The organism is Pectobacterium aroidearum (assembly GCF_015689195.1).
Classification (GTDB): Bacteria; Pseudomonadota; Gammaproteobacteria; order Enterobacterales; family Enterobacteriaceae; genus Pectobacterium; species Pectobacterium aroidearum.
Window position 1 is genome coordinate 2,360,886 of record NZ_CP065044.1, and the last position, 57,671, is coordinate 2,418,556.

Sequence of the window (57,671 nt, forward strand, 5' to 3'; positions counted from 1 at the left end):
ACCCCTGCGACAAACTGCATGGACTGCATGAAGGAATACATCAGATAGTTAACGCCGTTGGCGTATTGCGCGATATAGGCCGGCCCAGCCGCCACGGCCGGGATGAGGTACATCGGTACCATCACCACGGCCATTGACAGGTAGGTATCCTGCAAGAACTTGAAGTTATCGGGTAGCGTTAAATCCTCGGTGGATTTGGAGTTTTTACCGACTAAGCGGGCGACGGCAGCCTGTACCAAATACCCAATGGTACAAAAATGCCCGAGCGCCACATCGTCAGAATTCGTGATTTTACGTACAATCGGCTGCGCTAGCGCGGGCATCAGCACGGCCATAATGCCGCCAAATATGCCTCCGGTGAGGATCAGTGTTGCGCCGGTTAAACCCGATTTGTAGCCGATCACGGTACCGATTGTTGCCATCCACAGCAGAGCTTGCCCAGTCAGGAAGATATATTTAAAGGGAGTAATGCGTGCAATAAGGATGTTGACCGCAAAGATCACCATGAGCGTCAAGGCAACTTCTGACCCGAGTTCGCGGTTGGCCAGCCCGGCGATAGCGGCAACATCGGTGATGTAGCCTGTCATGCCAAAACCCTGAGTAAAGATGCGATTCAAATACGTCAGGGTGTCGACGATGATGTTAATCCCCGCCATCATGATGAGGAAACCCAGCAGCGTCTTGAACGTTCCTTCTGCAATTTTTCCGACTGATTTTTTCTGTAGAATCAAACCAATCATGGCGATCAGTGCGATTAATATGGATGCCTGGCCTAATAAATCTTTCACAATGAAATTGATAACGGTGTTCATTTTTTACCTCATGTTATTTATGAGCCTGAATATACGCTAAGATTTTTTCTTCTATTTCGTCTTTGTCGGTCAATTTATTAAGAATGATGATTCTCTTTTTCTCATCCTCATTGGCATCACTAGTCAGAATATCCGCAAATATTTTCTGCGTTAAAATGACGTCATAGCGGAAGGCAGAGGCTTCTGAAATCGTGGTGTGATTTATTTCTGCATCAATGCCCAGTTTTTTTAGTACGGATTTTGCACTCATTTCGATAGCGAAACTGGAGCCTAATCCACAGCCGCATACGCAAAGAACTTTCAACATAATAATGGCCTCATATAAGATGATGAGCTTTCGCGAGCTTATAAAAATGACTTTCTACATCGACTAAGCGGCGTTCGGACTCCTCTAGGTCGATGGGAATAGCTTTGTTGTTGTTATTAATAATAATGATTTTATTTGTCAGCCCAGTGTTGATACACCGAACGACTTCCTCTGCTAAAAGGGTGCCCTGAATAATTTCTTCCCCGGTGGGCGCGCCATTTCGTAAACCGTATCCCAAAATAGTCTTTCGGATACGGATTCCAATTTTGTGCTCTAGCTTCTTGATAATGGTGTCGATCGCGCCCTGAAAGCCGGGTGTATATTCCTGGGTATAGCCTTCAGAGCATAAAATAATCACGCTGTTCTGTTCTGCAATCTTTTCCCGAATACATTGTGACAGCGTATCCATGTCCCAGGGGGACTCTGGAATAAGCGCAATATCAGCATTGCTTTTCAACGCGGCCTGTAATGTTAATTCCCCACAATAACCGCCCAGCAGTTCAATCATGAATACTCGGCCTTGTAATCCCCGGCCCGTATTGCGTAACTTTTCTACCTCACTCATTACCTGTTCGCAGGCGGTAGAAAAACCAATCGTGTAGCTGTTTCCTGAAATGTCATTATCAATCGTCATTCCTACGCCGTAGCAATGAACACCATAGTGGCTGAGTTTCTTGAGGAATTGAAATGATCCATCTCCCCCAGCCATGATGAGCGCATCGAGTTTTTGTTTTTGTATATTTTTAACGATTTTCTCATAATCAGCTTTTCTGCATTTTCCTGCTCTTCTCCCTGACGTCATCAACGGCATTGATGAGATGGAATAATCAACCAGATCGCGGCGAGTAATCGCTTTGCAGCAATTGTCGATAAGGCCATTAATTCCACCATCAAAAATGACGATGTCAGCATCTGTCATTCTGTTCACCTGAAAGATGAAGTTATTTATTCCGCTAACATCGCCGCCACTAATGACTAATCCAATTTTCATCGTTGACCTCTGAAATATGAATAATTATCGTGTGAACACAATGTTATTAAACTGATAAAGCATTTTTTTGATGAATATCTCAAATTTGTATTTAATTACGGGGTTTCGCAGCTTGACAGGGATGAATAGGGATAGGTTTCTGTGATGGTTATCATGATTTTAAAATGTGCGACTGGGCTAACATCTTCATTCATTTGAGTTTTAACATTTCCGTCTTTTTTATCTTTTCTGCCGTTTCTTCCTAAAAAACGAATGCCTATTTTGTGAATGATTTCACAGTTATTTCATTACGAATGTCCTGGAGAAGATTGATTGGGGTGAGAAGGAACAATAGATAAATGTTATCGTTGAGATGGGTGACAATTCCTTCCCAAATGCTAGAGTAGTCTCCAGTTTCACCTGTTACCTAGTGTTTTATTCCATTAAATAAACAGTTTTCTAGCAGATTAGACGGTCTTTAGCGGAGAGAAAGGGAGAGCGGTAGCATGCGGGTTGTGATTCTGGGAAGTGGCGTAGTTGGCGTGAGTACCGCCTGGTATCTTGCGCAGGAAGGACATGATGTCACCGTTATCGATAGACAACCGGAGCCCGCGTTAGAAACCAGCGCCGGGAATGCCGGGCAGATTTCACCCGGCTATGCTGCGCCCTGGGCGGCGCCGGGAATACCGCTGAAAGCGATAAAATGGATGTTTCAGCGCCATGCGCCTCTGGCTATCCGGCCCGACTTCACGGCCGCGCAGTTGTGCTGGATGTGGCAAATGTTGCTCAATTGTGATGCGCACCACTATAAGACCAATAAAGCGAGGATGGTGCGTCTGGCGGAGTACAGCCGTGATTGTTTGCAACAGCTGCGGCGGGATACCGGTATCGAGTACGAAGGTCGGCAGGGCGGAACGCTGCAACTGTTCCGTACCGAACAGCAATATGACAATGCAACTCGGGATATCGCCGTACTGGAAGAAGCTGGCGTGCCATATCAACTGCTGACGCGTCATGAGCTGGCCTCTGTTGAACCTGCGCTGGCAAATGTGGCGGAGAAACTGACCGGCGGGCTGCGCTTACCACATGATGAGACAGGGGACTGTCAGCTGTTCACCCGTCAACTGGCGGCGATGGCTGCCGATGCAGGCGTCACCTTCAAACTGGAGCGCCACGTTCGTCAGTTACGGGTGGAAGGCCAAAACGTGACGGGCGTACAGTGCGACGATGAAATGATCGTGGCGGACGCCTATGTGATGGCCTGCGGTTCCTATTCCACGGGGCTACTGCGCCAATGGTTCGATATTCCGGTTTATCCGCTGAAAGGCTATTCACTGACGATCCCGCTGGCGGATGATGCCTCCGCGCCGGTTTCTACCGTGCTGGATGAAACCTACAAAGTGGCAATCACGCGTTTTGATCGTCGCATCCGCGTTGGAGGAATGGCAGAGGTCGTGGGCTTCAACACCGATCTGAATCCTAAACGACGTGAAACGCTGGAGATGGTCGTGCGCGATCTGTATCCCCATTGCGGCCCGATTGAACAAGCGACATTCTGGACGGGGCTGCGTCCGATGACGCCAGACGGCACGCCGCTGGTGGGGCGTTCTCCGCTGAAAAATCTGTACCTGAATACCGGACATGGCACGTTAGGCTGGACGATGGCCTGCGGGTCAGGAAAGTTACTGGCGGATATTCTGTCGGACAAATCACCGGAGATTGAGGCCGATGATTTGTCCGTGGAAAGATACGTTCGTTAGTATCGCTGTGCTGTTTTTTGAACTCATTAATGTTTTGAACATCACCGAGATTTTACTCAGTGCGGGGCAGTGATGTAATGCTGCCCTTGTGATGCCGCGTGAGCAGACGGGCGCGTATTGCGAGCAGAGCGGCACAGAGCATCACCAGTGCCAGTGATATTTTTGACGGCAGAGGGAGCGCCATCGCCATCAACCCCAGCGCCGCACCCCCTGCCATTTGCACGAATCCTACCATCGCCGACGCAATCCCCGCCTCATTGGAATAAGGCTCCAGCGCATAGCTGGTGGATGGACCGATCAAAAATGCCAGACCGGCACAGGCCAAGGCGACGGGCAGCATGTAGGCCGGCCAGGTGTTTTGCAGCGCGTCAGGTAAGAGCAGAACACCACCAAGCAGCGAAAGGAAACCCGCGCCCATCAGCAGGCTACCCACAGCCAGACAGCGTGGACGGCCGACTTTGCGGATAATGCGGTTTGCAAAAAAGCTGACCAGCATGATCCAAAAGCCGTTTGCGCCGAAGGCAATCGAAAACTCAAGCGGCGTCAGCTGTGCCTGATTCATCAGTACCACAGGGGAAAAGGTGACGTAGGTTAATGCCATCCCCATTGCGCCTGCGTTGACTGACGCGAACCCTAGAAAGTGGCGATCGGATAATAGGCGGGCATATTGGCGCAGCGGTAAGCCGTGCACGGGCAACGTTGAGTCCGGGCGCGTTTCGGGCAGAAAACGGATGACGAGTGCCAGAACCAGAATGCTGTAGCCTGCGAGGAACCAGAAGGGGGCACGCCAGCCGAAGGCTTCGGCCAACAGACCGCCTAATAGCGGTGCCAGCGCCGGCACAATATTCAGCGTGCCGTTGAGAAAACCATAGGTTCTGGCGGCATCGTCGCCGTTTAGCTTGTCACGGACGCTGCTGAAAATGGCAACGGCGGTACAGCAGACGGCCATACCCTGAAAAAGGCGTGAGAGAACGAACAGTGTGGCGCTGGTCGCCAGCGCGGCCATGACAGCACCGATGATATAGATCATCACGCCAGCCAATGCCATCGGGCGACGACCGTACTTGTCGACCAGCGGCCCAGCCAGAAGCTGGCCTAATCCCATGATCAGAATAAACAGGGCGACGGTGGACTGAATCAGCGATTCAGGGCTGTTTAGCGCCACGGCGATGGCAGGAATAAGCGGCAAATAGATGTCGATACCCAGAGGGCCGAGCAGAACCAGAGTCAGTAAAATCAGAACAAATCGTTGCATAACAAAAACAGAAATCTACATTTTATGGGGTCGACAGGGTAATGCGCACGCGGGCGGAAAGAAAGTGTTATCTTTGTGACAATGTCACGTAACCGTAACGAAAAATGGCTTTGTAAGGCCATGATTAAAGAGGACGTGGGCAGGCGGAGTTACTGTCGTTAGAGCATCTCCACCCGTGAGTCAGGTGTGCTTAATCCGCTCAGGCCGTTTCGATGCGGGGATAAAAATCATGGTTCTCCCGCTGCATACGCTCATAGACCTTCCGCAATACGTGATTAGCATCCGCCCGGAAATCCCGGTCGTGGCCAATCAACTGTGAAGCCGTATTCCAGCGACGGGAAAAGGCATCGTAATCGGCGGCAATGGTTTGCATTTCATCCTGATAATGCTGACTCATTTTCGTTAACTGTTCATCACCGCTGCGCTGAAGCGAAGGGTAAAGTACGCGATCTTCTGCGGACAGGTGCAATTTGATAGTGGAACTCATGGTGACGATAGCGCGGGCGATGTCAGCGGCATTTTCCGTTACGCCTGCACGGGATAGCTGGCGCAGGGTATCAATGCTTTCGAGTATCTCGGTGTGCTGGTGTTTGAATTTATCAATGTTCATAAGCGATTCTCTATGCAGGTATAATGTCATTTATAATACATGTATTTTAAATGCATGTTTATGGAAAAATGCGCAGAGAAAGAGAATCAGCCAGCTAACTATTGATCATCAATGACTATCATCATCAACAACTAACAGATAACTGGCTGGAGAGGTGGTTAATGGCCTACGGTTTGTTTACGGAAAAGTTCACGGAAGACAGGGTAGATATCATCCTGATCGCGAATATGCTGCATAGCGAAATTATCGAATGTATCGCGCAGCGTTTCATATTCGCGCCAGAGCGTTTGGTGTGAACGTCGGGTGATTTCAATATAGCTGTAGTAGCGCACCATCGGCAGAAGCTGATTCGCCAGAATCTGGTGGCACAGCGGTGAATCGTCAGCCCAGTTATCGCCATCCGATGCCTGTGCCGCATAGATATTCCACTGTGACGGATCGTAGCGTTCACGTACGACTTCTTCCATTAGCTTTAACGCACTGGAGACAATGGTGCCGCCGGTTTCCTGAGAGTAGAAGAACTCTTGTTCATCGACCTCTTTTGCCTGCGTGTGATGGCGAATATAGACAACGTCCACGTTTTTGTAATTTCTGCTGAGGAACAGATACAGCAGAATATAAAAGCGCTTCGCCATGTCTTTTGTCGCCTGATCCATGGAGCCGGATACGTCCATCAAACAAAACATCACGGCCTGGCTCGATGGCTCGGCCCGGCGCTCATAGTTCTTGTAGCGCAGGTCAAACGTATCGATAAACGGCACGCGTGCAATTTTCTGGCGCAGTTCGGTAATTTCCTGCCGCAGCCGTTCCTCTTCCAGCAATTGTGCGGGTTCAGTATGTGCCAGCTGTTCCAGCGACTCTTCCAACTCATGCAGCGTGCGGCGTTTACCCGCTGTCATCGCCATACGGCGTGCCAGCGAGTTCTGCAGCGACCGTACCACGCTGATATTGGCAGGAACGCCGTTAGCGGTGTAGCCGGCACGGTGTGTCTTATACTCGTTCATCTGCCGATGCTGGGTTTTCTTCAGGTTCGGTAGCGCCAGATCTTCAAACAGCAGATCCAGATATTCGTCTTTGGAGATCTGAAAGACAAACTCATCCTCGCCTTCGCCATCTTTACTGGCGTCCCCCTGACCGGAACCACCGCCGCCACCTCCTTGTGGCCGCTCGATTTTGTCGTTCTGCACGAAGTGATCGTTGCCCGGGTGGACGCGGTGGCGGCGTCCTCCACGGCCCTGATGGAACATCGGTTCGTTGATGTCTGCATTGGGGATCGATACTGACTCCCCGCTTTCGATGTCGGTCACCGAACGCTTATTAATGGCCTCGGAAATCGACTGTTTTATTTGCGACTTATAGCGGCGCAAAAAGCGTTGGCGGTTCACCGTGCTTTTGTTTTTGCCGTTTAGCCGTCGATCAATAAAATAGGCCATGTTTCCCCCAAACGCTGTTGCCAGCATCGTGCGTCATTATGATGATTTCCTCACCCGCAGATACCATTCGCACAGCAAACGTACCTGCTTCCGGGTGTAGCCTTTCTCCATCATACGATCGACGAAGTCATCATGTTTTTTCTGTTCATCCGTTGAGGTCTTGGTATTAAACGAAATCACAGGCAGCAGCTCTTCCGTGTTGGAGAACATTTTCTTCTCGATAACCGTGCGCAGTTTTTCGTAACTGGTCCAGTTTGGATTCCGGCCGCTATTATTGGCACGGGCGCGCAGGACAAAGTTGACGATCTCGTTACGGAAGTCTTTAGGGTTACTGATACCTGCAGGTTTCTCGATCTTTTCCAGCTCAGCGTTCAATGATTCACGGTCAAACAGCTGGCCCGTATCTGGGTCACGGTACTCCTGATCCTGAATCCAGAAATCCGCATAGGTAACATAACGGTCAAAAATATTCTGGCCATATTCGGAATAGGATTCGAGATAGGCGGTCTGGATCTCTTTGCCGATAAACTCCGCGTATTTCGGCGTCAGATAGCCTTTCAGGTGCTCCAGATACTTCTCTGCCTGCTCCTGCGGGAACTGTTCGCGCTCGATCTGTTGTTCCAGTACGTAGAACAGGTGTACCGGGTTGGCGGCCACTTCGCTGTGATCGAAGTTAAATACGCGTGACAAAATCTTGAACGCGAAGCGGGTCGACAGGCCGTTCATCCCTTCATCTACGCCCGCGTAGTCGCGGTACTCCTGATAGGATTTCGCCTTCGGATCGGTATCTTTCAGGCTTTCTCCGTCGTAAACCCGCATCTTGGAGTAGATGCTGGAGTTTTCGGGATCTTTCAGGCGCGACAGAATGGAGAAGCGGGCCAGTGTTTCCAGCGTGCCGGGCGCGCAAGGTGCATGCGTCAGTTCGCTGTGATTCAGCAGCTTGTCGTAAATTTTGACCTCTTCGGACACGCGCAGGCAGTACGGCACTTTCACGATGTACACGCGGTCAAGAAACGCTTCATTGTTCTTGTTGTTACGGAATTGCACCCACTCGGATTCGTTGGAGTGCGCCAGAATAATCCCGTTAAACGGCAGGGCGGCGATACCTTCCGTTCCGTTGTAGTTGCCTTCCTGTGTCGCGGTCAGGAGCGGGTGGAGCACCTTGATCGGCGCTTTGAACATCTCGACGAATTCCATAATGCCCTGGTTCGCGCGGCACAATGCGCCGGAGTAACCGTAGGCATCGGGATCGTTCTGAGCATAATGCTCCAGCTTGCGGATATCGACTTTGCCGACCAGCGCTGAAATATCCTGATTGTTCTCATCGCCAGGTTCGGTTTTCGCGATCCCGATTTGTGCCAGAATCGATGGCCATACTTTGACGACTTTGAATTTGGAAATGTCTCCACCAAATTCCTGCAGGCGTTTGGCCGCCCACGGTGACATGATGGTGCCGAGATAGCGCCGTGGAATGGCATACTCTTTTTCGAGTATTGCGGCATCTTCCTGCGGATTGAACAGGCAGAGCGGGTGATCATTCACCGGACTGCGCTCGCCGTTGGCGCTGAGGATGTAAATCGGTACACGTTGCATCAGCGCTTTCAAGCGTTCGGCCAGAGAGGATTTCCCGCCGCCGACCGGCCCCAACAGATACAGGATCTGTTTCTTCTCTTCTAATCCCTGCGCGGCATGTTTCAGATAAGAAACAATCTGTTCGATGGCTTCTTCCATACCGTAAAATTCTTCAAAAGCCGGATAGCGAGCAATCACCCGGTTCGAGAATAGGCGCGACATTCGTGATTCTTGGGCGGTATCCACCATTACAGGCTCACCGATAGCCGTTAACAATCGTTCAGCGGCGTTCGCATAAGCATTGCGATCCTGCTGACAGATGGTAAGGAATTCCTGCAGAGTGAACTCTTCGTCCTTGGCAGCGTCGTAGCGCTGGCGGTAGTGATCAAATATGTTCATAGCGATGCCCGTCCTTCGTCGATTAGCACAGATTAAGAGAGCGCGTGGAATATATGCCTATTAATGTATTGCCCTCCGAAAGAAGAAATCTCCTGAGTCCAGCAACCCTTATGCCAACTTGTTGCGTCAGGGCGTCGTGATTTTATTCATGCCTGCTGGTCAAGGAGACGTCACCTTCTGTATTAAAGCGTAGTTTGCATCCGTAAAATTTCCTCTAGTCCACGGACGTATTTTTAAGATATTTCAAGGACTCACTTTCAGGAAAATCCGTGTAACATTATAGAGAATAGGCGCTCGGCCTTAAGGACACTGCCTATTACCGACGTTAGCGCACGTAAAACCTATCGAATATATAGGTTATTCGTTAATGTTATTTTTATATAACCTGAACGCGAACGTGTGTAATTGGCCTATCATGTTTCATGATATTTATCTGTAATAGGAAATAGAAAACTGTGAAAAAACCTCAACTATGTATGCTGGCCGCGCTGATTTCTGGTGCTGTGCTCCTGCCTTCAGCCTATGCCGCAGATGTCTCTCTGGGCCTTGGCGCTGCGGGTTCAACGTCTGTATACCGTGGTGTTGATAATGACGTTTATCCGCTTCCTGTACTGAATTATGAAAGTGAAAATTTTTATTTCCGCGGGCTGGGTGGTGGATACTACCTGTGGAATGACGGCGCAAATCGTCTCTCTTTAACGGCCTACTATCTGCCTTTAGGGTTTAAGCCGGGAGATAGCGACGATCTGCGGATGAAACAGTTAGATAAACGTCGCGGTACGCTGATGGCGGGTGCGGCCTACCGTCATATCGCCGATTGGGGCGAAATCCGTACCGTACTGGCAGGCGACACGCTGGATTACAGCAATGGTTTTGCGTGGGATACCGCCTATCTTTACCGCTTCTCAATGGGCGATTTGAGCATCACTCCGGGTATCGGTGCGACCTGGTTCAGTGAAAACATGAACCAGTATTACTACGGCGTCAGCGCACAGGAATCCGCGCGTTCTGGCTTTAACCAGTATAGCCCTGGCGATGGCTGGGCTCCGTATCTTGAACTGAGCGCCGGTTATCAGATTAACCAAAGCTGGAGCGCCTGGGCCGTGGGTCGTTACACGCGTTTGTCTGACGAAATGAAGGACAGCCCGATTGTCGATAGTAACCACAGCATCTTAATGAGTGCAGGTGTCAGCTATCGCTTCTGATGCTTTTCGTGAGCATGGTGCATTTGCCGTACAATAATGGGGTGATATCACCCCATTTGCACATTTATGGTGCACTGAATGTCATGTTAGGTTGAGGGGAACCGTTACGTTGACGGCAAGCAAGGGAGGAACGCGTGACAAAAACGATTCGTTTTCCAGATGACACCCGTGTACCCGCGATCGGTCAGGGAACGTGGTACATGGGTGAAGATGCCCGAATGAAAGAACAGGAAGTGACGGCGCTGCAAGCGGGTATCGACCTCGGATTAACATTGATTGATACAGCCGAAATGTATGCGGATGGCAGAGCCGAGGATGTCGTCGGCGAAGCAATACGCGGCCGTCGTGACAGCGTCTATCTGGTGTCGAAAGTCTACCCGCACAATGCCGGTGGCGAAAAGGCGATACAGGCGTGTGAACGCAGCCTGAAGCGTCTGCAAACGGAGCGTATCGATCTCTATCTGTTGCACTGGCGTGGTGGCATCCCGTTAATTGATACGATCGCTGCAATGGAACGATTGCAGCAGGCGGGTAAAATCGGTCAGTGGGGCGTCTCCAATCTTGACTTTGAGGACATGCAGGAGCTGTGGTCTCTGAATGGCGGACAACGCTGTATGACCAATCAGGTGCTTTACCATTTGGCATCGCGCGGTATTGAATTTGATTTACTGCCGTGGTGTCAGCAACAGCAGCTTCCCATCATGGCATATTGTCCGCTAGCGCAGGCTGGACGTCTCCGTGACGGATTATTCTCACATCCGGTGGTGAACCGCATTGCGCGCGAACATAGCATCACGCCCGCTCAGCTGTTATTGGCGTGGACTATCCGTCAACCGGGTGTGATCGCGATTCCTAAAGCAAGTTCTATGAAGCATGTACAGGAAAATGCGAAAGCGCTGGACGTGCAGTTATCTGCGGAAGATATCGCGCAGTTAGATCAGGCCTTCCCACCGCCGACGCGTAAACAGCATCTGGATGTGGTGTAGTTGAGGCGAAAGAGGTATATGGCGAAATCGCCATATACCTCTGGCGGTGGTTATTTTTTGATGCGAATAACCGTTGCCAGACGTGCTGGCGCGTTGGCGGATGCGACAAACGGTTGATTAATTCGCGCAGTTTCCACGCACACGAACGTTTTATATCCCTCATCGGTCATATCGCTAATCGTACGAGAGAGTTCTGCACCCGGGTTCCATGACACGACATCACTATGGTGTGAATGGTGTACTTCGATACTGCGTTTCAGGACGGCATCATGTACCACGCTGGTGTCCTGTGGCTGGGTGTAAATGCGGTCTGTACGGTCAGTAAAGACCAGATCGCCTTGCTGTGTCGCCAGCTTGCCCTGATCGACCTTATCAATAAATGACTCACCCAGACCAGTAATGCGAATATCACTGATGTCGCCGATGTTGAAATAGGTGTGCAGCGCGCTGGTAATGCTGTAATCACCTTGGGCTTCCAGTTCAATGCCACACTCTTTGCCCAGCTTGAAGCGAGCGATGAGCGTGAACGCATGCGGCCAGCTCTTACGTGTCTCTTCATTGTCCCGCAGCGTGAACGTGAGCTGTACGCCGTGCTCATCTTCGCTGTGGGCGGTAAATTCCCACGGCAGCAGGCGGGCGAAACCATGATTAGGATCGGCGAAAGGGCCAAACCAGGGGAAACAAATCGGTACACCGCCGCGAATCGCCACGTGATGAGTAAAAGGCGTATTGTCGCTCAGCCAGAGCACTGGCTCTTCGTTTGTCGGCTGCCAACTGAGTAGGTGCGCCCCTTGCAATGCTACTGCCGCACGCACTTCAGGATGATCAACGACGATGATGGGGAGTTGGTCCAACTGACGCTGGCTGAGGGTGGCGCTAATTTGTTTCGTGACGGGGAGTGAGAAAATTGTGTTATGCATGATAGAGCCTTTTTTTGATTGTTTTTCGTTGTAAAAAGAAATCTGCAATAAACAATAAAAAAGGGCGACATCACGTCGCCCTTTTTTCACCGAATCATCGCTGACACTTATTTAGAAATGTGGGCGATCAGATCCAGAACTTTGTTTGAGTAACCTGTTTCGTTGTCGTACCAGGAAACCAGTTTCACAAAGTTGTCGCTCAGTGCGATACCTGCTTTAGCATCGAATACAGAAGTCAGTTTTTCACCGTTGAAATCGGTAGAAACTACTTCGTCTTCAGTGTAGCCCAGCACGCCTTTCAGCTCGCCTTCAGAAGCAGATTTGATTGCTGCACAGATTTCTTTGTAAGAAGCTGGTTTTTCCAGACGCGCAGTCAGGTCAACAACAGAAACGTTCGGGGTAGGGACGCGGAACGCCATACCAGTCAGTTTGCCGTTCAGCTCAGGGATAACTTTACCCACAGCTTTAGCTGCACCGGTAGAAGATGGGATGATGTTCTGTGCTGCGCCGCGGCCGCCGCGCCAGTCTTTGTGAGACGGGCCATCAACGGTTTTCTGGGTTGCAGTGGTTGCGTGAACGGTGGTCATCAGTGCTTCAACGATACCGAAGTTGTCGTTGATGACTTTTGCCAGCGGAGCCAGACAGTTAGTGGTGCAAGATGCGTTAGAAACGATGTCCTGGCCTGCGTAAGCTTTGTGGTTTACGCCCATAACGAACATCGGGGTGTCATCTTTAGATGGACCAGTCAGAACAACTTTCTTCGCGCCAGCAGCGATGTGCTTACGTGCAGTGTCGTCAGTCAGGAACAGGCCAGTTGCTTCAGCAACGACGTCAACGTTAACTTCGTTCCACTTCAGATTTGCAGGATCGCGCTCTGCGGTAACACGAATGGTTTTGCCGTTAACAACCAGGTGGCCATCTTTAACTTCAACGGTGCCGTTGAAACGACCATGAGTTGAGTCGTACTTCAGCATATACGCCATGTACTCAGCGTCTAACAGATCGTTGATTGCAACGATTTCGATGTCAGAACGCTCTTGTGCAGCGCGGAAAACAATACGGCCGATACGGCCAAAACCGTTGATACCTACTTTGATAGTCATATATTCCACCAGCTATTGGTTTGTGAATAAAAGGTTGGTTGTAAAATTACAAAAACCTTGCTGAGCGTCAAGCGGAATCGTGTCAATAGTTGCTGTAAGTCAAACCTATGACCAATCTTTGTGCGAAAACCGCTCGAGCCTGTAACTAAGTAACATCTAAGACTGATATGAGGGCGGAATGCATCATATAAAGCCTGTGTTGTCTCAATATGTGACGTGTATCACAATTAAATATTCATGCTAATAACATTCATAATATTAGGCCAGAACAGCCTGTCAGGTTGTTAATTTTTTGTTATAATCAATGATTAATTGAATTGATAACACCCGCTGTGAGACTTCCATGACTAACGACTCTGCTTCGCGTACCCCGTCCGATAACACAGAACTGACAGAGATGCAGCGCTATGTCACCCAGCAACGCGGTACGGAACCTGCGTTTTCAGGCAAACTGCTGCATAACAAGCGCACCGGCGTTTACCATTGCCTGTGCTGCCAGGCGCCGCTGTTTTACTCCGATAGCAAATATGACTCCGGTTGCGGCTGGCCTAGCTTCGATCAACCCGTCTCCTCAGAGGCTGTACGCTATCTGGAAGATGATTCACACAATATGCGCCGTATCGAGATCCGCTGTGGGCAGTGTGATGCGCATCTGGGCCACGTTTTCCCTGATGGCCCGAAAACCACCGGCGAGCGCTACTGCGTGAATTCAGCGTCGCTGAGCTTCATTGATGACGTTGATGGCGAGCGCGTTGACGGGTAATCTGTGTGATGAATAGGGCGCGGTAGGCTGATATTACATAGCTTTAAACGATTCAGCTATCAGGTGTTCCTGTAACTACCTGTGCCGCTGTCAATAACAGAACTCAGTAAGCATAACTCTGACCTTTCTCGGAGCAGAAACCGGATATGGAACTCAATGATCTGATCGACGCTATGACGCCAGAAATTTACCAGCGCTTGGTCACGGCGGTAGAACTGGGCAAATGGCCAGATGGTGTCGCGTTGACGGCTGAACAGAAAGAGAACAGCCTGCAAATGGTGATGATGTGGCAGGCTCGCCATAATGAACAGGCTGAGCACATGACGATTGGCACCAATGGCGAAATTGTGATGAAAAGCAAGCAAGAACTGAAGCGCCAGTTTAGCGGTGCTGACGCCATTATTACGTTGAAACCTGAGCATTGAAACCCGACCGTAACGTGTAAGTTGGTAGCCGCTGCCGCGATGTTGGGCGGCAGTGACGATAACTAACGCGCGGAAGGCAGTGAGGCAAGAAACTCTGTCATGTCCGTAAGCGTCGCTCCACGCTGTGCCATCTCCCGTAATGCGGATTCGCTGTCATCGGGCGAAAGATTCAGGCCGCGACAACCGTCCACCAATACTTCGGTGTGATAACCCAGAGCAATTGCATCCCACACGCTGAACTTGACGCAATAATCTGTCGCCAGCCCCAGAATGGTCAAATGGGTGATGTGGTTGGCGTGTAGCCAGTCATCCAATTCGGTTTTTACTCGATGTCCGTTATCGAAAAAAGCGCTATAGCTATCGATCTCCGGCTGAGTCCCTTTTTGTATGATCCATTGAATAGCAGACTGATTAAGTGCAGGATGGAAATCAGCGCCTGTCGTTCCCTGCACGCAATGAATCGGCCACCAGATCTGCGGCCATCCGTTTAGTTCGCCGATTTCTCCGATCTTGGTATTCGCATTCACGGCAAAGCAACCGTGGTTCTCGGGGTGCCAATCTTGAGTAGCGATCACGGTGACGCCCGCAGCCATGCAGGCTTCAATCGCGCGGTTGGCAACCGCAATGACGCGATCACCTTCGTCAACGGCTAATGCGCCGCCGGGACAAAAATCATTTTGTAAATCAACTAATAGCAATGCTTTTTTCATTACCTACTCCGTGATTGACTCAATCTTTATCGCTCAATTCTCCATGCAGGTTCTGCTGCATTAAATGGCGAATTTCATCGGCGCTTAAATCCTGCTGGCTCAATAAGTAATGCAGTTTGGTTAATGCGGCTTCAACGGTCATATCAAAGCCACTGATCACTCCCGCATGCGCCAGCGCATTGCCTGTCGCATAGCCGCCCATATTCACACGCCCGGAAATGCACTGCGTCAGGTTGACGACCACAATGCCGCGCGCGGAGGCTTCACGTAATTCGTGCAGCAAGCCGGGACTTTGCGGTGCGTTACCAACGCCGTAGGAGCGCAGGATGAGCGCCTTCACCGGTTGGCGAAGGAAATTACTGATGACATCGGCAGAAATGCCGGGATAAATCGTAATCACCCCGATAGGCTGTGGCGTAATGTGATGCACTTTCAGCGGCGGGCAGTTGTTGCATTCTACGGTGGGTGCCAGCCGACGAATATGGATACCCGCTTCCAGCAGTGGCGGGTAATTAGGGGAGGCGAAAGCATCAAAACCATCCGCATGAGCTTTGGTGGTGCGATTGCCGCGTAGCAGTTTGTTATTGAAGAAGAGGGCAACTTCATTAATCGGATGATTAGCGGCAACGTATAGCGCGTTCAGCAGGTTGGTCTGGCCGTCCGAGCGCAATTCCGCTAATGGAATTTGTGACCCTGTCACGATAACCGGCTTGGCCAGATTTTCCAGCATAAATGAGAGCGCAGAGGCGGTGAACGCCATCGTGTCAGTACCATGCAGAATCACGAAACCGTCGTAATCATCGTAGTGGTCTTGAATATCGTCCGCGATGGATTGCCAGTCTGCTGGCGTCATGTCGGACGAATCGATCAGCGGTTCATATTCATGAATCGTAAACGATGGCATCTCTTCGCGATGGAATTCGGGCATTTTTGCCAACTGCTGCTGTAAATGACCGGATACCGGTACATAGCCATTCGCAGATCGCTGCATGCCGATGGTGCCGCCCGTGTAGGCGACATAAATGGATTTCTTTCGCATGGTGGTGTGAGTAAGGATTAAACCAAGAATTATAGAGGGAAAAATAGCCCGATAATACTATCATAAGCAATGACTATTACCGGGCTATACCCGTCATACTTCAAGCTGCTTGTGCGTTGGCAATACTCGGCTCATTTCTGAGCCTCGCCCTGAAGGGCCGCCGCAAGCGGCGTTCAAATCGGCTAAGCCGATTTGTCCTTACTTACCCCAGTCACTTACTGGTGTAAGCTCCTGGGGATTCGTTCGGTTGCCGCGTTACAAGGCCCATAAATGAGCCTTGCCCTAGAGGGTCAACGCTTTGGCGTTGTTCAAAACGCTAGCGTTTTGTCACGCAACTCGAATTATTTAGGGTATATATGTGCGCTTACTGTAAACGCTACCGGACTTCTCCGCAGTTAAGGCAAAATGCGTACCGGTTCTGCGGGTCGTTCAGGTTATTCATGATAGACGGCTGTGCCCGCACGACCTCCGCCAGCTGTGCGACCGGTGCCGGCAACATAGACTGAACGGCAACGGGCAGCAGGGCGTAAACGGAAGCGTTCACCTGATTCAGCATGGTGTCGAGCAGGCCGGGTTGTTCGGCATACCAGTTCAATTGATATTGTCCCAGTTTGGCCAACTCAGCGGCTTTCTTCACGGCGTCATCAAAATCACCGATCTGATCGACCAGACCATTTTCTTTCGCATCGCTACCGACCCAAACGTGACCTTGCGCGATCTGATCGATTTGCTCCGGCGTTTTCTTACGTGCCTGTGCCACGATATCGATAAAGTTCTTATAGCCGCGTTCAATACTCAACTGCATCATCTGCGAGAATTCAGGTGGCAGGGATTTGGTAATCGACAGATCGGCCAGTGGGGAGGTGGCAACGCCATCCGTATGGACGCCAAGGCTTTCCAGCGAGTTTTCGAACGTGGTAATCACGCCAAAAATGCCGATAGAGCCTGTCAGCGTACTGGCGCTGGAGATGATCGCGTTTGCTGGCGTTGAGATCCAGTAGCCACCCGATGCTGCCATACCGCCCATAGATACCACGATCGGTTTGCCCGCCAGACGGAGTGCCATCAGTTCCGAGCGAATCAGCTCCGACGCAGTGACGCTACCACCGGGGCTATTGACGCGCAGTACCAGTGCCTTGACTTTAGGATCGAGGCGTGCGGCACGAATTTGCGCTGCTGTGGTATCGCCACCGACCATTCCCGGAGTTTCCGGCCCGTCAATGATTGCACCATTAGCAAACACAACCGCGATCTGGTTGTTGTTTTGCACTGGCGGTTTGACGACGTAATCGTAGATGCTGACGAAGTTAAAATTGTTTTTCTGACTATTCCAACCGAACGCTTTAACCAGCGACTGTTCGGTCATGGAACGTGATGCCACTTCATCAACCAGTTTGTTGTCCAGTGCATAGCGTGCGGTATCGCCCTGAACGGACTGTAAGCCTGCAATGATACCCGCAGCACCAGGGAAAAGTTGCTGAGGCGTAATCTGGCGGTTAGCGGAAACTGTATTTAAATACTGTTGCCACAGCGCATTAATCCAACGACCATCGGCATCGCGCGCCGCAGGGGACATATCGTCACGCAGATACGGTTCAACGGCTGACTTATAGGTGCCCACACGGAAGATATTGGTGGTCACTTTCAGTTTGTCGAGCATGGATTTGAAGTAGAGATTGTTGGTCGCAAAACCGTGCAGATCGACGCTACCTTGTGGCGTCAATGACACCGTATTGGCAAAACTGGCCAAATAATATTGAGACTGGTTGTAGCTGTCGCCGACTGCATAAATGGGTTTACCGCTATCGCGGAATTCGCGCAGCGCCTTACCAATATATTGTAAGGACGGTTGATCGGCACCAGTGAAGTCGCTGAGATCCAGCACCATTCCTGTGATGTTGTCGTCGCTTTTTGCCTGACGAATACTGTCGACGATATCAAACAGTGAATTTTCCTGACGACGGTTGTTCGATGCGCCGAAGAATTCGCGCCCTAATTGGCGCAGTTTGTTATTGACGGTGGGTTGATCAACGACCACACCCGTTAGATCGACCAGCAGCGCACCCTTCGTGGCTGCTTCCGGCGTTGTTTTTACCTGTGAGTAGATCCCAACGCCAACCAGAATCAGGGCGATAAGGAAAATATTGAGAATAAATTCTCTGATAAAATTAAGCAGACGCCATGTCCACTTAAAAAATCCACTAAAAATTCGCCACAATGTGCGCATGATATCTCCATGAACGGGTAAACAACGTGTGCTCTACGTCCTTCAACTCGCCCTTTGGCAAGTGATGAAGCACAAGGCGTGATAGTATCCTAATGAGCGGACAGTAAAAAGTCAGCATTAAATCGCCGCGGAGGCGCGCCCTGTCGGGGTTATCTTGTAACAAAACTTCTACTTGTGCTAACGTGGCGCGCAACGTTGCCGTACCCCTGTTTTTACCGTAAACATCGTTTTAGCGTAAATAGTGCTTCTACCGTAGAAATAGGGTGTATCGCAGAAATTATATTGCCATACAGGAGATGTGCGATGGATGCTCTTGAATTGCTATTGAATCGTCGTTCGGCCTCGCGCCTGACCGCGCCAGCACCGACGGGTGACGCATTGAATAACATTATCCACGCGGGTATGCGTGCGCCGGATCATGGTGCCATGCAGCCGTGGCGCTTTTTTATGATCGAAAATGACGGTCTGGATCGTTTTAGTTCGCTACTGACTCGTGCGGCGCAGCAGGAAGGGCTGGATGACGCCGGTATCGATAAGGCACGTCAGGCTCCTTATCGCGCCCCGCTGATTATTACCGTTGTCGCGCATTGTGAAGAGAACCCGAAAGTCCCGCTTTGGGAGCAAATTGTCTCCGCTGGCTGTGCCGTTCAGGCTATGCAAATGGCTGCATTGGCTCAGGGCTTTAACGGTATCTGGCGTAGCGGTGCCTGGACGCACAATGCGCTGGTACGCGAAGCGTTCAACTGTCGTGAACAGGATGAAATTGTCGGTTTCCTCTATCTTGGGACGCCACAGCTCAAAGCCTCGACTACGGTCACGCCGCTTGATACTGACACGTTTGTTCACTACTTCTGATTGCCATCTTTTGAAGAATATCGATTTCCCACCCGTTTTACAGCGTGCTTTCCCGCGAATTACGCGGGAAATGCCTAGCCTGTGTGCGATAGGGTGAATAATGCGACTTTTTATTGCCGAAAAGCCCAGCCTTGCGCGGGCGATTGCAGACGTGTTACCCAAACCGCATCGACGCGGCGATGGCTTTATTGCCTGCGGCCAGAATGATGTCGTGACGTGGTGCGTAGGACACCTGCTGGAGCAGGCGCAGCCGGATGTTTATGATGCGCGCTACGCCCGGTGGTCTCTTGCCGATTTACCTATCATTCCTCAGAAATGGCTGCTGCAACCGCGTCCCTCGGTCAGTAAGCAGCTGAACACCATAAAAAAACTCCTGAATGATGCCAGCGAAGTGATTCACGCGGGAGATCCCGATCGTGAAGGGCAACTGCTGGTGGATGAGGTGCTGGAATATCTGGCTCTGCCGGAAGAAAAACGCCAGCAGGTGCGTCGTTGCCTGATCAACGATCTCAACCCACAAGCGGTAGAGCGCGCGGTTTCTCGTTTGCGTGAGAACCGAGAGTTCATTCCTTTGTGCGTGTCGGCACTGGCGCGTTCCCGTGCGGATTGGCTCTACGGCATAAACATGACCCGTGCCTATACGCTATTAGGACGCAATGCTGGCTATGATGGCGTGTTGTCGGTTGGCCGCGTGCAAACGCCGGTGCTGGGACTGGTGGTGCGGCGGGATGAAGAAATCGAAAACTTCGTTCCCAAAGATTACTTTGAAGTGAAAGCCCATATCGTGACGCCTGCCGATGAGCGCTTTGTCGCACTCTGGCAGCCCAGCGAATCCTGTGAACCTTATCAGGATGAAGAAGGGCGGTTATTGCATCGTTCTCTGGCAGAACATGTCGTCAAACGTATTGAAGGCCAGCCCGCGTTTGTCACCAGCTATAATGATAAACGGGAATCGGAAACTGCGCCGCTACCTTATTCGCTGTCGACACTACAGATCGAAGCGGCGAAGCGTTTCGGGCTGAGTGCTCAACAAGTGCTGGATGTGTGCCAGAAACTCTATGAAACCCATAAGCTGATCACCTATCCGCGTTCTGATTGCCGCTATCTGCCCGAGGAACATTTTGCCGGGCGTCATGCCGTCTTAAACGCGATATCCGTACACCAGCCCGATCTGCTGCCACAGCCGGTTATGGATGTGGATCGACGCAACCGTTGCTGGGACGATGGTAAGGTCGATGCTCACCACGCAATTATTCCTACCGCTCGTAGCGCAAGCGCCTCGCTGACGGAAAATGAGCGTAAAGTGTATGGTTTAGTTGCGCGGCAATACATCATGCAATTTTGCCCAGACGCCGTGTTCCGCAAGTGTGTCATTGAACTGGATATTGCGGGGGGTAAATTTATTGCCAAAGCGCGGTTCCTGGCCGAAGCCGGATGGCGCACGCTGCTGGGCGGTAAAGAACGCGACGAAGAAAACGAAGGCATGCCGTTGCCTGTGGTGGCAAAAGGTGATGAGCTACTATGTGAACGCGGTGAAGTCGTTGAGCGCCAAACGCAGCCGCCACGACCGTTTACCGATGCGACGTTGCTGTCGGCGATGACAGGGATCGCGCGTTTTGTGCAGGATAAAGAACTGAAGAAAATCCTGCGGGCGACCGATGGATTAGGCACAGAGGCGACGCGAGCAGGTATCATCGAATTATTATTTAAACGGACGTTTCTGTTTAAGAAAGCGCGCTATATTCACGCGAGTGAAGCGGGACGGGCGTTGATTCACTCACTGCCTGCCAGTGCAGCACACCCAGACATGACGGCGCACTGGGAAGCCACGTTGACGCAAATCAGCGAGAAGAAATGCCGCTATCAGGATTTTATGCAGCCGCTGACCCATTCCTTGCAGGAGTTGATTCAGCAGGCCAAACAAAACGGCGCGGTGAGAGCGTTTAAAGGGCTTTCTGCGCAGCAGTCGGGTGCCGCAAAACGGCGCAAGCCTCAGACTAAAAAAGCGAAGGAGCAGGAGCAATGAAATCGTTAGTGTCTTTGTGTTTCGCCAGTGTGATACTGGTGCTGCCCACGCTGGCACAGGCTAATCGCGGCGGAACGGATATTGTGGTTCCCGTGCCACCGGAAGTGTGGGGCGCGGGTACGACGGTGCGGGAGCAAAATAACAACTGCCTGCGCTGTTGTGTGTATGAGAACCGTAACTATTCTGAAGGTGCGGTGCTAAAGGTTGAAGGCGTGATTCTGCAATGCGTGCGGGACAAACAAACGCTGGGAACCAACAACCTGATATGGCAGGTGGTTAAGCAATAACGGAGCGATAAGAGAGTATTACGCTTAATCTTCCCACTGCTTTTTATCCCCGCTGCGATTTGATGCGCTGCGGGGATATTGTTTTTACCGCGTACTGTTTGTTACCACGTACTGTTTGTTACCACGCACTGCCTTTACAACGTACGCTTTCTACAGAGCAATCTGTTTCTATAGCGCAAATTGTGCCCAAATTGGCGCATGGTCAGACGGTTTTTCCATTCCACGAATATCGTAGTCAATACCGGTAGCAACACAGCGGTCGGCCAGGAAGTTGCTGGCGAGAATCAGGTCGATACGCAGGCCGCGGTTGTCATCGAACCCGGCTGAGCGGTAATCAAACCACGAAAAACGATCGTTGCTCTCTGGGTTGGCGGCACGGAAAGTGTCAATCAGTCCCCAGCCTTGCAAACGCGCCATCCATTCACGTTCTTCCGGTAGGAAAGAACATTTACCCGTGCGTAACCAGCGCTTGCGATTCTCTTCGCCAATGCCGATATCCAGATCGGTGGGGCTGATATTGACATCGCCCATCACGATCAGCGGTTGTGTGGCGCTGTGGTGCTGTTCCAGATAGGTTTGCAAATCCTGATAGAAACGCGTCTTCGCGGGGAATTTCACTGGATGATCACGGCTTTCTCCCTGTGGAAAATATCCGTTAACGATTGTGAAGGTGCCATGTTCAGTGGCGAAATCCGCCATAATGATTCGGCGCTGCGCATCGTCTTCATCCGTTGGGAAACCACGACGCACCGCAATCGGCTGCGTTTTACACAGCAGGGCGACGCCGTAGTGTCCTTTTTGCCCATGATAATAAACGTGGTAGCCGTACTGGCTGACATCCTCTAACGGAAACATGTCATCGTGGACTTTTGTTTCCTGCAACCCGATCACATCTGGCTGGTGTTGTTCGATAATGGCGGCCAACTGATGAGGGCGCGCCCGCAGACCATTGATATTAAAAGATACAACTTTCATGTTCGCTGCCATTCGCTAAAAAATGTGACCAGATGGTAGCAGAAAATGAGGTATGCCGTCACGGCGAGGCGAGGCTTTAGGCTGTCGTTAATGAACGTATTGCCGTTGCTCCAGAGGCGGTTAGCGCAGATGAGAATCGTTGAAAATAAGATTCACTTATATTCAGTTGAACCTAAGCCTTGTCGGCCGTTATACTCCGCACCTCGCAGGAGAGAGGGCACATAGTATAAGTAATACTATAACGCTCCGCCGAAGGCGCAAACTCCCATAATCGCTCAGGCTACCCTAACTGCGAATTCTATTGAAGCCAACTGGAGAGAGGTTGCAATGCAACCCACCGAAGGGGCAAGCAGCACGGCTGCGTAAACTCTCAGGTAAAGCGGACAGAGGGAGTGGCACATTTCACAGGATAACTTGTGTGCTGACTTACATCTATCTGATCGCGATTACGGCAGAGGGGATGTCCGGGGCGCTGGCCGCTGGACGTCGTAATATGGATATTTTTGGCGTAGGCATGATTGCCTTTATCACCGCGCTTGGCGGTGGCACCGTTCGCGATATTCTCCTCGGTAATTATCCCATCGGCTGGACGCAGCATCCCGGCTATATCTATCTCACCATTGGTGCGGGTCTTTTCACAATTATCATTGCACGCTTTATGCACCATTTGCATCGCCTCTTTCTGGTTCTTGATGCGATGGGGCTCATCGCCTTCACCATTATTGGCTGCAATGTGGCGTTGAAGCTGAATTATTCGATGACGGTGGTGGTCATGGCGGGCATCGTAACCGGGATTTTTGGTGGAATATTGCGTGATATTTTCTGCAACCGCACACCAATGGTATTGAAGAAAGAGCTGTACGCCAGTGTCTCGCTTTTAGTCGCACTTTTATATTTGGGGCTCAAGTCGCTTAACATCAACCACGATATTAACCTGCTGGCGTCATTCACTATTGGTTTGGCGGTGCGTCTGGCCGCAATTCGCTGGTCATGGCAACTCCCGGTGTTCTCTTATGTTCCTGGGCGCTGGAAAGGCAAAGTGTAAGGCTATCTTTTTCCCCATCGTCTATGTTGCGCTGACTAGCTGTGCGTATGGCGGTGGGGTAAATAACGCTGAGGGTTGCTCAAAACCGTGCCGGTTTTGTCGAACCTTGGTCGAAGGTTCTTACCTTCCCCCTGACGGGAATCTGATGCTTTGGCGTTGGGAGGTAATTCAGAAGTACAGCTTTGAAATGGTGGTGGGGGAAGGATAATTCGGTGCTTCGCACCTCACCCTTCGGGTCAACGCTGCGCGTTGCTCAAAACCGTGCCGGTTTTGTCGAACCTTGGTCGAAGGTTCTTACCTTCCCCTGACGGGAATCTGGTGCTTTAGTGTAGGGGGATAGTTCAGAAGTACTACTTTGAAATGGTGGTGGGGGAAGGATAATTCGGTGCTTCGCACCTCACCCTTCGGGTCAACGCTGCGCGTTGCTCAAAATCGTGCCGGTTTTGTCGAACCTTGGTCGAAGGTTCTTACCTTCCCCTGACGGGAATTTGATATTTTGGCGTTGGGATGTAATTCAGAAGTACAACTTTGGAATGGTGGTGGGGGAAGGATTCGAACCTTCGAAGTCTGTGACGGCAGATTTACAGTCTGCTCCCTTTGGCCGCTCGGGAACCCCACCACTGGCCTTGCTGCAAGAGGCTTTCGCTTCAAGCGGGGCGCATCATATCAAATGCCACGCCCCTGTAAAGCGGTATATATCAAAAATAAATGCGCTTGCCGTTTTTTTATTCCGTTCGGCGCATCCTTATACAAAAAGATGCCCGATCAACCAATTACAGAATAATAGTACGATTGCCGTAGACAAAAACACGCTGCGCCAGCACGCGATACAACGCACGGCTCAGAACATTTTTCTCAACGTCACGGCCTGCGCGCATCATGTCATCTGCTGAGTATGTATGGTCGACGTGAATAACGTCCTGCATGATAATCGGGCCTTCATCCAGATTATCGTTAACGTAGTGTGCCGTCGCGCCAATGATTTTTACACCGCGTTCGTATGCCTGATGGTACGGTCGGGCACCGATAAAGGCGGGTAAGAACGAATGGTGGATGTTGATCACTTGATTCGGATAGTGCTGAACAAACGCCGGTGTCAGTACTCGCATGTATTTCGCCAGCACGACGTAATCGGGTTTATATTGATCGATCTGCGCGATCATCTGTTGATCGTGCTCTTCGCGAGTTAACCCTTCATGGCTGACCAGGTGGAACGGAATATCAAACCGCTCGACCAGCGTCTGCAAGGTATCGTGGTTGCCGATGACGGCAGCGATTTCGACATCCAGGCCGCCATAAGCGCTTTTCATCAACAGATCGCCCAGACAATGGGCTTCTTTTGTCACCAGTACGACGATACGACGACGACCTGCGGCGGTTAATTCGCGAGAAGAGCCTTCAGGAAGTGCGCTATCCAGATCGGCTAACAATGTGGTGTCGTTGAAAATCCCTTCCAACTCGGTCCGCATGAAAAAGCGGCCAGTACGATGATCGACAAACTCATTGTTTTGCACGATGTTCAGTTCGTGCTTGTAACAAATATTCGTAATTTTTGCGATGAGCCCTTTTGCATCGGGGCAAATGGTTCGTAATACTTTTCTTTGTATGTTTTGGGATTGCATGAGCGTGTGGATCCTGTCCAAAAACTAAAATAACGATTTTGTGGTATCGCAGCGATAAAGCCGCGTGGGCGACTGCCTGTGTTCTATTGTCCGCAGCACTTTTTGTATTTTTTGCCGGAATCGCACGGGCAAGGTTCATTTCTGCCTGTCTGCACATGAACGCCGTCTATATAGTACCAGCGATTATGCTGGCGAAGGAAGCGTGAGCGTTCTCGCATGACTTCTGTTCGCTGGCTGTCTGTTTCTGAGATATAACGTGCGGCGAATTCCACATATCCCTCATCGGGCGTTTTTCCGGGAGACGTTGCCAGTATAGTGAGCCCGAGCCACTGCGAGTTCTGGCAGCTTTCAGCGAGAGACGCGCGCCATTTCTCGGGCTGGAGATCGGGATGCCAGGTGGCGATAAGGTAATCGACATCGTGTTTGACATAGGCGGTATAGCGCGATCGCATCAATACGGCGGGTTCAGCCGCTGTTGCGGCATGCGTGAGGTAGGGTTGACAGCATGCGTTATACTGCAATCCACTGCAACAGGGGCAAGATTCTGACACGATGTCTCCTGAAGAAAATTTAAGATAAAAACTGATAGATAATAAACAGATCCCTATGCAGGATGCCGATATGTTACCTAAGAAACTCTACGTGTAGCAATGTGCGCTAAAATGAAGACGGGTGGTTCGATCATGCAGCGGAAAAAAATTGGAGTCGCCTTGGGATCCGGGGCAGCGAAGGGATGGGCGCATATTGGTGTGTTTAATGCGTTAACAGAAATGGGCATTGCGGTTGATGTTGTAGCCGGTTGTTCTATCGGCGCGCTGGTCGGGGCGGCGTATGCCACCAACAATTTAGCCTCAATGGATCGCTGGGTGAGGGCGTTTGGCTATTGGGACGTGATTCGACTGATGGATCTCTCCTGGCAGCGCGGAAGCTTATTGCGCGGCGATCGTGTCTTCAATAGTGTGAAGCATTTGCTTCCGACAACACAGATTGAAGACTGTGATATCAAATATGGCGTGGTGACGACAAATCTGAGTACAGGACGTGAGCTCTGGCTGACAGAAGGCGATTTACATCAGGCTATGCGCGCATCTTGCAGCATGCCTGGCCTGTTATCCCCCGTTCGATTTAACGATTACTGGCTGGTGGATGGCGCGGTGGTTAACCCTGTTCCTGTTTCTCTGGCACGGGCTATGGGCGCTGACATTGTGATTGCAGTTGATCTCCAGCACGACGCCAGTCTGAATCACCAGAATTTGCTGTCAATAAAACCGACGGAGTCGGACATTGATGCGGAAAATGTCCCGCAAGATTGGCGTAGCAGAATTCGTGAACGTTTACTGCGAGGCCGCCGTCAGCCAACAGAAAGTTCGCCAACGGCGATGGAGATCATGAGCACATCGATCCAGATTCTGGAAAATCGGTTGAAGATGACCCGGATGGCAGGCGATCCGCCTGATGTACTACTGCAACCGTATTGTCCTCAGATCGCGACCTTGGATTTTCATCGCGCACAGGAAGCGATTGAAGCAGGCTATAAGGCAGTAGAAAAGATGCGTGATGAATTGTTGCCGCTCGCAAAAGAAGCGTAACGAAGAACGTCATGGTGCAAAGAGCGCATGTTGTTGAGAGCACATGTCGTTAAAAATGCGTAAGTATGCCGTCTATCTGGCATGTTAGCGCTAAAGCAGGTGTGATTATTCGGGGTTTGAAGTAAGGGGTACTGATGGAACAACCACTAGCGGGTAAGCATATTTTAGTCATTGATGACGAGGCCGTTTTTCGATCTGTGCTCGCTGGTTATCTGACTTCTCTTGGGGCTTCAGTTCAGGAAGCGATTAATGGATTAGATGCGCTAAGTATTCTCGAACACTATCAACCCGATTTAATGATTTGCGACCTGAAGATGCCGACGATGGGAGGCATCGAGTTTCTTGAACGCCTGCGTTTGAAAGATAACGATACGCCGATACTGATTATTTCTGCAACCAGTCAGATGGCGGACATTGCCAAAGTCTTGCGTCTTGGTGTTCAGGATGTGTTGCTGAAACCGATTCGTGATTATGCCCGCTTGCGTGAAGCCGTAATGTCCTGCTTGTATCCTGATATGTTCACTTCACAGCTGAATGAGATGGATCAACTGATGCAGGACATGGATTCCCTCAATCAATCACCTGAAGCGGTCACCAAACTGCTTGCCCAGCTACAGCCTCCCGTGCAGCAAACACTCGCTCATTGCCGTGTTAACTACCGCCAATTGACGGCAGCGGAGCATCCTGGACTGGTGTTGGATATTGCCGCACTTTCGGAGACGGAGTTGGCGTTCTATTGTCTGGATGTCACTCAGGGTGTCAATAACAATGGTACGCTTGCAGCCTTACTGCTGCGAACGTTGTTCAATGGGCTGCTTCAGGAGCATTTAGCCGATCAGCAACACCGTTTGCCGTATCTGCCGACGCTATTAAAGCAGGTCAACCAGTTGCTGCGTCAGGCGAGTCTGGATGGACGTTTTCCTTTGCTGGTGGGTTATTACCATCGACAGTTAAAACAACTGATACTGATTTCTGCTGGGCTAAACGCGACGCTGAATGTTAACGAACAGCAGATAGCCCTAAATAGCGGTATCCCTTTAGGCACGCTTGAAGGAGCTTATCTCAACCAACTGAATTATCAGTGTGAAGCATGGCAATGCCAGATATGGGGTGGCGGTGGCCGATTACGGCTTATGTTGACGGCAGAATAGTCCGATAGCGCAGGGCTGTACGGATTTAAGGCCATCCCCATCTTTCGGTATTATTTTTTATTCCCTACTATGTAGGGAGTTATCTTATTTTTATTGAGTAGTAATGTTGGGACAAGCGTACTCTTGTTAAAGTCGTTATACTCTTTCGGTTATCTTGATTAGATAAATAAAGTTCATTATTTGAGCGGTATATAAGAGGCTGTTTATGTCTATTGTGAATAAAAAAGTAAAAAAAGCGGTCATACCGGTTGCTGGATTAGGGACGCGTATGCTGCCTGCCACCAAAGCCATTCCTAAAGAAATGTTGCCGTTGGTAGATAAACCGCTGATCCAATATGTTGTTAATGAGTGTATCGCTGCGGGGATTAATGAAATTATTCTGGTTACACACTCTTCTAAGAATTCTATCGAAAACCATTTCGATACCAGTTTTGAGCTGGAAGCCATACTAGAAAAACGCGTTAAACGTCAGCTGTTGGAAGAAGTTCAATCTATCTGTCCTAAACACGTCACCATTATGCAAGTGCGTCAGGGATTAGCTAAAGGGCTGGGCCATGCCGTATTGTGCGCGCACCCGTTAGTGGGAGATGAACCCGTCGCAGTTATTCTGCCGGATGTGATTATTGATGAATATGCATCCGATCTGAAGAAAGATAACCTGAGCGAAATGTTGCAACGTTTTTCTACTACAGGTCACAGCCAGATTATGGTCGAGCCGGTTGAAAATGTAAGCAGCTATGGCGTGGTTGATTGCAAAGGCGTGGAATTAAAAGCAGGGGATAGTGCACCTATGGTGGGCGTGGTTGAAAAACCGAAAGCTTCCGAGGCACCGTCTAATTTAGCCGTCGTTGGCCGTTATGTACTCTCTGCGGATATTTGGTCTCTGCTGGAGAAAACACCGCCGGGCGCTGGCAATGAAATTCAGTTAACCGATGCCATCGCAATGTTGATGGAAAAAGAGACGGTAGAAGCCTATCACCTGAAAGGCGTGAGCCATGACTGTGGTAATAAATTAGGCTATATGCAGGCATTCGTGGAATATGGTTTGCGCCATGACGGTTTAGGTCAGGAATTTGCGCAATGGCTGCAGGAAACGATTGAAGCAGAAGAAAAATAACAGAATGTAATGATTGCTCTCTGTTTACAAAAACAGAGAGCAGCTAAAAACGGCGGCATATACCAAAGAAAAACCCCCGATAGTCATCGGGGGTTTTTTTAGTATTCAGTACTTATAAACAATTACAGCAGGAAATCGTCTAAAGATTTACCTTGCTCTTCGATTGCTTTCTTGATTACTGCCGGTGTACGACCCTGGCCAGTCCAGGTTTTAACTTCGCCGTTTTCGTCAGTGTATTGATATTTTGCCGGACGGGCTGCTCGTTTGCTTTTACCTGCAACTTTCACTGAACCTAAAGACTGTAATAATTCGTTAGGGTCAATACCGTCGGCAATCAGCATATCGCGATATTGCTGCAATTTACGCGCACGTTCTTCAACTTCAGCCTGAACCTGGCTATCTTCTTCGCGGCGTTCATTAACCACGACTTCCAGTTTTTCCAGCATTTCTTCCAAAGTATCCAGGGTACATTCTCTTGCCTGGGCACGCAGAGTACGGATGTTGTTAAGAATCTTTAGTGCTTCGCTCATTGTGATAATCTCAAATTAATATTATTGGTGGCGTGTAGTGTGATAATAGAGTGCTATTTTCCTTTCTGCAATAGTCAAATTTGTAAGTTTGTTAAAAAACCTCATTTTTAAAACAGAACTCACATCGTATGTTACATAAATATAAATACTTTCCTGTTATCAAAAAAATACATTTGGTATACCGTTTTTCTCTCTCAAACGACAGAGAATGGCTTATTGATGCCGCGTCGTTGTTATAAGGAATGTTTATATCTTTTATCGTAACAGGCCGCCGCTGGTGGGCATATGGACAAAATATGGTCTGGGAATAGCCCATTGCACAGCGTGAAGACGAGTTGTTACAATAAGTTTTTACGACACGAAGATCATATACTCCAAATAATTCGAGTTTCAGGCGGGCGGCAAGAGAAGGACAAATTCGTCGGAAACGAATTTAACCAGCCAACGGCTGGCGTCCGGTGAGAGACAGGATGCCTCTCATTTAATCTCGATGAGCTTACACAGGTAAGTGATTCGGGTGAGTGAATGTAGCCAACGCACATGCAACTTGAAGTATGACGAGTATATAGCCTGCCTTTTGGAGTAGCTGAGTGGCCCAACTTTATTTTTATTATTCTGCAATGAATGCAGGGAAATCGACGGCGCTATTGCAGTCATCATATAACTACCAGGAGCGCGGGATGCGTACGCTGGTGTTCACTGCTGAAATAGATAATCGGCACGGTGTGGGGATTGTAAGTTCACGAATCGGCCTTTCTTCTCCGGCATTATTGTTTAATCCGCAGACATCCTTATTTGGATTGCTGGAGAAAGAGCACCGTGCTCAGCCCGTAGATTGTGTATTAATTGATGAATGTCAATTTTTAACCCGCGAGCAGGTGAGCGAGCTTTCCGATGTTGTGGACCAATTAGACATCCCGGTATTGTGCTACGGGTTGCGTACTGATTTTCGCGGTGATTTGTTTTCCGGGAGTCACTATTTATTAGCATGGGCAGATAAGCTGATTGAGTTAAAAACGGTCTGCCATTGTGGCCGTAAAGCTAACTGCGTATTGCGATTAGATGCGCAAGGTAATGCCGTCCACGAAGGGGAGCAGGTCGTTATTGGCGGCAATGAGAGCTATGTTTCCGTGTGTCGTAAACATTATAAAATTGCGCTGGGATTAACCCGTAAGGAAAGTGAGTAAGGCGGTTAAATATCCGACTGGCGGACGAGTAATACACGGCGTATTGATGTGCGTGAGTAATAAAAATGCCCAACCGTTTAGGGGTTGGGCAGTACAGTGAGATAACGCGCCTTATAGAGAACTAGGCGGTTGTGGTCAGAACCTTAATGTGCAGCTTTCTTACCGGTTTTAGCGGCTTTTGCTACAGGCTCAACCACTTCTGCTTTCGCCTCTTCAGAGAACTTACGACCATAGTAAGTATCCAGCAGAATCTGTTTCAGCTCCGAAATCAGCGGGTAGCGTGGGTTAGCCCCGGTACACTGATCGTCGAATGCATCTTCTGACAGCTTATCTACCTTAGCCAGGAAATCGGCTTCCTGTACGCCAGCTTCACGAATCGAGGTGGGGATCCCCAGCTCAGTCTTCATTTCTTCCAGCCAGTTCAGCAATTTCTCGATTTTCTGCGCGGTACGATCGCTTGGTGCGGTCAAGCGCAGGTGGTCGGCTATTTCCGCGTAGCGACGGCGAGCCTGCGGACGGTCATACTGGCTGAACGTCGTCTGTTTGGTCGGGTTATCGTTCGCGTTATAACGAATCACGTTTGAGATCAACAGGGCGTTAGCCAGGCCGTGCGGGATATGGAATTCAGAGCCCAGCTTATGCGCCATGGAGTGGCAGACACCGAGGAAGGCGTTGGCAAACGCGATACCGGCAATCGTCGCGGCGTTATGCACGCGCTCACGGGCAACCGGGTTTTTCGCGCCGTCGCGGTAGCTGTCTGGCAGGTTCTCCTTCAGCAGTTTCAGCGCTTGCAACGCCTGTCCGTCTGAATATTCGTTTGCCAGTACGGAAACATAGGCTTCCAGTGAGTGTGTTACCGCATCGAGTCCACCAAACGCACACAGTGATTTCGGCATGTTCATCACCAGATTGGCATCAACAATCGCCATATCTGGCGTCAGCGCATAGTCCGCTAACGGATATTTCTGTCCGGTTGCATCGTCGGTCACCACGGCAAACGGCGTCACTTCGGAACCCGTACCGGAGGTGGTGGTAATGGCCACCATTTTGGCTTTAACGCCCATTTTCGGGAACTTGTAGATACGTTTACGAATATCCATGAAACGTAGCGCCAGCTCTTCGAAGTGTGTCGTAGGGTGTTCATACATCACCCACATGATTTTCGCCGCATCCATTGGTGAACCACCACCCAGCGCAATGATCACATCCGGTTTGAAGGAGTGCATTTGCTCGGCGCCTTTACGCACGATGCTCAGCGTTGGGTCAGCTTCAACTTCAAAGAACACTTCGGTTTCCAGCCCGTGCTGCTTCAATACTGATGTCACCTGATCGACATAGCCATTATTGAACAGGAAGCGGTCAGTTACGATAAAGGCGCGTTTTGCACCATCGGAGGCCACTTCTTCAAGCGCGATTGGCAGTGAGCCGCGACGGAAATAAATGGATTTAGGAAGTTTATGCCACAACATATTCTCTGCTCGCTTGGCTACCGTTTTCTTGTTGATCAAATGCTTCGGACCGACGTTTTCGGAGATGGAGTTTCCGCCCCAGGAGCCACAGCCCAGCGTCAGAGACGGAGCGAGTTTGAAGTTGTAGAGATCGCCGATACCCCCCTGAGACGCAGGTGTGTTAATCAGGATACGCGCGGTTTTCATCATATTGCCGAAATGATTCACGCGCTCAGGCTGATTGTCCTGATCGGTATACAGGCAGGATGTGTGACCGATGCCACCCATTGCGACCAGTTTTTCCGCTTTAATCACGGCGTCGTTGAAGTCTTTCGCACGGTACATCGCCAGCGTCGGAGACAGTTTTTCATGAGCAAATGGTTCGGACTCATCGACCGCGGTGACTTCACCGATCAGCACTTTAGTGTTGGCAGGGACGGTGATGCCCGCCATTTCTGCGATCTTCGGTGCGGGTTGACCCACGATGTCAGCATTCAGTGAACCGTTCTTCAGCAAAATACCCTGTACGGCATGCAGTTCTTTGCCTTTCAGCATGTAGCCGCCGTGGGTAGCAAAACGTTCACGCACGGCGTCATAGACGCTGTCTACGACGATGACTGATTGCTCTGACGCACAAATTACGCCGTTATCGAAAGTTTTCGACATCAGAATAGAAGCAACGGCACGTTTAATATCTGCGGTTTCGTCAATGACGACCGGCGTGTTACCTGCACCTACGCCGATTGCGGGTTTACCGGAACTGTACGCGGCCTTCACCATACCAGGGCCACCGGTAGCCAGAATCAGGTTGATATCAGGATGGTGCATAAGCTGGTTGGACAATTCAACGGAAGGCTGATCGATCCAGCCGATGATATCTTTCGGCGCACCTGCTGCAATCGCCGCTTGCAGAACAATGTCTGCGGCTTTATTGGTCGCATTTTTTGCACGCGGATGCGGAGAGAAGATAATCCCGTTACGGGTCTTCAGGCTGATCAGCGCTTTAAAAATCGCGGTAGAAGTGGGGTTGGTGGTGGGAACAATACCGCAAATCAGGCCAATAGGCTCTGCAATAGTAATCGTACCAAAAGTGTCATCAGTTGAGAGAACGCCGCAGGTTTTTTCATCCTGATAGGCGTTATAAATGTATTCAGAGGCGAAGTGGTTTTTGATGACTTTATCTTCCACGATCCCCATACCGGATTCGGCAACCGCCATTTTTGCTAGCGGAATACGTGCATCCGATGCAGCGAGTGCAGCAGCGCGGAAGATCTTGTCCACTTGTTCCTGAGTGTAAGTGGCAAATTCCTGCTGTGCCTTTCTCACTCTTTCGACCAGTGCGTTAAGTTCAGCAACGTTGGTTACGGCCATAATGCTCTCCTGATAAATGTTAAACTCTTTCAGTCAATTGTTCGCCGAATAGAACAGTATAGATAAACGAGCGGGTAGCGTTTCCGTTACCTGGCTATTCTTTTCTGCCCATTTCGCATTAATTGACTCAAAGAGCTTGTCAGCCACCGTTGTGGCGCGATTTCTGCTTTTTAAAATACTGTAACCGCCGATATCGTAAATTTTTGAAATATTGTTTTGAAAACACATCAAAATTAAGAGGATTTACGTGCTTGTTACGGTATGGAATGAGCATACCTATTTGTGGGTGCCTTTTTTGTGATCAATATCTATTTTTATTGATGCTGACACCATTCAGCAGACTGTAGATGATAACGAATATCATTAACTAGATAAAATCAACGGTTTCTCTACCTAAAATGGATCGGTAAGGAATAAACGGCGGGCGCTGAGGTGAAGTATTGTCGTGAGAAATGCCAGGGACGATTTGTTTGTGTACTGGGGATGACCTGTTCGTATAAAACGTGTTCGTATAAACAGTGCTTATATCTTAATCGGGTTAGTTATTTTGCATTGAGCCTATAAGCCTAGAGATAGGAGACCATTGTTGGGCAAGATGAGTAATGTAATTGTTAAAATAATAACATTTCTGTCAGGCAATGACGCGGACAGGTAAGCATGCATCATCATTTTTGTTCTGTGAAAATGATGAAACCCACTACGATGTTTTTTTGCGCAAAATCTATAAATTGCTGAATTTTTAAAAAATACGTGCAAATTAAAATAAAAAACATTGTTTATCATAAGGTTAATGGCTTCGTTGTTCTGTTGCATTAAAGCCTTTATCCGACTGTCGTAAAGAAAATTAAGCAACATCAATGTAAAAATATTGGCGAATGTGTCCGCTTTTGATAGCTTCGAGTTTCTGCCTGTTATTCGTTATTTACCCATAAATTAATTTTATGATTTATTTGGATAATAGGCATTCTTTTCTGCTCTATGTAACAGCGATTTTTGCGCATAGAGTCCGGTATGGCGTGGTATCAAGACAGGGGCGTTTATAAAGTGAAAATTCGCAAAACAAAACGATGCTTTGTTACCAGTATGATTGCTGCCGCAGTGATGGCGTCATGCGTGAATGTTCAGGCTGCTAATGTACCTGCCGGTGTTGAGCTGGCGAAAGAGCAGGTTCTGGTGAGAAACAATGGCGCCGAGGTGTCATCACTGGATCCGCATAAAATAGAAGGTGTACCGGAATCCAACGTAGCACGCGATTTATATGAAGGGCTGGTGATTTCCGATCCTGACGGACACCCGATTCCTGGCGTGGCTGAGCGGTGGGAAAGCAGCGATTTTAAAGTCTGGACATTCCATTTACGTAAAGACGCCAAGTGGTCAAATGGCGAACCGGTTACCGCGCAAGATTTCGTTTATAGCTGGCAGCGTCTGGCCGATCCGAAAACTGTTTCTCCTTATGCCAGTTATTTGCAATATGGTCATCTGCTGAATATTGATGACATTATCGCCAGCAAGAAATCACCTGATACGTTAGGCGTAAAAGCGCTCGACGACCATACGCTGGAAGTGACATTAAGCGAGCCAATCCCGTACTTTTATAAATTGCTGAATCACTCATCGATGTCTCCGGTCAATAAAGCGACGGTGGAGAAATTTGGTGATAAATGGACTCAGCCTGAAAACTGGGTAGGAAATGGTGCTTACCGTCTTAAATCCTGGGTCGTGAATGAACGGCTTGTGTTGGAGCGTAATAGCCAATATTGGGATAACGCCAAGACGGTGATTAATCAGGTCACCTATTTGCCGATTGCTTCTGAAGTCACGGATGTTAACCGCTATCGCGCGGGTGAAATTGATGTCACCAACAACAAACTACCCATTGAGCTATTTCAGAAGCTAAAAAAAGAAATCCCACAAGAAGTTAACATCAATCCCTACCTCTGCACTTATTATTACGAAATCAATAATCAGAAACCGCCATTTAACGATGTACGGGTGCGTACCGCTCTGCGCATGGGGCTGGATCAAGACATATTGACCAATAAAGTTAAAAATCAGGGTGATATTCCTGCCTATGGCTATATTCCTCCCTTCACGGACGGCCTGAAAGCGCATACGCCAGAGTGGTTTACCTGGCCGCAGGCGAAACGTAATGAAGAAGCGAAAAAACTGCTGGCGGAAGCGGGTTATACCGCAGAGAAGCCGCTAACGTTTAATTTGCTTTATAACTCGTCTGATTTGCATAAAAAGATGGCGATCGCGGCGGCCTCGATCTGGAAACAAAATCTGGGCGTTGACGCGAAGTTGGAAAACCAGGAGTGGAAAACCTATCTCAGCACGCGTCATCAAGGCAATTATGACGTTGCGCGTGCCGGATGGTGTGCGGACTATAACGAACCGACATCGTTCCTGAATAGTATGCTGTCAGACAGCAGTAACAACACCGCACATTATAAGAGCGCGGCGTTCGACAAGCTGATGGAGCAGGCTGTTCAGGCGAAAACGGACGATGAACGTGCACAAGTTTATCAGCAGGCCGAATCGCAGTTGGATAAAGATGCGGCGATCGTGCCGGTTTATTACTACGCGAACGCCAGGCTGATCAAACCTTATGTCGGCGGCATTACCGGTAAGGATCCTTTGGATAATATACGGGTGAAGGATCTCTATATCATTAAGCATTAATCCGCGCTGTTTACGGTTTGATGCAAATGAAGTGAGCGAGCAACGATTAATTTGGTGTTTAATCTCTGGTTACCCATTCCTGCTATGTGGGAATGGGTCGTGAGTCGAATCGATTAATCGTTTTTTCATAAGGCTCTAATTCAGGAATCGTGCTGGGATAACTAACACGGCAACATTACAGGAGAAAATAATGACACACATCACAACTAAAAAAAGAGTAGCGGCCGCTATTATCGCGGCATTGAGTAGCACGATGGCTGTTTCTGCTTTTGCCGCGACCGTTCCCGCCGGCGTGCAGTTAGCAGAAAAACAAGAGCTGGTTCGTAATAACGGCGCTGAAGTTTCCTCCCTTGACCCGCATAAAATCGAAGGCGTGCCGGAAGCCAACGTCTCGCGCGATCTGCTGGAAGGATTGGTTATTTCCGACGTTAACGGCAAAACCAGCCCGGGCGTAGCGGAAAGCTGGGATAACAAAGATTTTAAAGTGTGGACATTCCACCTGCGTAAAGATGCCAAATGGTCCAATGGTGACCCAGTTACCGCACAAGATTTCGTCTACAGCTGGCAGCGTCTGGCCGATCCAAAAACAGCATCGCCTTACGCCAGCTATCTGCAATACGGTCATCTGCTGAATATCGATGACATCATCGCCGGCAAAAAATCTCCGGATACGCTGGGCGTGAAAGCGATTGACGATCATACGTTTGAAGTCACGCTTTCTGAAGCCGTACCTTACTTCTATAAACTGCCTGTTTATGTTGCGATGTCCCCAATCAATAAAGCCGTAGTTGAAAAATTCGGTGAAAAATGGACGCAGCCGCAAAACTGGGTTGGTAATGGTGCCTACAAGCTGAAAAGCTGGGTCGTGAACGAAAAAATGGTGCTGGAGCGTAACCCGCAATATTGGGACAACGCCCATACTGTGATTAATCAAGTGACGTATTTGCCGATTGCGTCTGAAGTGACGGACGTTAACCGCTACCGCAGCGGTGAAATCGACATGACGTACAACAACCTGCCAATCGAACTCTTCCAAAAGCTGAAGAAAGAAATCCCGGATGAAGTGAAGGTTAACCCGTATCTGTGTACTTACTACTACGAAGTTAACAACCAGAAGCCGCCGTTTAACGATGTGCGCGTACGTACTGCGCTGCGTCTGGGTCTGAGCCAGGATATCCTGACCAACAAGGTGAAAAATCAGGGCGATATTCCTGCCTATGGCTTTGTACCACCGTATATCGATGGCCTGAAAGCGTCAGTGCCAGAGTGGTTCACCTGGCCACAGGCGAAACGTAACGAAGAAGCGAAAAAACTGTTGGCAGAAGCGGGTTATACCGCGGAAAAACCGCTGACGCTGAGCCTGCTGTACAACACATCCGATCTGCATAAGAAGATGGCGATTGCGGCTGCCTCTATCTGGAAACAGAATATCGGTGTGGATGTTAAGCTGGAAAATCAGGAATGGAAAACCTTCCTCAGCACCCGTCATCAGGGGACTTATGATGTCGCGCGCGCCGGATGGTGTGCGGACTATAACGAACCTTCAACCTTCCTAAACAGCATGCTGTCTGACAGCAGCAGTAACACCTCGCACTATAAGAGCAAAGAGTTTGATGCACTGGTGGCGAAATCCCTGCAGGTGAAAACCGACGAGGAGCGCGCCGCGATTTATCAGCAGGCTGAATCACAGCTGGATAAAGACGCTGTCACCATCCCAGTTTATTACTATGCGAATACCCGACTGGTGAAACCTTATGTTGGTGGATTAACGGGCAACGATCCTCAGGATAATGTTTACGTGAAAGATCTTTATATCATCAAGCACTAATAATAATGGCTGGCCGCACGCGGTTGTGCTGCCAGCCTTTTATAGGTACGAGCAATGTTAAAATTTATTCTTCGCCGCTGTTTAGAGGCGATTCCAACACTATTTATCCTGATCACCATCTCGTTCTTTATGATGCGATTGGCACCCGGCAGCCCTTTTACCGGTGAGCGTAATTTACCGCCGGAAGTGATGGCGAATATTGAAGCCAAGTATCATCTGAACGACCCAATAATGACGCAGTACGGTAACTATTTACTGCAACTGGTGCAGGGTGATTTCGGTCCTTCTTTTAAATACAAAGACTATTCTGTGAACGATTTGGTCGCGACGTCTTTCCCCGTTTCTGCAAAATTGGGGTTCGCGGCATTCGTTCTGGCGATTGTTTTTGGTGTGAGTGCTGGCGTGATCGCCGCACTGAATCAGAATACGAAATGGGATTATACCGTGATGGGCTTTGCCATGACGGGGGTGGTGATTCCCAGCTTTGTCGTCGCACCGTTATTGGTGCTGATTTTTGCCATTACGCTGCGTTGGTTGCCCGGCGGTGGCTGGAACGGCGGGGCGCCCAAATACATGATTTTACCGATGGTGGCGCTGTCTTTGTCTTATATTGCCAGCATCGCGCGTATTACCCGAGGATCTATGATCGAGGTTTTGCACTCTAACTTTATCCGTACCGCGCGCGCCAAAGGGCTGCCGATGCGTCGCATCGTTCTGCGCCACGCGTTAAAGCCTGCGTTGCTGCCGGTGCTCTCCTACATGGGGCCGGCGTTTGTCGGGATTATTACCGGCTCAATGGTGATTGAAACCATTTTTGGTTTACCGGGTATTGGGCAACTTTTCGTGAACGGTGCGCTGAACCGTGACTACTCACTGGTACTGAGCCTGACGATTCTGGTCGGCGGCTTAACCATTCTCTTTAATGCGATCATTGACGTGCTCTACGCTGTTATCGATCCGAAAATTCGCTATTAATTGGGGGCGCTATGTTTTGGAATCGAAAAAACGTTGAAGCGTTAGAGAACTTCACCGAGCAGACAGAAATTGAAGGGCGTAGCCTGTGGCAGGATGCGCGCCTGCGCTTTATCCATAACCGTGCCGCGCTGGCCAGCCTGTTTGTTTTGGCTGTCATTACCGTGTTTGTGATTTTTGCCCCGATGCTGTCCGCATTTGACTATGCCGATACGGACTGGGGAATGATGTCAGCCGCGCCGGATATGACGTCCGGGCACTATTTTGGTACGGACTCCTCTGGTCGTGACCTGCTGGTTCGTGTTGCCATCGGTGGCCGGGTCTCGCTGATGGTCGGCGTGGCGGCGGCGCTGGTCGCGGTGATTGTCGGAACGCTGTATGGCGCGATGTCCGGCTATCTGGGTGGGAAAGTGGATTCAGTGATGATGCGTTTGCTGGAGATCCTCAACTCATTCCCGTTCATGTTCTTCGTCATTCTGCTGGTAACGTTCTTCGGGCAGAACATGCTGTTGATCTTCGTGGCTATCGGTATGGTGTCCTGGCTGGATATGGCGCGTATCGTGCGCGGTCAAACGCTGAGTCTGAAACGTAAAGAGTTCATTGAAGCGGCGATGGTGTCCGGTGTTTCCACGCGCGGTATCGTATTGCGCCACGTTGTGCCTAACGTGCTGGGTGTGGTGGTGGTTTACGCCTCATTACTGGTGCCAAGCATGATTCTGTTTGAATCCTTCCTGAGCTTCCTGGGGCTGGGTACGCAGGAGCCGTTAAGCAGCTGGGGCGCCTTACTGAATGATGGCGCTAACTCAATGGAAGTATCGCCGTGGTTACTGTTCTATCCGGCGGCGTTTCTGGTTGTCACGCTGTTTTGTTTTAACTTTATCGGCGATGGCCTGCGTGATGCCCTCGACCCGAAAGATCGCTGAGGAGTATTAACATGAGCAAGATTGAGTTAACTGGCGCGCACGACGCGCTGCTACATGTTCAGGATCTCCGGGTAACGTTCAAGACGCAGGATGGCGATGTAACGGCGGTTAACGACCTGAATTTCACGCTCAACGCCGGTGAGACGCTGGGGATTGTCGGAGAATCTGGTTCCGGTAAATCACAAACCGCGTTTGCGCTGATGGGGCTGTTGGCACGCAATGGTCGCATTGGCGGATCTGCCCGTTTTCGTGGTAAAGAAATTCTCAACCTGCCTGAAAGCCAACTGAATAAGCTGCGTGCTGAAGAAATCAGTATGATTTTCCAGGATCCGATGACCTCGCTGAACCCTTACATGCGCGTCGGTGAACAGCTGATGGAAGTGCTGATGCTGCACAAGCATCTGAGCAAAAGCCAAGCGTTTGAAGAGTCGGTCAAAATGCTGGATGCGGTCAAAATGCCGGAAGCGCGTAAGCGTATGAAGATGTATCCGCATGAATTTTCCGGTGGGATGCGTCAGCGCGTGATGATCGCGATGGCGCTGCTGTGTCGTCCAAAGCTGCTGATTGCCGATGAACCGACAACGGCACTGGATGTGACGGTTCAGGCGCAGATTATGACGCTGTTGAACGAGCTGAAGCGCGAGTTTAATACCGCCATTATCATGATCACCCATGACCTGGGCGTCGTTGCTGGTATTTGTGACAAAGTGCTGGTGATGTACGCTGGACGTACCATGGAATACGGCGCTGCCCGCGATGTCTTTTATCATCCGAGTCATCCGTATTCTGTCGGCCTGCTTAATGCCGTGCCGCGTCTGGATGCAGAGGATGAAGTATTAGCGACCATTCCGGGTAATCCACCGAACTTATTACGTCTGCCGAAAGGGTGCCCATTCCAACCGCGCTGCCCGTATTCAATGGATGTCTGCCATAGCGCACCTGCGCTGGAATCTTTTGGTGATGGCCGCTTGCGCGCCTGCTTTAGAGCGATTGAGGAGGTGGTATGAACAACGCGGACGAGAAAAAGGTGTTGTTAGAAGTGGACGATCTGAAAGTCCACTTTGATGTCAGAGATGATAAACAATGGTTCTGGCAGCCGCCGAAAAAACTGAAAGCGGTCGATGGCGTGACGTTGCGCTTATATGAAGGCGAAACACTGGGTGTAGTAGGGGAATCCGGCTGCGGTAAGTCTACGCTGGCGCGTGCCATTATCGGTCTGGTAAAAGCGACCGACGGGCGAGTGACCTGGCTGGGGAAAGACCTGCTGGGTATGAGCGACGATCAATGGCGTGCGGCGCGTAGCGATATTCAGATGATATTCCAGGATCCGCTGGCGTCGCTGAATCCGCGTATGACCATCGGTGAGATTATTGCGGAGCCGTTAAAGGTTTATCATCCTGAACTGGATCGGCAGACGGTAAAAGATCGCGTGAAAGCGATGATGCTGAAGGTTGGGCTGTTGCCGAACCTGATCAACCGTTATCCGCATGAATTCTCCGGCGGCCAGTGTCAGCGTATCGGGATCGCGCGCGCGCTGATTCTGGAACCGAAGCTGATTATCTGCGACGAGCCGGTTTCCGCGCTGGACGTGTCGATTCAGGCACAGGTCGTTAACCTGTTGCGTCAGTTGCAGCGTGAAATGCGCCTGTCGCTGATTTTTATCGCGCATGATTTATCGGTGGTGAAGCACATTTCCGATCGCGTGTTGGTGATGTATCTGGGCCATGCGGTGGAGCTGGGAACGTACGACCAGGTCTATCAAAATCCACAGCATCCCTACACCCGTGCGCTGATGTCAGCGGTGCCGATTCCCGATCCCGATCAGGAGCGCAATAAGCAGATACAGCTGCTGGAAGGGGATTTACCTTCACCGATCAATCCGCCATCGGGCTGTGTGTTCTGCACCCGCTGCCCAGTTGTCGGCCCTGAGTGCTCGAAAACCCGTCCCTTGCTGGAAGGGAGCTTTACACACGCGGTGTCGTGCCTGAAAGTTGATCCTCAGGCATTGTTACCGGTGGAAGAAGTCGAAGCTCAGTAACCCGTTTTACCGGTTACGGATGTAAAAAAGGCGTCTCCTGCGGGGGACGCCTTACGTTTAAGCGAGATAACTTATTCTTTCCACAGGGCTTATTCTTTCCACAGAATGTGGCAAAGCTTGTGGTCTTTTTCCCGGCAAATCAGCACGCGGGCGAAAATATCGGTAATTTCGTCACCTTCATTCTCAGCCAGTCCAATCACCACTTCAGCGAAGAAGTCAGGGTTCAGATCGAAATCAACGTGTTCGGCCCAGTCTTCTGCGGGGTCGAATAACTCTGCGCCGCCGCGCTCTTCAAATTGCAGGTTGAACAGCAGAATATCTGCCGGATCGAGATTGTCCGCCGCGAGTTCCAAAAAGATGTCGTAGGCCTGTTCCAATGCTTCGTCTTCGGTCAGGCGATTATTCAAATCCATAACGTAATTCCTGTTAATTCCCCAATGGCCTTATTAGAACACGGGAAAACGTGCATTTATAGCAGGGGACTGAAAAAGTAGAACAACCGCTCGACGATACGTTGCCAGTAAGGGCGGTTTTGCCACTGTGTCGCGTTTAACAGGCGTGAGCGGGCGATATAATCTTCTTGCACGCAGGCTAAATCGCTGCCGAATCCGGCATCGTCAATCACCAGTGTGATTTCAAAATTCAACCACAGGCTGCGCATATCCAGATTGACCGTGCCGACCAGGCTAAGCTGTCCGTCGACCAATACGCTTTTGGTGTGCAGCAGGCCGTCCTTGAACTGATAAATTTTTACGCCAGCGGCCAGCAATTCCGTGAAGAAGGCGCGGCTGGCCCAGCCGACCAGCACGGAGTCATTCTTGTGCGGCACAATAATGCTGACATCAACCCCGCGCTGGGCAGCGGTGCAGATGGCGTGCAGCAGGTCGTCGCTGGGCACGAAGTAGGGGGTGGTCATGATCAACTGCTTACGTGCTGAATAGACGGATGTCAGCAGCGCCTGATGAATCATCTCTTCCGGGTAACCGGGGCCGGAAGCAATCACCTGAATAGTGTGGCCGCTCTCCTGTTCGAACGGCATGACGTTAACATCCGGCGGCGGAGGAAGCAGGCGCTTGCCTGTCTCCATTTCCCAGTCGCAGCAGTAAATAATCCCCAGTGTGGTCGCGACCGGCCCTTCAATTCGCGCCATCAGGTCAATCCATTGCCCGACGCCAGCATCTTGTTTGAAGAAACGAGGATCGACCATATTCATGCTGCCGGTGTAAGCAATACGGTTATCGATCAGGATAATTTTACGGTGCTGCCGCAAATCCATGCGGCGCAGGAAGGCACGGAACAGATTTACTTTCAGAGCTTCAACCACTTCTATTCCGGCTGTGCGCATCAATTCAGGGTGATGCTGGCGGAAGAATTGTACGCTGCCAGCAGAATCGAGCAGAATACGGCAGTGTACTCCGCGTCGTGCCGCCGCGATGAGAGAAGAGGAGACTTGCTCAACCAAGCCGCCGGGTTGCCAGATGTAGAACACCATTTCGATGTTGCTGCGGGCCAATTCAATATCACGCAATAGCGCTTTAATCGTGTCATCAAACGTGGTCATCAGCTGCAACTGATTGCCTTTAACGCCACCAACCCCTTGGCGTCGTTCACACAGCTGGAATAATGCGCTAGCGACTTCGCTGTTTTCCGTCGCGAAAATACGGCGATACTCTTTTAATTCGCGCAGCCATTTTGCGGTTGATGGCCACATTTTGCTGGCGCGTTCAGCCCGGCGTTTGCCCAGATGGAGCTCACCGAACGAAAGATAAGCGACAATACCGACAAGTGGCAGAATATAAATTACCAGTAGCCAGGCCATCGCAGAAGGTACCGCCCGACGTTTCATCAGAATACGTAAGGTCACACCTGCGATCAGCAACCAGTAGCCAAAAACCAGTAACCAACTTATTACGGTATAAAATGTCGACATAAAAGCAGCACAGTTCCCTTCTGCAAAGAATTAACAAAGTGTACGCATAGATTTATAAAAGGGGAAATGCCTTTCCTCTGAATAAAATAGCGTAACGAGTAAGAAGAAGGTGGCGGAGAGGGCGATTCACTGATTGTCGCCACGTATCAGGGGTATATAATGCCCAGCGCGAGTGTATTAACAAGAGTCGCATCATGAAACGCAGTCGGAATGAAGTGGGGCGCTGGCGGATGTTACGTCAGGTCCAGCGTAGAAGAAGTCGCTGGTTGGAAGCTCAATCACGGACGTATCGCCATATTCGCTCTGCCCGTTATTTGCAGCAAAAGCACAAACGACGAGCGTTGCTCTATGCGGTAACCTACGATTGGTAAGCCAGTGAGGAAAATAGCGACCCGAGGTATGGTCGCTATTTTTTTATCACACGGCTATCACATGCTGGGGTTATTGCTTCACCTGCTTATCCCATAACGGGAATGCGCTGCGGCATGTCTCGCTGATCGAGCATCGGATGAATGTCATCCTCTGTCGAGGGCAGGATAAACAGCGATACCGAGGTATTTAAGCGTTCCGTTTGCTCCAGCAGTGAGGTGAAGGTGTGTGCGGAGGCTTCAACCTGTCCCGCATTTTCTCTGACGGTGTCATTCAGCGTACTGAGTCGGGCGGTTACTTCATGAATACTTTTGTTCTGCTGGTGCGATATTTCCGAGATCTCGCTCAAAAACGTGCCGGTGCCTTTCGCCGTCTGAATGATGTTGTGCAGGCTGTCATTCAGTTTGTTCACCAGTCGCGTTCCTGCGCTTACGCTGTTGTCTGAATCACGAATCAGCACATTAATATTTTGTGCGGAATGACTGCTTTGTGAAGCCAACGTACCGACTTCCCGTGCGACAACGGCAAAACCTCGTCCCATCGTCCCGGCTCGTGCGGCTTCTATTGCAGCATTCAACGACAAAATATGCGTCTGGAACGCCACGTTTTCAATCATCCCAATCACTTCCGTCATTTCGCGCGTCCTGCCCGCAATATCTGACATCGCCGCTTTGACGTCATTCATCATGTTCTCGCCCTGTGCGGCGATCTTGCTGGTGTCTTCCGCATGCAGGTTGGCCTGTTGAGTGTGCAGCGCATTTTGCTCAAGATGCTGGCTGAGCTGAATAATGTGCTCTGTAGTGGCCTTGAGCTCATGGGATTGGCGATTAGCCTGTTCGGAAAGCTGCTGGTTATCCGCTGCAACCCGATCAACCTGCGTCACCATGTGGTCAACGCCCTGGCGAACCTGATTGACTAATGTCACCAGACCTTCCTGCATTTGAATGACGCTGGTATTAAGTTGACCAATCTCGCGTGTACCCCGTATTTCTGCGTTTACCGAGTGAGAAAGATCGCCTGCGGCAATCAGTTTTAAATGGGCAATAATCTTCGTCAGGGGACGAATAATGACCCGACTCACGCCGATCCAAACTGCGATGGCGATCGCCAGTAAGAGCCCTAGTACCGTGATAAAAATCGTTTTAGCTTGATCGAGAGACGCCAGAAATTGTTGGCCGTGCTGCTTTTGCAATGCATCGGTGTCTTGCAGGTAGTGTGAATATTTCTGGGTAAAATCGCTTTGATAGGCCTGAACGGGAACGGCAAAGAAAATATCGATCTGGTTGGTGGATTTTATTCCCTGAGCGAGTTCAATAAGCCCGGAATAGAGTTGGCTGTAGCTCTTCTTCAGGTCGATGAACGCGGCTGTTTCCGCTTCTGACGTCGTGACCGTTCCTAACTGTTGGTAGAACTCCTGTGCCTGTTTGAGAGACACTTCTGCCTCATCCATCAGGCTGTGCCAACTGCCTTCAGACCCTGTTTCTTTGTCCACCAGTAGATAAATGCCCGCGCGGTTGAGTTTATCGCTGGCATTCATCACTTCCATCCGTGCTTTATCCATTAACGCTTGTTGCTGACGAAGGCTTTCGTTAGCGGAAATATCCTGCTGAACCTGGGTCATTGTTTGGGAAATGACCCCGACGGAAACCAATTGCAGTAAAGAAAATAACCCAATGATCAATAACAATCCGGAGAGAATACTGAGGCGATGACGGCGGCGGATAGTAGCAATTCCGTTTCGCAAAATCGCTGGCATTAACATGATTGTTGACCCTCTATATATGAATAGCGGTCAAACTATCATTGTTAAATGACTAAAATATTTCAGCTTTTAGCGGGGAGGTAAAGGGTCATGATTTTTCCCTCCAATCATGACCTGTATCAATAGAACCTTAAAACACTTTCTTGTAGGGCTTCACGCTGACGTGTTTATAGACGTCTGCCGCGATATAGGGGTCGGCATCAGCCCACGCTGTTGCCTCATCCAGTGACGCGAATTCGGCGATAATGACGGAACCGCTAAAGCCAGCTTGGCCGGGATCGTCGCTGTCGATAGCAGGTAAAGGCCCCGCAGTAATCAGTCGCCCCTGATCGCGCAATGCCTGTAACCGGGCAAGATGATCGGGTCTTACCGATAGGCGTTTTGCTAATGAATCAACATTATCTTCAGCATAAATGACATAGAGCATAGTGACCTCACAGGTAGGAAGGTACCCTTGTTCGCTTGGGATGCCGGGCTAGCGCCCAGTGGCCAAACGCTATCGGGTAAGAGACGCGTGTTTCTACCATCATACGTGATGTTGTTCGAGGACAATAGGTTGATTTGCCAGAGTAATCCCCCCACGATTTCTGTTTTTTTGACAATTCCACGGGTTGTTATTGAATATGATTGCTATTTGCATTTAAACTTGGGCGGCATAAGAGGATAAAGACAGACTATGCCGCAAAAAAAGTTTTTTTTGACCCGCCGTTACTCATGGCCATTCATACTTTCAGTTGGTTTTCACGGTTCACTGATTGCAGGTTTGCTGTACGCATCGTTTAATAATTCAATCGAATTACCGCAGGAATCCAAGCCCATTAGCGTTGTGATGGTGAACCCTGCGGCCTATGAAGCGGCTCCAGCTGCCAAATCTGCCCCTGAGCCAGAACCGGTTAAGCAGCCTGAACCTGAGCCGGAACCGATTCCAGAGCCGGAGCCGGAGCCTGTCCCGCAGCCGGTTCCTATGCCATTGCCTGAACCAAAGCCCAAGCCGCCGAAGCCTAAACCGGAACCTAAGCCAGTGAAGAAGGTTGAACAGCCGAAGCCGGTTAAGCGTGAGCCAACCGTTGAAAAACAGCCGCCTTCGCCGTTTACCAGCGAAGAACCGACGCGCAACGTGAATAATGCACCGGTGAAGCAGGCGCCTGCGCCAGCAGCAAGCACGCAGTCTAGTGGGCCGCGCCCGCTGAGCCGCGCACAGCCTCAGTATCCTGCTCGCGCGTTTTCCCTACGCGTCGAGGGCCGGGTAAAAATGCAGTTTGATGTGGATGAGTCTGGACGTGTTGATAACGTTCGCGTGCTTTCTGCCGAACCGCGTAATATGTTCGAGCGTGATATCAAACAGGCGATGCGCAAATGGCGTTACGAATCTGGCAAGCCGGGTAAAGATCTGGTTGTGACCATCGTCTTTAAAATTGATGGCGGGGCAGCCGTCGAATAATTCATGCCAGTCCAAAAAAGAAACGGGGTGCCATCGTTAGCTGATGACACCCCGTTTTCGTTAGTTCGATATATCCATTAATTATTCAGGATAGATGACGTCGCACTTACGTCAGAATGATGCCGGACACTACTCGCTTGGCGTGAAATTGCTTTTACCCGCTGGCAATTCACGTGGATGACCTTCTTCATCTACCGCGACGTAGGTGAATAACGCTTCGGTCGCCCGATAGCGCTGGCCAATCGGCTCAGACGAGACTTTCTTTACCCAGACTTCAACGTTGACGTTGATAGAACTGCGACCAGTCCGTAAACAACGCGCATAACAGCAAACCACATCGCCAACGGCGACAGGTTTTAAGAACGACATTCCATCAACCCGTACGGTAACGACACGCCCTTCGGCAATTTCTTTCGCCAAAATTGCGCCGCCGATGTCCATTTGTGACATCAGCCAGCCGCCAAAAATATCCCCGTTCGCATTGGTATCGGCTGGCATTGCCAGCGTGCGGAGAACCAGTTCGCCCTGTGGTAACACGTTTTGTGTGCTCATTGTGCAATCAGTCAAGTTGGTTAAGTTGAGTATACCCGTCGGTCAAAGCGTTCTTGCTGACGGGTATAGTGTCTTTATCAAACACGGTGTATTGCTTTAGCGAATTATGGCTGCTCGCTTTTTTCTTCTTCTGGTTTTTCCTGATCGCCAGGCAAGTGGCGGTAGATGTAAACGCCACAGATCAGCGTAAACAGCAGCGTCACACCGGTCAGGCCAAAGACTTTGAAATTGACCCAAACGCTTTGCGGTAACCAGAAAGCAATATAGATGTTAACCAGTCCACACACCAGAAAGAACATGGCCCAGGCGAAATTCAATTTCCCCCAGACGGATTGCGGCAAGGTTAATTCTTTACCCAGCATCTTCTGAATCAGCGTCTGCTTCATGACAAACTGGCTAACCAGCAGAGCAACGGCAAACAACGCGTAGATGATGGTGACTTTCCACTTGATAAACAGATCGTTATGGAACACCAGCGTTAGCGAGCCAAAAACGACGACCATCGCAAAGGTGACCAGCGTCATTTTCTCTATTTTACGATACATCACCCAGGTGACTGCGAGTGACAGCGCCGTTGCCGCAATCAGTGCACCCGATGCGATATAGATGTCATAAAGTTTATAGGCCGCAAAAAACACGACCAACGGTATAAAATCAAGAAGTTGCTTCATTATGTCAATCCATCACTCAAAGTGTCGTAATCATAACCCACAAGAGTTATCCGATAGCTCATGCCATTATCCTTCATTGTGGAACACCATTCCCGAGATATTGTAATAATTTGCAGAAAATTACGATTGGGCAAGTCTTGAACGCGGGAACTGGCGAAGCCTATGCCGCCGGAGTTGCGGCATAGGCGAAGAGCGGTAATTATGCGCGCAGCAGCATATAAAGGCGGAAGAGATAAATCAGCAGGATAGCGGAGATCAGGTTGCTTAATCCGTTCAGAACCACGCCGAGCACGGTCGGTGAGGAAATCGGTAACTTCGACACGACCAGCAAAATAGCGATTTTAGCCAACAACCACATCACGATGGCTGGCGCGGTTGCGCGTAAGTTGCCATAGGCCAATTTGGTGCTTGCTTTAATCGCGCTGAAAATCCCGCTTTTTTCAGTGACGACAATCACGGGAGACAAACTCAGTGCGATGGCCAGCAGCACGCCAGGAATGACCAGAAGCATCATGCCAAGCTGGATGAGCAGCGTGCATAGCAGAATCAGGAAAAGTAAGCGCAGTAAAAAAGGCGTGGAAGCGCCAATCGCACGCAGTGCGCTGGTGCGGTGCCCGTCAGAGACCAGTTGGATCAGCATCAGAACGCCGCCCGTCAGCAGTACGTTGCCCACTAACGCAGCAAAGGTGCCCGCCGCCGACATTTTTAGCAACACGGTTTGTTGTTCCGGCGTCATCTGCTGAATCAAGTCCATCAGGCCGGATTCGACAGAAGATGACAGATCGCTGCCGGAACTGCTCAGAATCCGTAACTCGTCTACAGAAGGCGATAGCGCATGATTCAGTATGACAGTAATGAAGGCCGTCAACAGTGACATCATTAAGATGCTGATGAACTGGTTGCGGGTAAAGTTCATTGTGTCACGGTACAACGTGTTAGCCGTGATAGGCATGCAGGCTCCTTGAAAAAGATAAATCAACGGATAGAACTTAACTCGTGATTGTAACCTGTTAATCCGTACTGTGGCACCCCGTCAGTGATGCAATGCTGTTTTTCCCTTCAGTAATGAAAGACGGTGATGAAAGGGTTACCAAAGGTGGCAGGCCGTACTTTTCCCGTGCCCGATTGCAGGCATCATTGGTCTGTCCATTTTCACCGGATTGCATAAATTCACGGCACGACGAAGGGCGATTAACATAAATAGAACAACTAACGGTATCCCCGATTGTGCCTTCCAACGCCTCGCAGCGCGGGGTTTTGCTGTTCGTACCCACCATGCAGCGTAAAAAAGGGGAAACGGGTTCGGTGAGCGAAGAAGGTACAACACCGCCACCGTCATCCGCTTCAGCCCAATAGAAAGACACCCTGAAATAAGCGCAGCATGCGCCACAGTGCATACAGGTATTATCGCTCATTGGATGACTAACTGCCCCCAGCCAGCGTGAATCACGTTAATGAAAATAAAAATCTACCGTTGAATGCGTCCGCGCGGTAACGCAATTTGCTGGCAGAGCACGTTATGTATCTTTCGTCATTTATTGATTTGGATCAATTCTAGTGTTTTTAATCAGTTAGCGATAAATGATGTGGTTCAATTTGAGTGTAAAATCTTTAAAAGATGTGATCTGGCTTAAAACAAGGATACCTACTTAGGGTTATATTTCGCTCGAAATTTAAACCCTATAAATGGAGCGGGTAATGAAAAAGACATCTTTGTTATTGTTGGCAGCGGCGTTTATGCCTGCGTTGGCACAGGCTCATCAAGCGGGTGATTTTATTGTTCGGGCAGGCTCAGCAACGGTGCGTCCTGCTGAAAGTTCGGACAACGTGCTGGGGTTGGGGGAGTTTCAGGTTAGCAACAATACTCAGTTGGGCCTGACTTTCAGCTACATGGTGACGGACAATATTGGGGTTGAATTGCTCGCGGCCACCCCATTCAAACACAAAGTCGGAACACCCGGTACGGGCACGATTGCAGAAGTGAAGCACCTGCCGCCTTCACTAGTCGCGCAGTACTATTTTGGTGATGCTCAAGATAAATTACGTCCTTATTTGGGCGTTGGTCTGAATTACACGATGTTCTTCGATGAGAAATTTAATGACAAGGGGACAGGTGCGGGCCTGAGCGATCTAAGCCTGAAAAATTCCTGGGGCGTTGCTGCACAAGCTGGGCTGGATTACAACCTGGACAAGAATTGGCTAGTAAACATGTCCGTATGGTGGATGGATATTGATACCGATGTGAAATTTAAAGCCGGTAACGCTCAGCAAAGTATCCATACTAAGCTTGATCCATGGGCCTTTATGTTTGGTGTAGGCTACCGCTTCTGATGGTTAATTTGATGTAAAAAACGGCGACGTAAATAACGTCGCCGTTTTTATAGACAGGAAATAACAAACCAATAAAGAGAACGCTATTTTTATTACAGCAATTATCTAGATGGCGTTAGCCATTAGAAACTGTATTGTACACCTACACGGTAGCGAGTTTGACGCTCGTCAGTGATTGTGCTGCCTTTGACGTTACCGATTTGAGCGTAAGGCGTCCAGTTTTTGTCAAATTTATAAGCCAGTTTAATATCGTGGCTCATTTCATAATTTTCACTATCCGCTAAATACCAAGTAGCGCCTGCTTTGTTGTTTTTGTTGTATTCAAATTCGTATTCAACCACAAAGTTCGCAGGCAGTTTATAGCCCAGCGTACTGGTGATGGTATAGCCAGTGATATCGGTAGGATTTGTCACGCTTGACTTGCCAATGTCACCGCTGACGCGCAGGTAGGACGCACGATAGCGCAGGCCATAGTACAGCGAATCGGTGATATTCGCGGTGCCTTTAATGTAAGGACGATAGTTATTGCTCGTGGAATTGGAAACCAAATTCAGGCCGCCTTCCAGACCAAAGGTTTTATTGAATTTGTACAGGTAGCTTGCGGTCACTTCGGTGCCGTTGCTGACCGTTTCGTTAAATGGTTTGTTTGGTGTCTTATCAGCGCTAGACTGCGCCCATTTGGCTTCCATTGACAGACCAAAACCGTTGTCAAAACGGTTAGATATCAGTAAACGATCCTGATGGTTTGCGCTTACTGTATCCTTCATTTCATGACGATAGTCAATCGTAACAGCCATGGAGCTTAAGCTGATTAAGGAAGTTACCATCATCGTCAATATTTTAGCTTTCATTTTATTATCCCAAGTCAAAGAGAATTATTATTTAAAAACGCGCTGCCACTTTTGTTCAGCGGTTCCATTCTATTTATTATTTCTTACAGTAATGTGAACGAGATCGTTAAAAAGAGAAAATTAAAAACGATCTCAATTCTGTGATTTTCTTCGTATTTTATTGGCGGGATTTATGCAGTTTAAAAAGGAATGGCTAATTAATTTTTTCTTTAATGTGAAATTAAATAATTATTTCAATTTGAAAACATTTCTTACAATTATAATGGGTTGGACATTAAATAATAATTGCAGATATTTCAGGTTAATTAAATAAGAAATAAATTGAAACATTATTCGACGCGCGATACGGCTTGCGTTAAGCACAAATCGCGCGCCTGAAAAGTGTTATGAGCGCGTAGCGGCTTTCATTTCACTCACAAAGGTGTGTAACTCTGACAGCATAACGTCAGGCTGGTTCAGATTCTTTTCGATAATCCGCACGATCGCCGAGCCAGAAATGGCACCCGCAGCGCCTGATGCTAACGTTTCCCGCACCTGAGTAGGATCGGAAATACCAAATCCTTGCAGCGGAGGGGCAGCATGGTACTCGTTCAGTTTGGCTACCAAATGATTCAGCGGCAGTTGGGCGCGCTTTTCTGCCCCGGTTACGCCCGCACGCGACACTAAATAGGTATAACCGCGGCCATAGGAAGCGATCTCGCGCAGCAGTTCATCGTCAGCATTGGGTGGACAGATAAAAATAGGAGCAATGCCATGCCGCAGCGCAGCCGTACGGAAAGGCGCTGACTCCGCCACTGGAACATCTGCCACTAACACCGAATCAACGCCAACCTGCGCGCAGCGTTGATAAAACTCATCAATGCCGTTGCTGAAGACCAGATTGGCATACATCAGCAGGCCAATCGGGATGTCCGGATATTTCTGACGAATGGTTGCCAGCATTTCGAAGCACTGGCCGGGGTTAACGCCGGCAGCAAAGGCGCGCAGGTTGGCATCCTGAATGGTTGGGCCATCTGCCAGTGGGTCAGAGAAGGGCACGCCTAACTCCAACGCATCGGCACCGGCGGCAATCAGCGTGTCGATAATTTTCAGAGACTGCTCGGGGGAGGGATCGCCCAGTGTGACAAAGGGAACGAACGCGCCTTCCTTTTTCTCTGACAGGCGATTAAACAGCTGTTGATAACGTTCCATTAGATTTCTCCCCGATCTTTCAAAATATCATGCACGGTAAAGATGTCTTTATCACCCCGGCCGGACAGGTTGACCACCAGCAGTTGCTCTTTCTCCGGTTCCGCTTTAATCATCTTCAGGGCGTGTGCCAGCGCGTGAGAGGATTCCAGCGCGGGGATAATGCCTTCACTGCGGCAGAGCGTTTTGAATGCATCCAGCGCTTCGTCATCGGTAATCGAGACATAGTCAGCGCGGCCGATGCTGTTCAGGTAGGCGTGTTGCGGGCCGACGGACGGGAAATCCAGACCGGCGGAAATAGAGTAGGACTCTTCAATTTGTCCGTCGGAGGTTTGCATCATGGGGGACTTCATACCGAAATAGATACCGAGGCGACCGTGTTTTAACGGTGCACCGTGCTGCCCGGATTCAATGCCCAAGCCGCCAGGTTCAATGCCGATCAGACGGACACTGGTATCGTCGATGAAATCAGCAAACATCCCAATCGCGTTAGAGCCACCGCCGACGCAGGCCAATACCGCATCCGGCAAGCGACCTTCTTTTTCCAGAATCTGGGCTTTCGTCTCTTCACCAATCATGCGTTGAAATTCGCGCACGATAGTCGGGTAAGGATGCGGGCCTGCCGCTGTTCCCAGCAGATAGTGTGCGGTTTCATAGCTGCCAGACCAGTCACGTAGCGCTTCGTTACAGGCATCTTTCAGCGTGGAGGAACCGCTGTGAACCGGAATCACTTCTGCACCCATCAGACGCATACGGAAGACGTTCGGCGACTGGCGCTCAACATCTTTTGCTCCCATATAAACGCGGCATTTCAGGCCGAGAAGGGCGCAAGCCAGCGCTGTCGCGACACCGTGTTGGCCTGCACCGGTTTCAGCGATGATTTCGCTTTTACCCATGCGCTTGGCCAGCAGAGCCTGCCCGAGCACCTGATTGGTTTTGTGCGCGCCACCGTGCAGCAGGTCTTCGCGTTTCAGGTACAGCTTGGTTTTCGTCCCTGCGGTCAGGTTTTGACACAGGGTTAACGCCGTTGGACGACCCGCATAGTTTTTCAGCAGATCGGTAAATTCAGCCTGAAATTCAGGATCTTTTTGTGCATTGACGAAAGCCTCTTCCAACTGGCGTAATGCCGGCATGAGGATCTGCGGAACAAATTGTCCGCCGAATTCACCGAAGTAAGGGTTGAGTAATGTCATAATTTTCCCGTCTGTTTTAGCGCTGCGGCTGACGTAATGTCGCAAAAACCGCAGCAATTTTATGTGAGTCTTTTTTTCCCGGTTCGCTTTCTACCCCGGAATTGAAATCCAGTCCTGCGCAACCTTGCTGTGCTGCCAGCGCGCAGTTATCGCTATTTAGGCCGCCGGCTAACACCACGTTATCCAATGATTGATTCGCCAACAGCGACCAGTTGAAGGTTTTCCCGCTGCCGCCCTGACCGTTGTCAAACACGTAGCGATCGACGTGGGTGAGATTACGCGCTGGCAGGGTGTCCGCGATGCTCAACGCTTTCCAAATCTGGCAAGCCGCAGGGAGTTGCTGGCGTAGCTTGTCGATCGTCTGTTGATCTTCATCGCCGTGTAGCTGAACGGCCGCTAGCCCCAACTGCGTCGTGATAGCAACGATGTGTTCGACAGGCGCATTACGGAAAACGCCGACATAGCGCAGTGGAGCGCCTGTCATCACGTCGGCGGCGTGTTTAGCGTCAACATAGCGTGGTGAACTGGCGACGAAGATTAATCCGCCGTAGAGCGCACCGGCTTGATAAGCCGCTTGAGCATCCTCGGCACGCGTCAGGCCGCAGACCTTGTTTTCTCCCAGAATAACGCGGCGTACTGCGCCGTTCAGATCGGGTTCTGACATCAGCGAACTGCCGATCAAGAACCCCTGGGCAAAGGCGCTGAGTTCACGAATCTGGGCATGTCGGTTGATGCCGGACTCGCTGATCACTGTGACACCCTCGGGCAGCCGTGGTGCGAGCGTCCGGGTGCGGTTAAGATCAATGGAGAGATCGCGCAGGTCGCGGTTGTTGATTCCGACAACGCGTGCTTCCAACTGAATGGCCCGCTCTAGCTCTTCTTCATTACTGACTTCCGTCAGGACACCTAGCTTCAGACTGTGTGCCACGTCGGCCAGTTGCAGGTATTGCTCGTCGTCCAGCACGGATAGCATCAGCAGAATGGCATCGGCCTGATAGTAGCGGGCCAGATAGATCTGGTAAGGCGAAATAATAAAGTCTTTGCACAATACCGGCTGATGTACTGCCGCACTCACCTGCGGCAGAAAGGCGAAGTCACCCTGAAAATATTTCTCGTCGGTTAAAACGGAAATCGCGGACGCGTAATCTTTATAGACCTGGGCAATCGCTACCGGGTCGAAATCGTCGCGAATCAATCCTTTCGACGGCGAGGCCTTTTTGCATTCCAGAATAAAAGCGGGCTTATCCTGTTTCAGCGCCTGATAAAAGTCGCGCTGGCTGGGAACAATTTCATGCTGAAAAAAGTCCAGCGGCTGTGCTTTCTCTCTCTCCGCAACCCAAAGCGCCTTATCGCGCACAATTTTATGTAATACGGTTTCCTGCATGATTCCCTTACCCTCTCGCGGACAGTGCGATAACGCGCTGATAAGCCTGTCCACTATGAATGACTTCAAGCGCCTGTTGCGCATTCTGGCGCAAATTTTCTTGTCCGAATAATCTCAGGAGCAGCGCAACATTGGCGGCAACCGCAGCAGCGTGCGCGCGTTCACCTTTACCTTGTAGTAGTGACGCGAGAATGTCACGGTTTTCTTCTGGCGTACCGCCTTGTAATGCCGACAGCGAATACGTATCCAGTCCGAAATCGCGGTGCGTCAGTTCGTAGGTTTCGATCTCGCCATTGTTTAATTCAGCCACCTGTGTCGGCGCATGAATGGCGACTTCATCCATCCCGCCGCCATGCACAACGGCGGCACGCTGGTAGCCCAGCACCTTCAATGTTTCGGCGATAGGCCGAACCAGTTCAGGGCTATACACGCCAATCAGCGCCAGCGGCGGACGAGCGGGGTTAACCAGTGGCCCCAGCACGTTGAAGACGGTGCGGGTTTTGAGCTGCTGGCGCACTGGCATAGCATGGCGGAAACCCAGATGATATTGCGGGGCAAACAGGAAACACACGCCCAAATCGTCCAGCGCCTGACGTGAATCCTGCGCGCTCATGTCCAGCTTAATACCGAAAGCAGAAAGCAAATCGGATGAACCGGAACGGCTGGAGACGCTGCGGTTGCCGTGCTTGGCGATTTTCAGGCCGCAACTGGCAGCCACGAAGGCACTGGCGGTTGAAATGTTGATGCTGTTCGTACCGTCACCGCCGGTGCCGACGATATCGGCAAATAAATAGTCAGGGCGAGGGAACGGCTGTGCATCGGCCAGCAATGCGGTGGCGGCACCGGCGATTTCATCGGGATGCTCGCCGCGCACCTTCATGCTAATCAGCGCCGCTGCCAGTTGGCTGGCTTCCAGTTCGCCGCGAATAATGGCACCAAACAGCGCCTGACTTTCCTGACGGCTGATGCTTTCTGCACGGTATAATTTTTCCAGTATATTTTGCATGGTGACGACATCCTGAGCAGTAGACGGTTCCCGGGTCTTAGAAGATGGTTGCGTAGAAGACAGTTGCATAATCGTATCCCTCGTTAAGCCAGCGCCCAGTCCAGCGTTTGTTCCAGCAGTCGAGCGCCGTGCGTGGTCAGGATCGACTCCGGGTGGAATTGGAAACCGCAGACGCGATCGGCGTCGTTACGCACGGCCATCACCATCGTGTTGAAGTGTGCGTTGACGGTCAGCGTAGAAGGAATACTGCTGCCGACCAGCGAGTGGTAGCGGGCGACCGGTAGCGGATGCGGCAGACCGCTAAACATGCCGCTGGCATCGTGGTCGATGGCAGATGCTTTGCCGTGCAGGATTTCGCCTGCCTGACCGACATGGCCGCCGTAGGCTTCCACAATGGCCTGATGGCCGAGGCAAATGCCGATAATCGGCAACTGACCGCGCAGACGTTGCAGTAGTTCCGGCATACAGCCCGCTTCGGCTGGCGTACCGGGGCCGGGGGAGAGCATCAGAATCGGTTTTTCCATTTGCTGTAACCGCGCGATGATCACATCGGCAGGCAGATGGTTACGGTAAATCACGACCTGATGACCGCTGGCACGCAGTTGATCCACCAGGTTGTAGGTGAATGAGTCGATATTATCGAGCAGCAGGATGTCGGCCATCAGAAAATCTCCTTTGCATGGTGCGCACTGGCAATCGCTCGCAGTACGGCCCGGGCTTTATTACGCGTTTCGTCGGCTTCAGCCTGAGGGTTGGAATCCAGAACCACGCCCGCACCCGCCTGAACGGTGGCAATACCGTCTTCGACATAGGCGGAGCGAATCACGATGCAGGTATCCAGATCGCCGTGA

54 protein-coding genes, 1 tRNA gene, 2 other RNA genes and 1 riboswitch (2 of these 58 cut by a window edge) are annotated in these 57,671 nt (G+C 50.3%); of the genes, 22 read left to right on the top strand and 35 right to left on the bottom strand.

The genetic code is table 11. The features are described 5' to 3' along the window. The 3 genes in view from I2D83_RS10610 to I2D83_RS10620 are tightly spaced (at most 13 nt apart) and all read right to left on the bottom strand, a layout consistent with a single transcriptional unit that may run on beyond the window. On the bottom strand, positions 1–812 hold the 5' portion of the coding sequence (locus I2D83_RS10610) for a PTS sugar transporter subunit IIC (protein ID WP_181845017.1). 526 nt of this gene lie to the left of the window's left edge; only the first 812 of its 1,338 coding nucleotides appear in the window; it begins with the start codon at positions 810–812; its stop codon lies beyond the left edge, outside the window. Between the two features lie 13 nt (positions 813–825). Then, positions 826–1,119, bottom strand: a complete 294-nt coding sequence (locus I2D83_RS10615) for a PTS sugar transporter subunit IIB (protein ID WP_015840189.1) — start codon at positions 1,117–1,119, stop codon at positions 826–828. A 10-nt stretch (positions 1,120–1,129) separates the two neighbouring features. Next, complete coding sequence (locus tag I2D83_RS10620) at positions 1,130–2,110, bottom strand: 6-phosphofructokinase (protein ID WP_205948068.1); 981 nt, start codon at positions 2,108–2,110, stop codon at positions 1,130–1,132. Positions 2,111–2,595: 485 nt separating this feature from the next. Here I2D83_RS10620 and I2D83_RS10625 point away from each other — a divergent pair, with 485 nt between their 5' ends. Next, positions 2,596–3,849: a D-amino acid dehydrogenase gene (locus I2D83_RS10625; protein ID WP_205948069.1), complete on the top strand. Its 1,254-nt coding sequence runs from the start codon at positions 2,596–2,598 to the stop codon at positions 3,847–3,849. A 52-nt stretch (positions 3,850–3,901) separates the two neighbouring features. Here I2D83_RS10625 and I2D83_RS10630 read toward each other — a convergent pair whose 3' ends face one another. From I2D83_RS10630 to yeaG, 4 genes are all read right to left on the bottom strand, one after another. Further along, entirely contained in the window at positions 3,902–5,104 is a 1,203-nt protein-coding gene (locus I2D83_RS10630; protein ID WP_205948070.1) for a multidrug effflux MFS transporter, read from the bottom strand. A gap of 199 nt (positions 5,105–5,303) precedes the next feature. Next, positions 5,304–5,714: a hemerythrin domain-containing protein gene (locus I2D83_RS10635; RefSeq protein WP_205948071.1), complete on the bottom strand. Its 411-nt coding sequence runs from the start codon at positions 5,712–5,714 to the stop codon at positions 5,304–5,306. Between the two features lie 158 nt (positions 5,715–5,872). Beyond that, a complete protein-coding gene (locus tag I2D83_RS10640; RefSeq protein WP_015840194.1) occupies positions 5,873–7,147 on the bottom strand; it encodes a YeaH/YhbH family protein in 1,275 nt (424 codons plus the stop codon). A gap of 36 nt (positions 7,148–7,183) precedes the next feature. Further along, positions 7,184–9,118 (bottom strand): protein kinase YeaG, encoded by a 1,935-nt coding sequence (gene yeaG / locus I2D83_RS10645; RefSeq protein WP_015840195.1) that lies wholly within the window; start codon positions 9,116–9,118, stop codon positions 7,184–7,186. A gap of 455 nt (positions 9,119–9,573) precedes the next feature. On the opposite strand from yeaG, the gene I2D83_RS10650 reads away from it, so the two are divergent. Together I2D83_RS10650 and I2D83_RS10655 are read left to right on the top strand one after the other, a co-directional pair. Continuing rightward, positions 9,574–10,323: a MipA/OmpV family protein gene (locus I2D83_RS10650; protein ID WP_015840196.1), complete on the top strand. Its 750-nt coding sequence runs from the start codon at positions 9,574–9,576 to the stop codon at positions 10,321–10,323. Positions 10,324–10,457: 134 nt separating this feature from the next. Then, positions 10,458–11,309 carry an aldo/keto reductase gene (locus tag I2D83_RS10655; protein ID WP_205948072.1) on the top strand — a complete coding sequence of 284 codons (852 nt, stop codon included), beginning with the start codon at positions 10,458–10,460 and terminating at the stop codon, positions 11,307–11,309. A gap of 50 nt (positions 11,310–11,359) precedes the next feature. Here the strand turns inward: I2D83_RS10655 and I2D83_RS10660 are convergent, their stop codons facing one another. Then, positions 11,360–12,229, bottom strand: coding sequence for a D-hexose-6-phosphate mutarotase (locus tag I2D83_RS10660; protein ID WP_180776849.1), 870 nt, complete (start codon positions 12,227–12,229; stop codon positions 11,360–11,362). Positions 12,230–12,336: 107 nt separating this feature from the next. Beyond that, positions 12,337–13,332: a glyceraldehyde-3-phosphate dehydrogenase gene (gapA, locus tag I2D83_RS10665; protein WP_015840199.1), complete on the bottom strand. Its 996-nt coding sequence runs from the start codon at positions 13,330–13,332 to the stop codon at positions 12,337–12,339. A gap of 343 nt (positions 13,333–13,675) precedes the next feature. Between gapA and msrB the strand changes: the two genes are divergently transcribed. After that, positions 13,676–14,095, top strand: coding sequence for a peptide-methionine (R)-S-oxide reductase MsrB (msrB, locus tag I2D83_RS10670; protein ID WP_015840200.1), 420 nt, complete (start codon positions 13,676–13,678; stop codon positions 14,093–14,095). A gap of 146 nt (positions 14,096–14,241) precedes the next feature. Next, positions 14,242–14,520: a YeaC family protein gene (locus I2D83_RS10675; RefSeq protein WP_015840201.1), complete on the top strand. Its 279-nt coding sequence runs from the start codon at positions 14,242–14,244 to the stop codon at positions 14,518–14,520. A gap of 62 nt (positions 14,521–14,582) precedes the next feature. Here the strand turns inward: I2D83_RS10675 and pncA are convergent, their stop codons facing one another. The 3 genes from pncA to sppA form a co-directional block, all read right to left on the bottom strand. Continuing rightward, the gene (pncA, locus tag I2D83_RS10680) at positions 14,583–15,230 is read right to left on the bottom strand and encodes a bifunctional nicotinamidase/pyrazinamidase (RefSeq protein ID WP_181846723.1); all 648 of its coding nucleotides are present in this window, start codon (positions 15,228–15,230) and stop codon (positions 14,583–14,585) included. 19 nt (positions 15,231–15,249) lie between these two features. Beyond that, positions 15,250–16,269, bottom strand: a complete 1,020-nt coding sequence (gene ansA / locus I2D83_RS10685) for an asparaginase (RefSeq protein WP_015840203.1) — start codon at positions 16,267–16,269, stop codon at positions 15,250–15,252. Positions 16,270–16,645: 376 nt separating this feature from the next. Then, entirely contained in the window at positions 16,646–18,496 is a 1,851-nt protein-coding gene (gene sppA / locus I2D83_RS10690; protein WP_205948073.1) for a signal peptide peptidase SppA, read from the bottom strand. A 303-nt stretch (positions 18,497–18,799) separates the two neighbouring features. On the opposite strand from sppA, the gene I2D83_RS10695 reads away from it, so the two are divergent. From I2D83_RS10695 to I2D83_RS10705, 3 genes are all read left to right on the top strand, one after another. Beyond that, on the top strand, positions 18,800–19,351 hold the full coding sequence (locus I2D83_RS10695) for an NAD(P)H nitroreductase (protein ID WP_181846725.1): 552 nt from the start codon (positions 18,800–18,802) through the stop codon (positions 19,349–19,351). A 100-nt stretch (positions 19,352–19,451) separates the two neighbouring features. Beyond that, positions 19,452–21,377 (top strand): DNA topoisomerase III, encoded by a 1,926-nt coding sequence (locus tag I2D83_RS10700; protein WP_205948074.1) that lies wholly within the window; start codon positions 19,452–19,454, stop codon positions 21,375–21,377. Then, complete coding sequence (locus I2D83_RS10705; RefSeq protein WP_181828493.1) at positions 21,374–21,664, top strand: DUF1496 domain-containing protein; 291 nt, start codon at positions 21,374–21,376, stop codon at positions 21,662–21,664. Before I2D83_RS10700 ends, I2D83_RS10705 begins: the two co-directional genes overlap by 4 nt. Before the next feature lie 168 nt (positions 21,665–21,832). On the opposite strand, the gene xthA is transcribed toward I2D83_RS10705, so the two are convergent. Then, positions 21,833–22,639, bottom strand: coding sequence for an exodeoxyribonuclease III (gene xthA / locus I2D83_RS10710; protein WP_205948075.1), 807 nt, complete (start codon positions 22,637–22,639; stop codon positions 21,833–21,835). Between the two features lie 301 nt (positions 22,640–22,940). Beyond that, a riboswitch (glycine riboswitch) is annotated at positions 22,941–23,036 on the top strand. 21 nt (positions 23,037–23,057) lie between these two features. Between xthA and I2D83_RS10715 the strand changes: the two genes are divergently transcribed. Then, positions 23,058–23,684, top strand: a complete 627-nt coding sequence (locus tag I2D83_RS10715) for a trimeric intracellular cation channel family protein (RefSeq protein ID WP_205948076.1) — start codon at positions 23,058–23,060, stop codon at positions 23,682–23,684. A 188-nt stretch (positions 23,685–23,872) separates the two neighbouring features. On the opposite strand, the gene I2D83_RS10720 is transcribed toward I2D83_RS10715, so the two are convergent. The 5 genes from I2D83_RS10720 to I2D83_RS10740 all read right to left on the bottom strand — a co-directional run bounded on the left by I2D83_RS10720 (position 23,873) and on the right by I2D83_RS10740 (position 25,857). Beyond that, positions 23,873–24,002, bottom strand: a non-coding RNA gene (locus I2D83_RS10720) — RtT sRNA. A 43-nt stretch (positions 24,003–24,045) separates the two neighbouring features. Then, a non-coding RNA gene (locus tag I2D83_RS10725) (RtT sRNA) lies at positions 24,046–24,175 on the bottom strand. A gap of 43 nt (positions 24,176–24,218) precedes the next feature. Beyond that, positions 24,219–24,303: transfer RNA gene (locus tag I2D83_RS10730), tRNA-Tyr, on the bottom strand. A gap of 154 nt (positions 24,304–24,457) precedes the next feature. After that, positions 24,458–25,306, bottom strand: a complete 849-nt coding sequence (gene purU / locus I2D83_RS10735) for a formyltetrahydrofolate deformylase (protein WP_015840210.1) — start codon at positions 25,304–25,306, stop codon at positions 24,458–24,460. Positions 25,307–25,389: 83 nt separating this feature from the next. Continuing rightward, positions 25,390–25,857, bottom strand: a complete 468-nt coding sequence (locus tag I2D83_RS10740; protein WP_015840211.1) for a YchJ family protein — start codon at positions 25,855–25,857, stop codon at positions 25,390–25,392. Between the two features lie 132 nt (positions 25,858–25,989). Between I2D83_RS10740 and rssA the strand changes: the two genes are divergently transcribed. From rssA to galU, 3 genes are all read left to right on the top strand, one after another. After that, positions 25,990–26,895: a patatin-like phospholipase RssA gene (rssA, locus tag I2D83_RS10745; RefSeq protein WP_181846729.1), complete on the top strand. Its 906-nt coding sequence runs from the start codon at positions 25,990–25,992 to the stop codon at positions 26,893–26,895. 134 nt (positions 26,896–27,029) lie between these two features. Next, positions 27,030–28,046 (top strand): two-component system response regulator RssB, encoded by a 1,017-nt coding sequence (gene rssB, locus I2D83_RS10750; protein WP_015840213.1) that lies wholly within the window; start codon positions 27,030–27,032, stop codon positions 28,044–28,046. Positions 28,047–28,251: 205 nt separating this feature from the next. After that, a complete protein-coding gene (galU, locus tag I2D83_RS10755; protein ID WP_015840214.1) occupies positions 28,252–29,163 on the top strand; it encodes a UTP--glucose-1-phosphate uridylyltransferase GalU in 912 nt (303 codons plus the stop codon). A gap of 122 nt (positions 29,164–29,285) precedes the next feature. On the opposite strand, the gene hns is transcribed toward galU, so the two are convergent. Further along, entirely contained in the window at positions 29,286–29,693 is a 408-nt protein-coding gene (hns, locus tag I2D83_RS10760) for a histone-like nucleoid-structuring protein H-NS (protein ID WP_015840215.1), read from the bottom strand. 590 nt (positions 29,694–30,283) lie between these two features. On the opposite strand from hns, the gene I2D83_RS10765 reads away from it, so the two are divergent. Beyond that, positions 30,284–30,880: a thymidine kinase gene (locus I2D83_RS10765; protein WP_015840216.1), complete on the top strand. Its 597-nt coding sequence runs from the start codon at positions 30,284–30,286 to the stop codon at positions 30,878–30,880. A gap of 143 nt (positions 30,881–31,023) precedes the next feature. Here the strand turns inward: I2D83_RS10765 and adhE are convergent, their stop codons facing one another. Then, entirely contained in the window at positions 31,024–33,699 is a 2,676-nt protein-coding gene (adhE, locus tag I2D83_RS10770) for a bifunctional acetaldehyde-CoA/alcohol dehydrogenase (RefSeq protein ID WP_205948077.1), read from the bottom strand. 1,083 nt (positions 33,700–34,782) lie between these two features. Here adhE and oppA (I2D83_RS10775) point away from each other — a divergent pair. From oppA (I2D83_RS10775) to oppF, 6 genes are all read left to right on the top strand, one after another. After that, positions 34,783–36,381 carry an oligopeptide ABC transporter substrate-binding protein OppA gene (gene oppA, locus I2D83_RS10775; RefSeq protein ID WP_230856964.1) on the top strand — a complete coding sequence of 533 codons (1,599 nt, stop codon included), beginning with the start codon at positions 34,783–34,785 and terminating at the stop codon, positions 36,379–36,381. A gap of 190 nt (positions 36,382–36,571) precedes the next feature. Continuing rightward, positions 36,572–38,209 (top strand): oligopeptide ABC transporter substrate-binding protein OppA, encoded by a 1,638-nt coding sequence (gene oppA, locus I2D83_RS10780; protein WP_194430164.1) that lies wholly within the window; start codon positions 36,572–36,574, stop codon positions 38,207–38,209. 54 nt (positions 38,210–38,263) lie between these two features. Continuing rightward, positions 38,264–39,184 carry an oligopeptide ABC transporter permease OppB gene (gene oppB / locus I2D83_RS10785; RefSeq protein WP_015840220.1) on the top strand — a complete coding sequence of 307 codons (921 nt, stop codon included), beginning with the start codon at positions 38,264–38,266 and terminating at the stop codon, positions 39,182–39,184. Positions 39,185–39,195: 11 nt separating this feature from the next. Continuing rightward, positions 39,196–40,104, top strand: coding sequence for an oligopeptide ABC transporter permease OppC (gene oppC / locus I2D83_RS10790; RefSeq protein WP_015840221.1), 909 nt, complete (start codon positions 39,196–39,198; stop codon positions 40,102–40,104). A gap of 11 nt (positions 40,105–40,115) precedes the next feature. Continuing rightward, on the top strand, positions 40,116–41,111 hold the full coding sequence (oppD, locus tag I2D83_RS10795; protein ID WP_181828499.1) for an ABC transporter ATP-binding protein: 996 nt from the start codon (positions 40,116–40,118) through the stop codon (positions 41,109–41,111). Beyond that, positions 41,108–42,142, top strand: coding sequence for a murein tripeptide/oligopeptide ABC transporter ATP binding protein OppF (oppF, locus tag I2D83_RS10800; RefSeq protein ID WP_015840223.1), 1,035 nt, complete (start codon positions 41,108–41,110; stop codon positions 42,140–42,142). The genes oppD and oppF overlap by 4 nt, the downstream gene beginning before the upstream one ends. A gap of 89 nt (positions 42,143–42,231) precedes the next feature. Here oppF and I2D83_RS10805 read toward each other — a convergent pair whose 3' ends face one another. Further along, positions 42,232–42,555, bottom strand: coding sequence for an HI1450 family dsDNA-mimic protein (locus I2D83_RS10805; protein WP_015840224.1), 324 nt, complete (start codon positions 42,553–42,555; stop codon positions 42,232–42,234). Positions 42,556–42,611: 56 nt separating this feature from the next. Then, positions 42,612–44,072 (bottom strand): cardiolipin synthase, encoded by a 1,461-nt coding sequence (gene cls, locus I2D83_RS10810; protein ID WP_015840225.1) that lies wholly within the window; start codon positions 44,070–44,072, stop codon positions 42,612–42,614. 194 nt (positions 44,073–44,266) lie between these two features. Between cls and I2D83_RS10815 the strand changes: the two genes are divergently transcribed. Continuing rightward, positions 44,267–44,443: a YciY family protein gene (locus I2D83_RS10815; RefSeq protein WP_015840226.1), complete on the top strand. Its 177-nt coding sequence runs from the start codon at positions 44,267–44,269 to the stop codon at positions 44,441–44,443. Positions 44,444–44,529: 86 nt separating this feature from the next. On the opposite strand, the gene I2D83_RS10820 is transcribed toward I2D83_RS10815, so the two are convergent. Both I2D83_RS10820 and I2D83_RS10825 read right to left on the bottom strand, forming a co-directional pair. Then, positions 44,530–46,203 carry a Tar ligand binding domain-containing protein gene (locus I2D83_RS10820; protein WP_205948078.1) on the bottom strand — a complete coding sequence of 558 codons (1,674 nt, stop codon included), beginning with the start codon at positions 46,201–46,203 and terminating at the stop codon, positions 44,530–44,532. A 130-nt stretch (positions 46,204–46,333) separates the two neighbouring features. Further along, complete coding sequence (locus tag I2D83_RS10825; RefSeq protein ID WP_015840228.1) at positions 46,334–46,630, bottom strand: YciI family protein; 297 nt, start codon at positions 46,628–46,630, stop codon at positions 46,334–46,336. A gap of 249 nt (positions 46,631–46,879) precedes the next feature. On the opposite strand from I2D83_RS10825, the gene tonB reads away from it, so the two are divergent. Continuing rightward, a complete protein-coding gene (tonB, locus tag I2D83_RS10830) occupies positions 46,880–47,644 on the top strand; it encodes a TonB system transport protein TonB (protein ID WP_205948079.1) in 765 nt (254 codons plus the stop codon). Positions 47,645–47,773: 129 nt separating this feature from the next. On the opposite strand, the gene yciA is transcribed toward tonB, so the two are convergent. From yciA to I2D83_RS10850, 4 genes are all read right to left on the bottom strand, one after another. After that, positions 47,774–48,196: an acyl-CoA thioester hydrolase YciA gene (yciA, locus tag I2D83_RS10835; protein WP_010275288.1), complete on the bottom strand. Its 423-nt coding sequence runs from the start codon at positions 48,194–48,196 to the stop codon at positions 47,774–47,776. 104 nt (positions 48,197–48,300) lie between these two features. Further along, positions 48,301–48,867, bottom strand: a complete 567-nt coding sequence (locus tag I2D83_RS10840; RefSeq protein WP_181828501.1) for a septation protein A — start codon at positions 48,865–48,867, stop codon at positions 48,301–48,303. Between the two features lie 199 nt (positions 48,868–49,066). Next, positions 49,067–49,819, bottom strand: coding sequence for a YciC family protein (locus tag I2D83_RS10845; protein ID WP_015840232.1), 753 nt, complete (start codon positions 49,817–49,819; stop codon positions 49,067–49,069). 58 nt (positions 49,820–49,877) lie between these two features. Next, positions 49,878–50,282 (bottom strand): YkgJ family cysteine cluster protein, encoded by a 405-nt coding sequence (locus I2D83_RS10850; RefSeq protein WP_205948080.1) that lies wholly within the window; start codon positions 50,280–50,282, stop codon positions 49,878–49,880. A 283-nt stretch (positions 50,283–50,565) separates the two neighbouring features. Here I2D83_RS10850 and ompW point away from each other — a divergent pair, with 283 nt between their 5' ends. Then, positions 50,566–51,198 (top strand): outer membrane protein OmpW, encoded by a 633-nt coding sequence (gene ompW / locus I2D83_RS10855; protein WP_015840234.1) that lies wholly within the window; start codon positions 50,566–50,568, stop codon positions 51,196–51,198. A 122-nt stretch (positions 51,199–51,320) separates the two neighbouring features. Here the strand turns inward: ompW and I2D83_RS10860 are convergent, their stop codons facing one another. The 7 genes from I2D83_RS10860 to I2D83_RS10890 all read right to left on the bottom strand — a co-directional run. Next, positions 51,321–52,049 (bottom strand): oligogalacturonate-specific porin KdgM family protein, encoded by a 729-nt coding sequence (locus I2D83_RS10860; protein WP_180776834.1) that lies wholly within the window; start codon positions 52,047–52,049, stop codon positions 51,321–51,323. Positions 52,050–52,433: 384 nt separating this feature from the next. Then, on the bottom strand, positions 52,434–53,240 hold the full coding sequence (gene trpA, locus I2D83_RS10865) for a tryptophan synthase subunit alpha (RefSeq protein ID WP_181828504.1): 807 nt from the start codon (positions 53,238–53,240) through the stop codon (positions 52,434–52,436). After that, entirely contained in the window at positions 53,240–54,433 is a 1,194-nt protein-coding gene (gene trpB, locus I2D83_RS10870) for a tryptophan synthase subunit beta (protein WP_180777330.1), read from the bottom strand. The genes trpA and trpB overlap by 1 nt, the downstream gene beginning before the upstream one ends. A 13-nt stretch (positions 54,434–54,446) precedes the next feature. After that, positions 54,447–55,814 carry a bifunctional indole-3-glycerol-phosphate synthase TrpC/phosphoribosylanthranilate isomerase TrpF gene (gene trpCF / locus I2D83_RS10875; protein WP_205948081.1) on the bottom strand — a complete coding sequence of 456 codons (1,368 nt, stop codon included), beginning with the start codon at positions 55,812–55,814 and terminating at the stop codon, positions 54,447–54,449. A 7-nt stretch (positions 55,815–55,821) separates the two neighbouring features. Further along, entirely contained in the window at positions 55,822–56,820 is a 999-nt protein-coding gene (gene trpD, locus I2D83_RS10880) for an anthranilate phosphoribosyltransferase (RefSeq protein ID WP_043881760.1), read from the bottom strand. An 83-nt stretch (positions 56,821–56,903) separates the two neighbouring features. Then, positions 56,904–57,482: a glutamine amidotransferase-related protein gene (locus I2D83_RS10885; protein ID WP_015730465.1), complete on the bottom strand. Its 579-nt coding sequence runs from the start codon at positions 57,480–57,482 to the stop codon at positions 56,904–56,906. Then, positions 57,482–57,671: the 3' portion of an anthranilate synthase component 1 gene (locus I2D83_RS10890; protein WP_180776831.1), read on the bottom strand. 1,373 nt of this gene lie beyond the right edge of the window; 190 of the gene's 1,563 nt are visible here — the last part of the coding sequence; its start codon lies beyond the right edge, outside the window — the gene reads right to left on this strand; its stop codon occupies positions 57,482–57,484. Before I2D83_RS10890 ends, I2D83_RS10885 begins: the two co-directional genes overlap by 1 nt.

Excerpts from the sequence above, each read along its gene's own strand:
- I2D83_RS10660 (WP_180776849.1), bottom strand. The coding sequence starts at position 12,229 with ATGCATAACACAATTTTCTCACTCCCCGTCACGAAACAAATTAGCGCC.
- galU (WP_015840214.1), top strand. The coding sequence starts at position 28,252 with ATGTCTATTGTGAATAAAAAAGTAAAAAAAGCGGTCATACCGGTTGCT.
- I2D83_RS10635 (WP_205948071.1), bottom strand. The coding sequence starts at position 5,714 with ATGAACATTGATAAATTCAAACACCAGCACACCGAGATACTCGAAAGC.
- ansA (WP_015840203.1), bottom strand. The coding sequence starts at position 16,269 with ATGCGAAAGAAATCCATTTATGTCGCCTACACGGGCGGCACCATCGGC.
- rssB (WP_015840213.1), top strand. The coding sequence starts at position 27,030 with ATGGAACAACCACTAGCGGGTAAGCATATTTTAGTCATTGATGACGAG.
- I2D83_RS10845 (WP_015840232.1), bottom strand. The coding sequence starts at position 49,819 with ATGCCTATCACGGCTAACACGTTGTACCGTGACACAATGAACTTTACC.
- sppA (WP_205948073.1), bottom strand. The coding sequence starts at position 18,496 with ATGCGCACATTGTGGCGAATTTTTAGTGGATTTTTTAAGTGGACATGG.
- oppA (WP_194430164.1), top strand. The coding sequence starts at position 36,572 with ATGACACACATCACAACTAAAAAAAGAGTAGCGGCCGCTATTATCGCG.
- oppC (WP_015840221.1), top strand. The coding sequence starts at position 39,196 with ATGTTTTGGAATCGAAAAAACGTTGAAGCGTTAGAGAACTTCACCGAG.
- oppD (WP_181828499.1), top strand. The coding sequence starts at position 40,116 with ATGAGCAAGATTGAGTTAACTGGCGCGCACGACGCGCTGCTACATGTT.
- I2D83_RS10625 (WP_205948069.1), top strand. The coding sequence starts at position 2,596 with ATGCGGGTTGTGATTCTGGGAAGTGGCGTAGTTGGCGTGAGTACCGCC.
- purU (WP_015840210.1), bottom strand. The coding sequence starts at position 25,306 with ATGCAATCCCAAAACATACAAAGAAAAGTATTACGAACCATTTGCCCC.
- I2D83_RS10885 (WP_015730465.1), bottom strand. The coding sequence starts at position 57,482 with ATGGCCGACATCCTGCTGCTCGATAATATCGACTCATTCACCTACAAC.
- yeaG (WP_015840195.1), bottom strand. The coding sequence starts at position 9,118 with ATGAACATATTTGATCACTACCGCCAGCGCTACGACGCTGCCAAGGAC.
- trpD (WP_043881760.1), bottom strand. The coding sequence starts at position 56,820 with ATGCAAAATATACTGGAAAAATTATACCGTGCAGAAAGCATCAGCCGT.
- I2D83_RS10700 (WP_205948074.1), top strand. The coding sequence starts at position 19,452 with ATGCGACTTTTTATTGCCGAAAAGCCCAGCCTTGCGCGGGCGATTGCA.
- I2D83_RS10620 (WP_205948068.1), bottom strand. The coding sequence starts at position 2,110 with ATGAAAATTGGATTAGTCATTAGTGGCGGCGATGTTAGCGGAATAAAT.
- I2D83_RS10805 (WP_015840224.1), bottom strand. The coding sequence starts at position 42,555 with ATGGATTTGAATAATCGCCTGACCGAAGACGAAGCATTGGAACAGGCC.
- cls (WP_015840225.1), bottom strand. The coding sequence starts at position 44,072 with ATGTCGACATTTTATACCGTAATAAGTTGGTTACTGGTTTTTGGCTAC.
- adhE (WP_205948077.1), bottom strand. The coding sequence starts at position 33,699 with ATGGCCGTAACCAACGTTGCTGAACTTAACGCACTGGTCGAAAGAGTG.
- I2D83_RS10850 (WP_205948080.1), bottom strand. The coding sequence starts at position 50,282 with ATGAGCGATAATACCTGTATGCACTGTGGCGCATGCTGCGCTTATTTC.
- gapA (WP_015840199.1), bottom strand. The coding sequence starts at position 13,332 with ATGACTATCAAAGTAGGTATCAACGGTTTTGGCCGTATCGGCCGTATT.
- msrB (WP_015840200.1), top strand. The coding sequence starts at position 13,676 with ATGACTAACGACTCTGCTTCGCGTACCCCGTCCGATAACACAGAACTG.
- I2D83_RS10815 (WP_015840226.1), top strand. The coding sequence starts at position 44,267 with ATGAAACGCAGTCGGAATGAAGTGGGGCGCTGGCGGATGTTACGTCAG.
- I2D83_RS10630 (WP_205948070.1), bottom strand. The coding sequence starts at position 5,104 with ATGCAACGATTTGTTCTGATTTTACTGACTCTGGTTCTGCTCGGCCCT.
- I2D83_RS10640 (WP_015840194.1), bottom strand. The coding sequence starts at position 7,147 with ATGGCCTATTTTATTGATCGACGGCTAAACGGCAAAAACAAAAGCACG.
- oppF (WP_015840223.1), top strand. The coding sequence starts at position 41,108 with ATGAACAACGCGGACGAGAAAAAGGTGTTGTTAGAAGTGGACGATCTG.
- ompW (WP_015840234.1), top strand. The coding sequence starts at position 50,566 with ATGAAAAAGACATCTTTGTTATTGTTGGCAGCGGCGTTTATGCCTGCG.
- I2D83_RS10860 (WP_180776834.1), bottom strand. The coding sequence starts at position 52,049 with ATGAAAGCTAAAATATTGACGATGATGGTAACTTCCTTAATCAGCTTA.
- hns (WP_015840215.1), bottom strand. The coding sequence starts at position 29,693 with ATGAGCGAAGCACTAAAGATTCTTAACAACATCCGTACTCTGCGTGCC.
- I2D83_RS10615 (WP_015840189.1), bottom strand. The coding sequence starts at position 1,119 with ATGTTGAAAGTTCTTTGCGTATGCGGCTGTGGATTAGGCTCCAGTTTC.
- oppB (WP_015840220.1), top strand. The coding sequence starts at position 38,264 with ATGTTAAAATTTATTCTTCGCCGCTGTTTAGAGGCGATTCCAACACTA.
- oppA (WP_230856964.1), top strand. The coding sequence starts at position 34,783 with ATGATTGCTGCCGCAGTGATGGCGTCATGCGTGAATGTTCAGGCTGCT.
- I2D83_RS10705 (WP_181828493.1), top strand. The coding sequence starts at position 21,374 with ATGAAATCGTTAGTGTCTTTGTGTTTCGCCAGTGTGATACTGGTGCTG.
- tonB (WP_205948079.1), top strand. The coding sequence starts at position 46,880 with ATGCCGCAAAAAAAGTTTTTTTTGACCCGCCGTTACTCATGGCCATTC.
- I2D83_RS10840 (WP_181828501.1), bottom strand. The coding sequence starts at position 48,867 with ATGAAGCAACTTCTTGATTTTATACCGTTGGTCGTGTTTTTTGCGGCC.
- I2D83_RS10675 (WP_015840201.1), top strand. The coding sequence starts at position 14,242 with ATGGAACTCAATGATCTGATCGACGCTATGACGCCAGAAATTTACCAG.
- yciA (WP_010275288.1), bottom strand. The coding sequence starts at position 48,196 with ATGAGCACACAAAACGTGTTACCACAGGGCGAACTGGTTCTCCGCACG.
- xthA (WP_205948075.1), bottom strand. The coding sequence starts at position 22,639 with ATGAAAGTTGTATCTTTTAATATCAATGGTCTGCGGGCGCGCCCTCAT.
- trpA (WP_181828504.1), bottom strand. The coding sequence starts at position 53,240 with ATGGAACGTTATCAACAGCTGTTTAATCGCCTGTCAGAGAAAAAGGAA.
- trpCF (WP_205948081.1), bottom strand. The coding sequence starts at position 55,814 with ATGCAGGAAACCGTATTACATAAAATTGTGCGCGATAAGGCGCTTTGG.
- I2D83_RS10825 (WP_015840228.1), bottom strand. The coding sequence starts at position 46,630 with ATGCTCTATGTCATTTATGCTGAAGATAATGTTGATTCATTAGCAAAA.
- pncA (WP_181846723.1), bottom strand. The coding sequence starts at position 15,230 with ATGAAAAAAGCATTGCTATTAGTTGATTTACAAAATGATTTTTGTCCC.
- I2D83_RS10695 (WP_181846725.1), top strand. The coding sequence starts at position 18,800 with ATGGATGCTCTTGAATTGCTATTGAATCGTCGTTCGGCCTCGCGCCTG.
- I2D83_RS10820 (WP_205948078.1), bottom strand. The coding sequence starts at position 46,203 with ATGTTAATGCCAGCGATTTTGCGAAACGGAATTGCTACTATCCGCCGC.
- rssA (WP_181846729.1), top strand. The coding sequence starts at position 25,990 with ATGCAGCGGAAAAAAATTGGAGTCGCCTTGGGATCCGGGGCAGCGAAG.